Origin of the sequence: Streptomyces sp. NPDC004126 (assembly GCF_050275515.1) — a bacterium.
Lineage (GTDB): Bacteria > Actinomycetota > Actinomycetes > Streptomycetales > Streptomycetaceae > Streptomyces.
This window is the reverse complement of record NZ_JBNNPF010000008.1, coordinates 108,840-164,539: the sequence shown is the minus strand read 5'-3', so window position 1 is coordinate 164,539 and position 55,700 is coordinate 108,840. Positions and strand designations below refer to the sequence as shown.

Genomic DNA, 55,700 nt, shown 5'->3' with positions numbered 1-55,700 from the left:
AGGGCGTCACCGATGCCGCTCACCAGCTGCGCGCTCCACAGCCGGCGCAGCCCGGGTGTGCGCAGCAGGGCGCGCACCGCTCGCTCGCGGGAGTCCGCGGCCAGGGCTTCGTCGTAGGTGGGGTTCTCGGAGTCGGTCACGACCGTCGGCTGCTCGGCTCGCGTCATCCGCCCAGCCTATCCGCTGCGCTTGGCCGTTGCGGGGGCCTGTGGACGACGCCGGGTGTGACCCACCACCCACCTCCCGGGCTCCGCCCCTTACCCCGGTCCTCAAACGCCGGACGGGCTATAGACAGCCCCGCCGGCGTTTGAGGCGCGGGGTCTGGGGCGGAGCCCCAGAGAACGGGCGAAGGGCGGGGCGGGGAGCAGCCCGCGCAGCGGCAACCCCCGCCCCGCCCCGGAGCGGGGCCGACTACTCGTCCGCCGGAGCGGCCGCGGCGGCCTTCTTCGCCGCCGTCGTCGTCTTCTTCGCCGCGGTCTTCTTGGCGGCAGCCGTCGTCTTCTTCGCGGCGGTCGTCTTCTTGGCGGCAGCCGTCGCCTTCTTCGCGGGAGCCTTCTTGGCCGGGGCCTTCTTCGCGGTCTTCTTCGCCGGCCCCTTGGCCCGCTTCTCCGCGAGCAGCTCGTAGCCCCGCTCCGGCGTGATCGTCTCGACGTCGTCGTCCCGCCGCAGCGTCGCGTTCGTCTCGCCGTCCGTCACGTACGGGCCGAAGCGGCCGTCCTTGACCACCACCGGCTTCTCGCTCACCGGGTCCGTGCCCAGCTCCTTCAGCGGCGGCTTGGCCGCGGCCCGGCCCCGCTGCTTCGGCTGCGCGTAGATCGCCAGGGCCTCGTCCAGGGTGATCGAGAACAGCTGGTCCTCGGTCTCCAGGGAGCGCGAGTCCGTGCCCTTCTTCAGGTACGGGCCGTAGCGGCCGTTCTGGGCGGTGATCTCCACGCCCTCCGCGTCGGCGCCCACCACGCGCGGCAGCGACATCAGCTTCAGGGCGTCGTCGAGCGTGACCGTGTCCAGGAACATCGACTTGAAGAGCGAGGCCGTCCGCGGCTTGACCGCGTTCTTGCCGGTCTTCGGCGTGCCCTCGGGCAGGATCTCCGTCACGTACGGCCCGTAGCGGCCGTCCTTGGCGACGATCTGGTTGCCGCTGACCGGGTCGGCGCCCAGCTCGAACTCGCCGCTCGGCTTCGCGAACAGCTCCTGCGCGTACTCGACCGTCAGCTCGTCCGGAGCCAGGTCGTCCGGCACGTCGGCCCGCTGGTGGCCCTCCGCGTCCTTCTCGCCGCGCTCCACGTACGGGCCGTAGCGGCCCACGCGCAGCACGATGCCGTCGCCGACCGGGAAGGAGGAGATCTCCCGGGCGTCGATCGCGCCGAGGTCCGTGACCAGCTCCTTCAGGCCGCCGAGGTGGTCGCCGTCGGCCGGTACGACCTCGGAGGCGTCCTCCGAGCCGAAGTAGAACCGCTTCAGCCACGGCACGGACTGGGCCTCGCCCCGCGCGATGCGGTCGAGGTCGTCCTCCATCTTGGCGGTGAAGTCGTAGTCGACGAGCCGGCCGAAGTGGGTCTCCAGCAGGTTGACCACGGCGAACGACAGGAAGGACGGGACGAGGGCCGTGCCCTTCTTGAAGACGTAGCCGCGGTCGAGGATCGTGCCGATGATCGACGCGTACGTCGACGGGCGGCCGATCTCCCGCTCCTCCAGCTCCTTGACCAGCGAGGCCTCGGTGTAGCGGGCCGGGGGCTTGGTGGAGTGGCCGTCGGCCGTGATCTCCTCGGCCGTCAGCGCGTCGCCCTCCGCGACCTGCGGCAGCCGCCGCTCGCGGTCGTCGAGCTCGGCGTTCGGGTCGTCCGCGCCCTCGACGTACGCCTTCATGAAGCCGTGGAAGGTGATGGTCTTGCCGGAGGCGCTGAACTCGGCGTCCCGTCCGTCCGACGCCCGGCCGCCGATCTTCACGGTGACCGAGTTGCCGGTGGCGTCCTTCATCTGGGAGGCGACGGTCCGCTTCCAGATGAGCTCGTACAGGCGGAACTGGTCGCCGGTCAGACCCGTCTCGGCGGGGGTGCGGAAACGATCACCCGAAGGCCGGATCGCCTCGTGCGCCTCCTGCGCGTTCTTGACCTTGCCCGCGTAGACGCGCGGCTTCTCCGGCAGGTAGTCGGCCCCGTAGAGCTGCGTGACCTGGGCCCGCGCCGCCGCCACGGCGGTGTCGGAGAGCGTGGTGGAGTCCGTACGCATGTAGGTGATGAAGCCGTTCTCGTACAGCTTCTGCGCCACCTGCATCGTCGCCTTCGCGCCGAAGCCCAGCTTGCGCGAGGCCTCCTGCTGGAGCGTCGTCGTGCGGAAGGGGGCGTACGGGGAGCGGCGGTACGGCTTGGACTCGACCGAGCGGACGGCGAACGAGGTCTCGGCCAGCGCGGCGGCCAGCGCCCGGGCGTTCGCCTCGTCGAGGTGCAGCACCTCGCTCTTGAGCTGCCCGTTCGCACCGAAGTCGCGGCCCTGCGCGACGCGCTTGCCGTCCACCGTGTTCAGGCGGGCGACCAGGGTCGACGGGTCGGAGGCGTCACCGGCGCGGCCGGTGCCGAAGGTGCCGGTCAGGTCCCAGTACTCGGCGGAGCGGAAGGCGATGCGCTCGCGCTCGCGCTCGACGACGAGGCGGGTGGCGACGGACTGGACGCGGCCGGCCGACAGCCGCGGCATGACCTTCTTCCACAGGACCGGCGAGACCTCGTAGCCGTAGAGGCGGTCGAGGATGCGGCGGGTCTCCTGGGCGTCGACCATGCGCTGGTTCAGCTCGCGCGGGTTGGCGACGGCGTCGCGGATCGCGTCCTTGGTGATCTCGTGGAAGACCATCCGGTGGACGGGGACCTTGGGCTTGAGCACTTCCTGGAGGTGCCACGCGATGGCTTCGCCCTCGCGGTCCTCATCGGTGGCGAGGAAGAGTTCGTCGGACTCGGCGAGCAGGTCCTTGAGCTTCCTGACCTGCGCCTTCTTGTCCGCGTTGACCACGTAGATCGGCGCGAAGTCGTGCTCGACGTCCACGCCGAGGCGGCGGACCTCGCCGGTGTACTTGTCGGGGACCTCGGCGGCCCCGTTCGGGAGGTCGCGGATGTGCCCGACGCTCGCCTCGACGACGTATCCCGGGCCGAGGTAGCCCTTGATCGTCTTCGCCTTGGCAGGGGACTCGACGATGACGAGTCGGCGGCCGCCCTTTGCGGTCTCGCTAGTCGGGGACAACTTGGCTCTTCTCTCCGGTCGGCACGGTCGGCACACGGTCGCGGTACGGCGACGCTGCGGAGTGTGACGGTACAACCCGCCCCCGTGTCAAACGGCACAAGCCCGCAACGGCCACTCGAACGGTAACCCGACAAGTGCCATTTCTGCCGCCCGGATGCCGCGCCGGGACCCTTCCGGTCACCGGCCAGGGTGGCCCGGGGGCCGTCTGGCCCCGCAGCCGCACCCGCCGCGACGTCGGATTTCACGCCCCGGGGCGGACCGCCGCCGGAGGCCGCTTCAGATGTGCTGGAGGCACCAGACGCCGAGGGCGAGCGAGCCCGCTCCGGCCAGTACGGCCAGCGGTACGGCCACGACGGGGCGCACGCCCTCAGCCACCGGCGCGCGGTGCCAGGCGCGCGCCCCCGTCCAGACCAGCAGAGCGGTCCCGAACAGCAGGAACACGGCTGCCGCGAAGATCGCCGGACCGTGTTCCATGCCGTTCCCCTTTTCCCCCGGACCGCTCGGGCGTCCCCCCGGATCGCCCGCTGCGGGGGAGCCTGCCACCCGAGGGGGTACGGCAGGCGAACCCCGGGTTACATCACGGCGCCGACTGCCGCCGGCTACTGGGCGGGGCCCTGCACGGGCTCCAGGAACCCCTGCTCGACCAGCATCCGGATCGCCTCCGGGGTCCGGTCCCGCAGGACGACCGGGTCCTCCTCCACCAGCTGCGCGATCGCGTCCAGGATCCGGCCCGCGCTGAGTGAGCCGTCGCACACTCCGGCGAACCCGGCGCCGACCGTGTCCACCTTGGTGGCGCGGCGCATCCCCCGGTTCTGCCGGAGCACCACGTGCTCGGGGTCCTCCGCGCCCGGCGCGCCGACCTGCTCCTGCACGACCTCCGCGGTCAGCTGGAAGTACCCCGCCAGCAGGGCCGCGTCGTCGTGGTCGCGCAGGTAGTCCTGGCGGGCGAAGTGCGCGAGGACCGCCTCGCCGAGCGGCTGCTCCACCGAGTGCGGCCACTCCTCCACCACGATCGAGGGCTCGGCCGCGTCCGTACGGCGCAGGGTGACCCAGCCGAAGCCGACGGCCTTGGTCTTGCGGGCCTCGAACTCGTCGAGCCAGTCCTCGTACCTGGCCGCGTACTCGGCCGGATCCGTGCGGTGGTCGCCCGCGTCGCGCAGCCACAGCTCCGCGTACTGCGTCACGTCCTGCACGTCACGCTGCACGATCCAGGCATCGCAGCCGCGCGGCACCCAGGAGCGGACCCGGTCGCGCCAGTCCTCCCCCTCCACGTGCTGCCAGTTGCCGAGGAACTGCGCGTACCCGCCCGGATTGAGGTGGTCCCCCGCCTGCTGGACCAGGGTCCGGCACAGGTCGTCGCCGCCCATGCCGCCGTCCCGGTACGTGAGCCGCGCGCCGGGCGAGATCACGAAGGGCGGGTTCGACACGATGAGGTCGTACGCGGCGTCGCCCACGGGCTCGAACAGGGAGCCCGCGAGCAGTTCGGCCTCCGGCGCCCCGGAGAGGGCCAGCGTCAGACGGGTGAATTCCAGGGCGCGCGGGTTGACGTCGGTGGCCGTGACCCGGGTGGCGTGCCGGGCGGCGTGCAGCGCCTGGATGCCGGAGCCGGTACCGAGGTCGAGGGCGGTGCCGACGGCGATGGGCACGGTGATCCCGGCCAGGGTGGTCGAGGCGCCGCCGACGCCGAGCACGACGCCCTCCTCGCGGCTGCCGATCCCCCCGGCGCCGCCGACGGCGCAGCCGAGGTCGGAGACGATGAACCAGTCCTCGCCGTCGGGGCCGCCGTACGGGCGCACGTCGACGGTGGCGTGCACCTCGTCGCCCTCCCGGCGCAGCCAGCCGTCGGCGATGGCGCCCTCGACGGGCATCACGGCGGCGGCGTGCACGTACGGCTCCGGCTGCTGGAGCAGGAACAGCCGGATCAGGCTCGCGAGCCCGCCGTCGCTCGCTCCGCGGGTGGCACGCAGGGCGGGGACCGTCTCGCTGCGGGCCAGCGCCGCGTAGGCGGGGGCGCCGAGCAGGTCGAGCAGTCCGTCGGCGGTGAACCCCGCGGCGAGGAACGCCTCGCGGAGCTCGGCGGCGTGGTCGGGCTTGGGAAGGCTGGTGGTACTCACCCGACCATTGTGGCCGCTGGGGTCGGCATTCCGTACGAGCCCCGGCGCGGCAGGCCTCCGCGCCGGAACGCGGGAGCACCGCGGTGGCGCAGCGCCGGAACGCGGAAGCACCGCAGAGGCGCAGCGCCGGAGCAACGCAGCACCGCAGAGGCGCAGGAGCACCACAGCGCCGGAGCGGGCGCGCCCGGGCCGGGTGCGCCGGGCCCGGGCACGCCGCGGGCGGCCGGATCCGATCGGGATCCGGCCGCCCGTCATGCCCGTGCCGTGCCGCGCGGAGCGCAGAGGCCCGCGGGGTCAGCTCTTCTCGGGCGTCGCGACCTGGCAGCCCTTCTGGCTGTAGATCACCTTGAGGCCGGTCGAGTTGAGCTTCTCCTTGGCGGCCGTCTCGTTGGCCGCGACCTCGGTGAGCCCGCCGGCGACGCCCTGGAGGCCCTCCGCGAACTTGCTCTGGTCCTTCGGGTCGAGGCCGTCGATCTTCGTCTTCAGATCGGTGTAGCTCTTGGAGATCTCGCCGTAGCTCTTGACCACGGAATCCGCCGCGGTCTTGCCGTCCTTGACGGGCGGTTCGCCGGCCGACGTCAGGGCGCCGCCCATGGACTTGTAGGCGTCGGAGAGGGTCTGGAAGGCCGCCGAGTCGGTCTTCTGGACCTCATCGGGCTTGCTGCTCGTGGACGCGACCCGCTTCAGCTCGTCGTTGGTCGTCTTGATCTTGGTGAGCTCGGGCTCCCACTTGTCGCAGACCTTCTTGGCCCAGGCGTCGGCCTTCTTGTCGCCGTCGTCCCCGCCGCCGCCGCAGCCGGACAGGACGAGCATCAGTACCGCACCGCCGGACACCGCGGCCGCAAGCTTCTTGTTCACCGGATTGGTCCCTTCGAAGGCTCTCGGCCGGAAGATACACGCCCGCCATCAGGGCACGCACAAAGGCGGACAGACGGCGCGTCAGTCCGCGCCGCCCGTCCGCCGTTCGGGCGCATCTTCGAGCCGGTCGGCCCGCCAGGGCCGCGTGGGCCCGGCTCAGGGGCCCTGGAGCGTCAGGAGACCACCGCCGGATCGGCCGGCTGGGCCACCCGCTCGGCGCCGGCGCTGCCGCCGTCCTCGCCGACGGCGATGCCGCGCCGCTTGGAGACGTACACCGCGCCGACGATCACCGTGAGCGCGAGCACCGCGACGACGGCCCGCACGGCCGCGCTGGTGTCCGGGCCGTAGCTGAACTGCACGACCGCGGGGGCGATCAGCAGGGCCACCAGGTTCATGACCTTCAGCAGCGGGTTGATGGCCGGGCCCGCGGTGTCCTTGAACGGGTCGCCGACGGTGTCGCCGATGACGACCGCGGCGTGGGCCTCGCTGCCCTTGCCGCCGTGGTGGCCGTCCTCGACGAGCTTCTTCGCGTTGTCCCACGCGCCGCCGGAGTTGGCGAGGAAGACCGCCATCAGCGTGCCGGTGCCGATGGCGCCGGCCAGGAAGGAGCCGAGCGCGCCGACGCCGAGGGTGAAGCCGACCGCGATCGGGGTGAGCACGGCGAGCAGACCGGGCGTGGCGAGCTCGCGGAGCGCGTCCTTGGTGCAGATGTCGACGACGCGGCCGTACTCGGGCTTCTCCGAGTAGTCCATGATCCCGGGGTGCTCGCGGAACTGGCGGCGCACCTCGTAGACGACGGCGCCCGCGGAGCGGGAGACGGCGTTGATGGCCAGGCCCGAGAACAGGAACACCACGGCCGCGCCGAGGACGAGGCCGACCAGGTTGTTGGGCTGGGCGATGTCGAGGCTGAGGTTCATCTCCCCGGCCTTGGCCCCGACTTCCTTGACCGCGCCCGTGATGGCGTCGTTGTACGAGCCGAAGAGCGCGGCCGCGGCCAGCACGGCGGTGGCGATGGCGATGCCCTTGGTGATGGCCTTGGTGGTGTTGCCGACCGCGTCCAGGTCGGTGAGGACCTGGGCGCCGGCGCCCTCGACGTCGCCGGACATCTCGGCGATGCCCTGGGCGTTGTCGGAGACGGGGCCGAAGGTGTCCATCGCGACGATGACGCCGACGGTGGTCAGCAGGCCGGTGCCGGCCAGGGCCACCGCGAAGAGCGCCAGCATGATCGACGTGCCGCCGAGCAGGAAGGCGCCGTAGACGCCGAGGCCGATGAGGAGCGCCGTGTAGACGGCGGACTCCAGGCCGACGGAGATGCCGGCGAGGATCACGGTGGCGGGGCCGGTCAGCGAGGACTTGCCGATGTCCCGGACGGGGCGGCGGTTGGTCTCGGTGAAGTAGCCGGTCAGCTGCTGGATCAGGGCCGCGAGGACGATGCCGATGGCGACGGCGACCACGGCCAGGACGCGCGGGTCCCCGGTGTGGTTGGAGATGGCGGCGTCCTCGACGCCGACGAGCTCCTTGTAGGTGGCCGGCAGGTAGCTGTAGACGGCCACGGCGACGAGCGCGAGGGAGATCACGGCGGAGATGAAGAAGCCGCGGTTGATCGCGGTCATCCCGCTGCGGTCGGCCCGGCGCGGGGCGACCGCGAAGATGCCGATCATCGCGGTGATCACGCCGATGGCGGGCACGATCAGCGGGAAGGCGAGGCCCAGGTCGCCGAAGGCGGCCTTGCCGAGGATGAGCGCGGCCACGAGGGTGACGGCGTAGGACTCGAAGAGGTCGGCCGCCATCCCCGCGCAGTCGCCGACGTTGTCGCCCACATTGTCGGCGATGGTCGCGGCATTGCGCGGATCGTCCTCCGGAATGCCCTGCTCGACCTTGCCGACCAGGTCGGCGCCGACGTCGGCGGCCTTGGTGAAGATGCCGCCGCCCACGCGCATGAACATCGCGATCAGGGCGGCGCCCAGGCCGAAGCCCTCCAGGACCTTGGGGGCGTCGGCGGCGTAGACCAGGACGACGCAGGACGCGCCGAGCAGGCCCAGGCCGACCGTGAACATGCCGACCACGCCACCGGTGCGGAAGGCGATCTTCATGGCCTTGTGGGCCACCTCGGTCAGGTCCTTGGCGGGTTCGCCCTCGGCCGGGGTGGCCTCGCGCGCGGCCGCGGCGACGCGGACGTTGGCGCGGACCGCGAGGCGCATGCCGATGTAGCCGGTGACGGCCGAGAAGATGGCGCCGACGAGGAAGAAGGCGGAACGTCCCGCCCGCTGCGTCCAGTCGTCGGCGGGCAGCAGGAAGAGCAGGAAGAAGACCACCACGGCGAAGACGCCGAGGGTGCGCAACTGGCGGCCCAGATAGGCGTTGGCGCCCTCCTGCACGGCCGCCGCGATCCTCTTCATGCTGTCCGTGCCCTCGTCGGCGGAGAGGACCTGGCGGACCAGGATCTGCGCGACGACGAGCGCGGCCAGCGCGACGCCCGCGATGACGAACACGATGACCCTGTTGTCATCGGTGAGTACTGCGGCTGCCAGATCATGGGCGTGATCCGGAGCGATAGGGGTGAAGAGCCCCGTCATTCGTCCTCCTTGACGTGATGAGCTCAAGATGTGGACGGATTGTAGGGAGCGCGACCTGATCAAAACAGTGCGCGTGAAACGGAATTGGCGCGCTCTTGCTCCTCAGCAATAGATCACGTCACTCCATTACCCCCGAAAGAGGTAATGGGGCAAAGGCATTGACGGTTGATCAGCGATCTAGAAGATTTCCCGGGAAAACGAAAAAGGCCCTGCTCAGCAGGGCCTTGGTAAAGATCCGAGGAATTTCCGAAGATCGGAAAATAGGGCCGGGAGGGCGCTACGGAAGATCGGAAGCGGCAGCGACGGGCCAGCTCATGCGGATCGTTCCGCCCGATTCACCACTGGTCACCGAGACGTCGTCGACCAGCCCGCTGATCACCGCGAGCCCCATCTCGTCCTCCCCGTCCGCGTCCGGGTCGAGGACGGCGGCGATGCCCGGCACCGACTCGGCGGAACCGCCGGCCGGCCCGGGCACCTCGTCGCCGACCTCGATGGAGAACGACTTCTCCTCCTCGGTCAGCACGACGCGCACGGGCGCGGTCAGGCCGTTGCTGCGGTGCAGTCCGACGGCACGCGAACAGGCCTCGCCCACGGCGAGGCGAACCTCGTCGAGGACGGCCTCCTCCACCCCCGCCCGGCGCGCCACGGCGGCCGCGACGAGGCGGGCCGTCCTGACGTGTTCGGGCTGGGCGCTGAAGCGCAGTTCAACGGTGGCCATGTGCGTCCCCCTCGGACTACGGGCGTGCCTTCACAGGGGCCCGGACCAACCATGGCCCGGTACCCCCGCTCCTCGACGGCTCCTCGGTGTCGGGAGCCGTACGTCAGTCGGTGGCCTGGACGGCGTCCTCCACCGAGGTGTGGATCGGGAACACCTTGGTCAGACCGGTGATCCGGAAGATCTTCAGAATGCGCTCCTGGTTGCAGACCAGACGCAGCGAGCCCTCGTGCGCGCGGACGCGCTTGAGGCCTCCCACGAGCACACCGAGGCCGGTGGAGTCGAGGAAGTCCACTCGCTCCATGTCGACGACCAGGTGGTAGCTGCCGTCGTTCACCAACTCCACCAACTGCTCGCGCAGCTTGGGCGCGGTATACACATCAATCTCGCCACCGACCTCTACGACCGTGCGGTCGCCGACAGTGCGAGTCGACAGGGACAGGTCCACGGATCCTCCAGCACCTTGCTATCGAGCGGCGCCCCCCAGGGGCCTCCCCACCCGAAGGTAGGGGAGGGGATCGGCTGCCGCGATGGCATTCAATCACTTACCGGCAGGCGCGCACGACGCCTTGGGACCATTGTCCCGCACGCCAGTGACACACTCGGTTCCAATGGCCAACACTCACCGCCCCGGTCCGCCCACGGCACCAGCCGATCCACGACCCGCTCCCGGCACGGTCCTGGACCGCCTGTCACGGGGGCCTTCCCGGGCTGCGCGCATCACCCATACGGAGCACTTGCCCCCTCGGGAGGGCCGTCATGCGGTCTGGCCCCATCGCATCCGAACGGATGTCGTAGCCGCGATCCGCGACGCAGGGATCGACCATCCGTGGGAACACCAGGCCGCGGCCGCCGAGCACGCCCTGGACGGCGAGTCCGTGGTCGTCGCCACCGGCACCGCCTCCGGGAAGTCCCTGGCCTACCTGGCCCCCGTGCTGTCCGCCCTCGCGGACGGCGCCGAGGCGCCGAACGGGCGGGGTGCGACCGCCCTCTACCTCGCTCCGACCAAGGCTCTGGCCGCCGACCAGCGGCGGGCCGTCCGGGAGCTGGCCGCCCCCCTGGGGAACGCCGTCCGTCCGGCCGTGTACGACGGGGACACCCCCGTCGAGGAACGCGAGTGGGTGCGCCAGTACGCCAACTACGTGCTGACCAACCCCGACATGCTGCACCGGGGGATCCTGCCCTCCCACCCCCGCTGGTCCTCCTTCCTGAAGGCCCTGCGCTACGTCGTCGTCGACGAGTGCCACACCTACCGCGGGGTGTTCGGCTCCCACGTCGCCCAGGTCCTGCGGCGGCTGCGGCGGCTGTGCGCCCGCTACGGCTCCGAACCGGTCTTCCTGCTGGCCTCCGCCACCGCCAGCGACCCCGCGGCCGCCGCGTCCCGGCTGACCGGCGTGCCGGTCACCGAGATCACCGACGACGCCTCCCCGCGCGGAGAGGTCGTCTTCGCCCTGTGGGAGCCGCCGCTGACCGAGCTCAGGGGCGAGAAGGGCGCCCCGGTGCGCCGGACCGCGACCGCCGAGACCGCCGACCTGCTGACCGACCTGGTCGTACAGGGCGTGCGGACCGTTGCCTTCGTCCGCTCCCGACGCGGAGCCGAGCTGATCTCGGTGATCGCCCAGGAGCGGCTCGCGGCGGTGGACCGGTCCCTGCCCGGACGGGTCGCCGCCTACCGCGGCGGCTACCTGCCCGAGGAGCGCCGGGCCCTGGAGCGGGCCCTGCACTCCGGGGAACTGCTGGGACTGGCCGCGACCACCGCCCTGGAGCTGGGCGTCGACGTCTCCGGCCTGGACGCCGTGCTGATCACCGGCTACCCGGGCACCCGGGCCTCGCTGTGGCAGCAGGCCGGGCGCGCCGGACGCTCGGGGCAGGGCGCCCTGGCCGTCCTGGTCGCCCGGGACGACCCGCTGGACACCTACCTGGTCCACCACCCCGAGGCCCTGTTCCGGCAGCCGGTGGAGGCCACCGTGCTGGACCCCGACAACCCGTACGTCCTGGCCCCGCACCTGTGCGCGGCCGCCGCCGAGCTGCCCCTGACCGAGGCCGACCTGGACCTCTTCGGCCCCGCCGCGCGCGGCCTCATGCCCCAGCTGGAGGCGGCGAAGCTGCTGCGCCGCCGGGCCACCGCCTGGCACTGGACCCGCCGGGAACGGGCCTCGGACCTGACCGACATCCGCGGCGGCGGTGGCCGCCCGGTGCAGATCGTGGAGGCCTCCACCGGCCGGCTGCTGGGCACCGTCGACGAGTCCGCCTCGCACACCGCCGTCCACGACGGCGCCGTCCACCTCCACCAGGGCCGCACCTACCTGGTGAAACACCTGGACCTGGAGGACTCGGCCGCCCTGGTCGAGGAGGCGAACCCGCCCTTCTCCACCACCGCCCGCGACACCACCTCCATCTCCATCCTGGAGACCGAGACCGAAATCCCCTGGGGCTCGGCCCGGCTCTGCTTCGGCTCCGTCGAGGTCACCAACCAGGTCGTCTCCTACCTGCGCCGCAAGCTGGTCACCGGCGAGGTGCTCGGCGAGGCCAAGCTCGACCTGCCGCCGCGGACCCTGCGCACCCGGGCCGTGTGGTGGACGGTGACCGAGGACCAGCTGGACGAGGCCCGGATCGGCCCGGAGATCCTCGGAGGCGCCCTGCACGCCGCCGAGCACGCCTCCATCGGCCTGCTCCCGCTGTTCGCCACCTGCGACCGCTGGGACATCGGCGGGGTCTCCGTCCCGCTGCATCCGGACACCCTGCTGCCCACGGTCTTCGTGTACGACGGCCACCCGGGCGGCGCCGGCTTCGCCGAGCGGGGCTTCCGGACGGCGAGGGCCTGGCTCACCGCCACCCGGGACGCCATCGCCGCCTGCGAGTGCGAGGCGGGCTGCCCCTCCTGCATCCAGTCCCCCAAGTGCGGCAACGGCAACGACCCCCTCCACAAACGCGGCGCCGTACGCCTCCTCACCCGCCTCCTCTCCACAGCCCCCTGACCACCCCCGGCCCCGGCCCTCCGACGCCCGCGCCGCGCCCCGCTCCGGCAGACCCGGCGGTGGCATCGGCTCCCGGTCCGGCAGACCCGGCGGCGGGTCCCGGCGCACCGGGCCCGGCGGCATCGGCTCCCGCATCGCCGGGCCCGGCGGCGGCAGGCCCCGGACCGGCGGGCCCAGGGCTGGCGGGCCCCGGACTGGCGGCGGGCTCCGGGTCGCCCGGCCCGGCGGTGGGGGCCGGAGGCGGTCCCGCCCGGGCGGCGGCCTCGGGGGTGAAGGGGCCGGCCCGGGCGGCGGCCCGGACCACGGCCACCTCCCCGCCGACCTCGCAGGCGGCCACCACCGCCCCCTGGGCCCCGGCCACCCGCCGGGCCGCCGCACAGGCCCGCTCGGGGCCGTGCGCCCAGCTCGCGGCCGCCGCCAGGGCCGCCAGGTCGGCCGCGGCGCCGGCCCGGTGGCGGGCCACCACCGCCTGCCCGAGCAGCAGCACACCCCCGAACACGGCCACCAGCACCGCCGCCACCACGGTGGCCCACACCGTCGCGACCCCCCGGTCCCGCCCGGCACCCCGGAGCCGGCCCCGGATCACGGCGGCGGCCCCACGCTGTCCTCCGCCAGGGCCACCGCACGCGCCCCCAGCCGTACCGGCAGCCCGCCCGGCCCCGGCGCCGGAGCGGCCACCCGGACCCGCCACAGGTCGCCGGACCGCTCCACCTCCACCTCGGCCCCCTCCGGCGCGGCCTCCCGGGCCGCCGCCACCGCCGCCGCCACCGGCTCGGACCGGGCCGCCACCCGGGCACCCGCCCGGGCGGCGTCCACACACCGGATCTGCGCGGCCGCCGCCATCAGCGCCCACACCAGCAGCGCCGCGAACAGGACCAGGGCCGGAATGACCACAGCGGCCTCCGCCGTCACATATCCGCGGTCCCCGATTCGCGGCCGCTTTCGCTCAGAAGGGCGCATCGAGCGCCTTCCCGATGGTCGACTGGAGTGCCGCCGACACCACGTCGCTCGTCACCACCTTGTACAGGACCGCCGCGAACGCACACGCCGCGATCGTGCCCATGGCGTATTCCGAGGTCGACATTCCCGCATCACCCCCACGCCCCTTCAGCACCGCCCGCAACCGATTCCGGATGATCCTCATGACAACCTCCTGTGGGATTACGTTCTTGATCTGATTTCAGTTTTTGATTTCCGCCGCCCCGGACGGTTCGCGTCACCGCTGCGACAGCAGTCCCGAGGCCATTCCGATCACCACCGGCGCCACGCCGACCGCGAGGAACGCGGGGAGGAAGCACAGCCCCACCGGAGCGGTGACGAGCACCGCCGCCCGCTGTGCCCTGGCGCCCGCCCGCCGGGAGCGGTCCGCCCTCAGGGCCGCCGCCAGGCGGGAGACCGGCTCCGCGGCCGGCGCCCCGGTCCGCGCGGCCCGCTCCAGGCACTCCGCCAGCCCCCGCGCCCCGGGTATCTCGGCCAACCTCCCCCACGCCGCCCCCGGTTCGCCGCCGAGGCGCAGCTCCGCACCCGCGAGCGCCAGCCGCTCGCCCACCGGGCCGCCCAGCGACTCCCCGACCACCTCGGCCGCCTCCACCGGCCCCGCCCCCGCGGCGAGACAGGCCGCCAGCAGGTCCGCCGCGAACGGCAGCTGCGCCTCCACCTCCCGGGGGTCCGGCCCGCCGGACGGCCGGGCCCGCGCGAGCAGCCGCCGTGCCGCGAACGCCGCCCCGCACCCGACGAGCAGCCCCGGCACCCCGCCGACCAGCACCCAGCCCGCCAGCAGCGCCCCGGCCGGCCCCGCCCAGGACAGCCCCGCGGCCCGGATCCCCGGCCCCCACCGCGGGCCCCGCCGCACCGGCCCGGCCCGGAAGAGCACCGCGGTCCTGCGCCGGACCGCCCGCCGCCCCAGCCGCGCCGCCACCGCCGACGCCGGCCACCACACCAGCGCCGCCGCGCACAACGCCGTCCCCAGCCTGTGGACCGCGGAGCCGTCCATCACCGCTCCCCCGTCCGCACGATCCGCCGGCACCACAGCAGCCCCAGCGCCTCCAGCAGCCCGCCCGCGAGCAGGCAGCCCCACCCGACCGGGGAGTGCAGCAGCACCCGCAGCGGATCCGCGCCCAGTGCGGTGCCCATCAGCAGGCCCACCAGCGGCAGCAGCGCGAGCACCACCGTCGTGGACCTGGCCCCCGCGAGCTGGGCCCGCAGCGACTCCTCCCGGTCCCGCTCGGCCCGCAACGCCCCTTCCAGCCGGTCGAGTCCGGCCGCGAGGCCCGCTCCGCCGTCCACCGAGACCCGCCAGCAGGCGGCCATCCCGGCCAGTCCCCGCGCACCGGGCTCCCGCGCCGCCTGGTGCAGGGCCCCGGCCACGTCCCCGCCGAACGCGGCGGCGGCCAGCACCCCCGTCTCCGCCGCCCCCGGACCACCGGGACCGGCCGCCGTACGCCGTATCGCCACGGTCAGCGCCCTGCCCGGCTGGGCGCCGGCCCGCAGCTCCCCCACGACGGCCCCGCACAGCTCCACGACCCCCGCCGCACGGGCGGCGCGCGCCCGCTCCCGCTCCCTGGCCCGCAGCCAGCGCCGCAGCAGCGGTACCGAGGCCGCGCCGAGCAGCAGCGGGATCACCGACCCGCCCGCCGCGGCGACGAGCACCCCGGCCGCCAGGCCGGCCCACTCCCGCCACCGCGCGGCCCGTACCCGCACCGCGGCCGCCAGCCACTGCCCGGGCGCCGGCCCGCCCGGCACCAGCGGCCCGCCTCCGGCCAGGACCAGCCGGGCCCGCCGGGGCTGCCGCTCACCCCCGGCCAGCCCCCAGGCCGCGGCCCCTGCGCAGAGCACCCCGGCGAACACCGGCACCGACCCGAGCGCCCCGGGGTTCACAGCGCACCCCCCAGCAGCGGGGCGAGCCGCGTCCAGCCGGCCTCCCGTACGAAGCCGCGCGGCCCCCAGCGCAGCGCGGGCAGGGTGACCACCAGGCCGGCCGGGTCCCGCTCCAGCACGTGCACCTCGGCCACCCGACGCTTCCCGGACCGGTCCCGGACCAGGTGGACCACCAGGGTCAGCGCGGCCGCCAACTGGCTGTGCAGGGCGGCCCGGTCGAGCCCGGCGGCCGTTCCGAGGGCCTCCAGCCGGGCGGGCACGTGTGCCGCGGCGTTGGCGTGCACCGTCCCGCAGCCCCCTTCGTGCCCGGTGTTCAGGGCGGCGAGCAGGTCGGCCACCTCCGCGCCCCGCACCTCGCCGACCACCAGCCGGTCGGGCCGCATCCGCAGGGCCTGGCGGACCAGGTCGGCGAGGGTGACCAGCCCGGCCCCCTCCTGGTTCGCGGGCCGGGTCTCCAGCCGCACCACATGGGGATGGTCGGGGCGCAGCTCGGCGGAGTCCTCGGCGAGCACGATCCGCTCGCCCGGCCCGACCAGTCCCAGCAGGGCGCTGAGCAGGGTGGTCTTGCCCGTCCCGGTCCCGCCGGAGACGAGGAACGACAGCCGGGCCTCGATCATCGCCCGCAGCAGCCGCTGTCCGCCCGGCGGCAGGGTCCCGGCGGCGACGAGCTCGTCCAGCGTGAACGCCTTGGGCCGCACCACGCGCAGCGACAGGCAGGCCGATCCGACGGCCACGGGAGGCAGCACGGCGTGCAGCCGGGTGCCGTCGGGCAGCCGGGCGTCGACCCAGGGCCGGGCGTCGTCCAGCCGCCTCCCCGCGACGGCGGCCAGCCGCTGGGCCAGCCTGCGCACGGCCTCGGCGTCGGCGAACGCCACCGGGGTCAGCTCCAGCCCGCCGCCCCGGTCCACCCACACCCGGTCGGGGGCGGCCACCAGCACGTCGGTGACGGCGGGGTCGGCGAGGAGCGGCTCCAGCGGCCCCGCGCCCACCAGTTCGGAACGCAACTCGGCGGCCACGCCCAGTACTTCCGCGTCACCGAGGAGCCGCCCCTGGGCCCGCAGGGCGGCCGCGACCCGGGCGGGCGTGGGCTCGGCCCCGCTCTCCGCGAGGTGCTGGCGCACCGCGTCCAGCAGCAGGGCGCTCATGCCGGCACCCCCTGGGCGGAGCCGAGCGCCCGGCGCCAGAAGCCGTCGCAGAAGCGGGCCAGCGTGCCCCGCGCACCCGGCGGTTCCCCCTCGGCGACCCTCCCCGGGAGCCCCACCTCGACCGGTACCTCCCCGGCGAGCGGGACCCCCAGCAGCCCCGCCACGGCTTCGGCGTCGAGCCCCTCGGGACAGCGGCCCCGCACGACGGCGCGGACGTCCCGGGCCGCCATGCGGACCCCGGCGGCGACCCGCCCCGCCGCGGCCACCGAGCGCAGCTCGCCCGGCACCACCAGCAGCACGAGGTCCAGCTGGGCCAGCACCTCTGCGACGGCCTCGTCCACCCGGCGGGGCAGGTCGACCACCACGACCCCGCCGCGCCTGCGGGCGGCGGCCACGACCGACCGCATCGCGGCGGGCGGCACGACCACCCGCTCCCCGCGGTCCCAGCTCAGCACCCGCAGCGCGTGCAGCTCGGGCAGGGACTCCTCCAGCGCCCCGGCTCCGACGCGGCCGCGCGAGGCGGCGAAGTCGGGCCACCGCAGTCCTTCGGCGTTCTCGCCGCCGAGCAGCACGTCCATGCCCCCGCCGAGCGGGTCGGCGTCGATGAGGATCGTGCGCTCGCCGCCCTTGGCCGCCCGGAGGGCGAGCGCGCAGGCGAGGGTGGAGGCCCCGGCCCCGCCGCTGCCGCCGATCACGCCGACGGCCAGCGCGGGCCGGCCGGCGCCTTCCGCCACGTCGGCGATGCGGTCGACGAGCATGCTCTCGGCGTCGGGCAGGCGCAGGACCTCCTGGGCGCCGATCTCCACGGCCCGCTGCCACACGAGGGGGTCGTCGAGGTCCCGGCCGACGAGGAGCACCCCGTCCCGGCGCGGTGCCCCGCGTACCCGGCGGGCGGCGTCGTCCCCGACCAGCACCAGGGGTGCGGAGTCCCACCCCGTGGCCCCGGCCCCGTCCGCGCTCCGCTCCGGCACCGCGTGGTGCACGTGCGGCTCGGCGCCCGCGGCGGCGCACAGCCGCAGCAGGTCGTCGAGGAGCAGCGGGTCCTCGGTGATGATCAGCGGCCGTCCGCCACCGGGTGCGGCGCCCGCGGTGCGGCCGCGGCTCCCTCCCCCGCCTGCCACCACGGGTGCCTGTGCTTCACACGACTTCGATCCAGCCACGATCTCCGCCCCCTTCTCCCTGCAAATCCACGAGCCGCGGACTTCGCGGCTGGAATCACGGTGGAGGGATCCGGAAAAAGAAGTGGATCTTGCTCGAAAACTGTGGACAAGAGGGCGCCTGTGAATAACTTCGCCACACCATCAGGTGAGTTCCACAGCGCTGCGGAACCACTACGCAGCGTCACGAGTCTGGAGGAGTGCAGGCCTGTGCCAGACGGGCCCATCGATGAGGGAGGGCCGTGATGACGGCCGCCGCCGACCGGGTGAAGGGGACGCAAACCGCGTCCGGACATGCGACGACCCCCGCCGGGGGGGAGAGCGGGGGTCGTCCCCACGGTCCGACTCGGGGGGGGAGGAGCCAGACCGGGTTAGCACGGTCGCGAACGATCCGTGACTTCCATGGTGTACCCGAGAGCCTTCTCAGGCAAACCCACGCGCCACACCTTACGCCGAATGGTGGGCGCATATGCTCGGCACGTGGAAAATCAGCCCTTGCCGCACTCGCTGCCTCGGACCGCCGCCTTCTTCGACCTGGACAAGACGGTCATTGCGAAGTCGAGCGCTCTGACGTTCAGCAAGTCCTTCTACCGGGGCGGCCTGATCAACCGCCGCGCCGTGCTGCGGACCGCCTACACCCAGTTCATCTTCCTGGCCGGCGGCGCCGACCACGACCAGATGGAGCGGATGCGGGAGTACCTGTCCGCACTCTGCAAGGGGTGGAACGTCCAGCAGGTCCGGGAGATCGTCGCCGAAGCCCTGCACGACCTGATCGACCCGATCATCTACGACGAGGCCGCGTCCCTCATCGAGGCCCACCACACGGCCGGCCGTGACGTGGTGATCGTGTCCAGCTCGGGCGCCGAAGTCGTCGAGCCCATCGGCGAGATGCTCGGCGCGGACCGGATCGTCGCCACCCGCATGGTGGTCGGCGAGGACGGCTGCTTCACCGGGGAGATCGAGTACTACGCCTACGGCCCCACGAAGGCGGAGGCCGTACGCGAGCTCGCCGAGTCCGAGGGGTACGACCTCGCGCGGTGCTACGCGTACAGCGACTCGATCACCGACGTCCCGATGCTGGAGGCCGTGGGGCACCCGCACGCCGTCAACCCCGACCGCGCGCTGCGGCGCGAGGCCGTCGCACGGGAGTGGCCGGTCCTGGTGTTCAACCGGCCGGTGCGGCTGAAGCAGCGCCTGCCCGGGCTGTCGATGCCGGCGCGGCCCGCCCTCGTCGCGGCGGCGGCCGTCGGCGCGGCCGCCGCCACCGCCGGCCTCGTCTGGTACGCGAGCCGCCGGCGCGCGGGGATCCCGGCCGCCTAGGCCTGACCGGACCCTCCCGACCTGGGGCGATACAGACTGTCCGGTTCGCCCCGGGTCGCCCCGGAAAGTAAAGGAATCCGGCCAGGGGTTTCGCTCGGCACCGAAGCGGAGTACAAAGGAGTCACGGCCCGCGAGACCAAAGAACATCCGAGAGGATCATCTTTAAAACGCAGTAAGGCCCACGGACCGAAGCATGAACGCCGAGCACCCACGCGACGTCGACCCGTCGATTACGGGCCAGCCGCACCAGGCCACGGGCAAAGTTCCCGGCCTGATGGGCAACCATCGAGGACGCTTGGTAACTGGGCGTGAATGCCAGCGGCGACACCAGAGCAAGACGGTGTCGCCGCAACCCTGTGCCCGGCCGGAACGGCGCGCCCGATCGGGCCCGCACGACCTGCCGGAACGGCCTCAGGCCGCGCCGCGCTGAAGCGCCTCGCAGACCGCGGTCGACTCACGGACACCGAGCTCGATCGAGCGGCCGCAGTGCCCGATCCACTCCGCCATCCCCTCAGCGGTCCCGGAGACGTACCCCTCGAAGGCCTTCAGGTAGGCCTCCGCCCCCTGCTCCGCGTGGCCGACCTCGGCCGGGCAGATCGCCTTCGGGTCCAGCCCGCTGTTGATCAGCACGATCCGCTCGGCCGCCCGCGCCACCAGCCCGTTGTACGAGGCGAAGGGCCGCAGGGCCAGCAGCTCCCCGTGCACCACCGCGGCCGTCACCAGCGCCGGAGCCGACCCGCCGGCGATGACCAGCCGGGACAGCCCGTCCAGCCGCCCCGCGACCTCGTCGGCGCCCGGGAGCGGCAGGTCCACCAGGGGCTCGTCCACCGGTTCGCCGGCCAGCCGCGGCCGTCCGACCACGTCGACGGCCCCGTCGGCCGCCGGGGCCGCCACCCCGCACGCCACCAGGTGCAGGCGCGCCAGCACCCGCATCGGGGACTGGCGCCAGATGCTCAACAGCTGCCCGGCCTCCGCCGTCAGCCGCAGCGCGGCGCCCACCGTGCGCGCCTCCTCCTCCACCCCGAAGTCGGTCCGGCGGCGCACCTCCTCCAGGGCCCAGTCGGCACCGGACAGCGCCGCGCTGGCCCGGGCGCCGCGCAGGGCGGCCTCCGAGGTGATCTCGCCGCTGCGCCGGCGCATCACCCGGTGCCCGTAGACGCGGTCCACGGCCTTGCGTACGGAATCCACGGACTCCGCGACCCCCGGCAGGGATCCGAGGGCCGCCAGCGGGTCAGAAGCGCTACTCATAAGTAGGGAGCCTACGCACTGCGCACCCATAGCACCGACCCCTCCTTGGAGTGGTCTTCTTCACTCACCTTGACCACACCCCGCTACCATGCCGCTACGCTTGGTGAACATGAAGATCGCTTTCGTGGGAAAGGGCGGCAGCGGCAAGACGACGCTGTCCTCCCTCTTCATCCGCCACCTCGCAGCCAATGAAGCACCCGTCGTCGCGGTGGACGCCGACATCAACCAGCACCTCGGGGCCGCCCTCGGGCTCACCGACCAAGAAGCCGCCGCACTTCCCGCCCTGGGCGCGCACCTGCCGCTGATCAAGGAGTACCTGCGCGGCTCCAACCCGCGCATCGCCTCCGCCGACAGCATGATCAAGACCACGCCGCCCGGCGCCGGCTCGCGCCTGCTGCGCATCACCGAGGACAACCCGGTCTACGAGGCCTGCGCGCGCACGCTGCCGCTCGACGACGGGGACTCCGTACGGCTGATGGCGACGGGCCCGTTCACCGAGTCCGACCTGGGCGTGGCCTGCTACCACTCGAAGGTCGGCGCGGTCGAGCTCTGCCTCAACCACCTGGTCGACGGCCCGGACGAGTACGTGGTCGTCGACATGACGGCCGGGTCCGACTCCTTCGCGTCCGGCATGTTCACCCGCTTCGACGTGACCTTCCTCGTCGCCGAGCCGACCCGCAAGGGCGTCTCCGTCTACCGCCAGTACAAGGAGTACGCCCGGGACTTCGGGGTGGTGCTCAAGGTGGTCGGCAACAAGGTGCAGGGCCCGGAGGACATCGAGTTCCTCCAGGACGAGGTGGGCGAGGACCTGCTCGTCACCTTCGGGCACTCCGACTGGGTCCGTGCGATGGAACGGGGCCGTCCGGCCGCGTTCGAACTGCTGGAGGCCAGCAACCGGCTCGCCCTCCAGGCACTCCAGGACGCGGCGGAGGACTCCTACGCGCACCGCGACTGGAGCAGGTACACCGAGCAGATGGTGCACTTCCACCTGCGCAACGCCGAGAGCTGGGGGAACGCCAAGACCGGGGTCGACCTGGCGGAACAGGTCGACCCCGCCTTCGTGCTCCACGAGGCCCTGGTCAGCCCTCGTCCTGCTCCGCTGCCCGCTCCTCAGCCGGCTTGACCTTGTCCGCGCCCGGCGGGGCGGCCGGAGGCGCCGGCGGCCCCGCGGTGAGGAACTTCGTCCAGCCCTCCTTCGGCGCCTCGCCGACGTCGAGGGTGCGCATCCACTCCAGCGTCTTCGGGTTCTGGACGTCCAGCCAGTCGGCCAGGTCGCGGAAGGGCACGCACCGCACCTCCGGCTTGGTGCACATGTCCTTGACCGACTCCTCGACGGCCCGCATGTAGGTGCCGCCGTTCCACGACTCGAAGTGGTTGCCGATGATCAGCGGTGCGCGGTTGCCCTGGTAGGCCCGGTCGAAGGCCTGCCGCAGGCCGTCGCGCATCTGGTCGCCCCAGTACTGGTGCTGCGCGGGGTCGCCCTGCGTGGTCGTACCGGACTGGTTGACCATGTAGTTGTAGTCCATGCTCAGCGTGTCGAAGGCACGCCCGGGCATGGGCACCAGCTGGAGCGGCAGGTCCCAGAGCCCGTCCGTCTTCTTGGGCCAGATCTGCTTGCTGATGCCGCTGGAGTCGTAGCGGAAGCCCATGTCCTTGGCCGCCAGCATGAAGTTCTTCTGGCCTTCGAGGCAGGGGGTGCGGGCCCCGATCAACTCCTTGTCGTAGTCGAAGGGGAGCGGGGCCATGTTCTTCAGGCCCGCGTTCGTCTTCCAGTTCTTGACGAACGACTTGGCCTGGTTGATCTCGCTCTTCCACTCCGCCACCGACCAGGTGCCGACGCCGCCGTCGGGGCCGCAGAAGTGGCCGTTGAAGTGGGTGCCGATCTCGTTGCCCTCCAGCCAGGCGGCGCGGACCTGGGTGGCGGTGTCCTTGATGCCCTGGAGGTCGCCGAAGCCGATGTCGGACAGGCCCGGTGAGTGCTGCGGCGCGGTGTAGAGGGAACGCTTCTCCTCCGGCAGCAGGTACACCCCGCTGAGGAAGTACGTCATCCGGGCGTTGTACTGCTTGCCCACCTCCCGGAAGTGCGAGAAGAGCTTCTGGCTGTCCTCACCCGCGCCGTCCCACGAGAAGACCACGAACTGCGGGGGCTTCTCGCCCGGTTTCAGCTTCTTCGGCACCTGCACGTTGGGCTGCGAGCCGGTGTAGGCCGTCGAGCCGTCGCCGATGAGGCGGTTGAGGCTGCCGGGAGCGTCCGGGGCGGCGGGGCCCTTCTTCGCACTCTGGCCGCCGGGCGCTCCGGGTTTGGCCGGCCCGGAACCGCTGCACCCGGCGGCGCACAGGACCAGGGCCGTGGCGACCAGGCCGCCGGCGATCTTCTTCGTGGCGGCGATCATCCGCACACCTCTCCCTCGCAGTTCCATCGCGGGACCTTTCGCGATGGAACGTCCCACGCAGTCGTGTTTTAGGAAGGTGTGACAAGCCAGACAAAATACTTATTCACCCTTGAGTGCTAATTCCTAGGCCATTTGCGTGCATTACCTACCACCGCTCTTTACTCTCCATTACCATTCATTTACCGAGTGTTGAGACTCCCGCCGCTTCATCCCTCCTCAGAGGAGACGGGAACCCATGACAGCCACCACCCCAGCCACCACCCCGGAACCGACCCCGGCCCCGGCCCAGGCCGGCCCCCAGAAGCGAAGTCCGCTCAAGGACCTCCCCGCGGACCTGTCCGCGTCCGCCGCCGTCTTCCTGATCGCCCTGCCGCTCTCCCTCGGCATCGCGCTCGCCACCGGAGCCCCGCTCCAGGCGGGGCTGGTGGCAGCGGCCGTGGGCGGGATCGTGGCCGGCCGGTTCGGCGGAGCCCCCCTCCAGGTGAGCGGTCCGGCCGCCGGACTCACCGTGGTGACCGCCGAGTTGATCCAGCGCTACGGCTGGCGCACCACCTGCGCCATCACCGTGCTCGCCGGTGTCTGCCAGCTCGGGCTCGCGCTCCTGCGGACCGCCCGGTCGGCGCTCATGGTGAGCCCCGCGATCGTGCACGGGATGCTCGCCGGCATCGGCGTGACCATCGCCCTGGCCCAGCTGCACATCGTGCTCGGCGGCAGTCCGCAGAGCTCCGCCGTGGCCAACGTCCTCGGACTGCCCGCCCAGTTGGCCGATCCTCATCCTGCGGCCCTCGGAGTGAGCGCGCTGACCCTGTGCGTCCTGCTGGGCTGGGGAAGGCTGCCCGGGCGGGCGGGCCGCGCCCTGCGCAAGGTGCCCGCCGCGCTCGCGGCCGTCGCCACCGCCACCGCCTTCGCGGCGCTCGCCGGGCTCACCCTCCCCCGGGTGGACCTGCCGTCCTGGCGCAGCCACGCGCTGCCCGAGATGCCCGAGGGGCCGGTGCTCGGCCTGATCGCCGCCGTCCTGACCATCACGCTGGTCGGCAGCGTGGAGTCCCTGCTGTCCTCGGTAGCCACCGACAAGCTGATCGCCGCCGAGCGCGGTACGGACAACCGCCCGCCCCGCGCCGACCTCGACCGCGAACTCCGCGGCCAGGGCGCTGCGAACATCGTCTCCGGGATGCTGGGCGGACTGCCCGTCACGGGCGTGGCCGTGCGCAGCGTGGCCAATGTGAAGTCGGGTGCCGTCAGCCGAAAATCAGCCATGTTCCACGGGCTGTGGGTGGTGCTCGCGGCCGGGCTGCTCGTGCCCGTCCTCGACCTCATCCCGCTCGCGGCGCTGGCCGCCCTGGTCATGGCCGTCGGCGTGCAGATGGTCAGCATCACGCACCTGCGCACGGTCACCCGGCACGGGGAGGTGCTGGTCTACGCGACGACCATCGTCGCGGTGGTGCTGGGCGGAGTGCTGGAGGGCGTGGCCGTCGGCATCGCGGTCGCCGTGGCACTGGCCCTGCGCCGGCTGGCCCGGACCCGCATCACGCTGACCGAGCTGGACGGCGTGCACCGGATCTGCGCCCGCGGCCAGTTGACGTTCCTGGCCGTCCCCCGGCTGAGCCGGGTGCTGAGCCAGGTCCCGCACGGCGGGCACGTGGTGGTCGAGCTGGACGGCTCCTTCATGGACCACGCCGCCTACGAGGCCCTGCAGGACTGGCAGAACTCGCATCTGGCGCACGGCGGTTCGCTGGAGCTCACCGGCCGCGGCGGCCGGGCCCTCGCGGGCACCGGCCCGGACGCGGGCACGGAAGCCGGCGCGGACCAGGGCCGGGCCACGGACGCGGCCGCGGACACGGGCTCCGGTGCGGGTGCGCACGCGCGCACCGCAGGGGACCCCGGCGCGGATCCGGGCCCGGTCTCCGGCCCGCCCCCCGGCGCCGGCGCCTCCCCCGCCGGGCACGGCCGGACCGGCTCCAGGTCCGGTGCGGGCGGCGGCCACCGGAGCGACTCCGGGCGCGGGGCGCACCACTGCTGCCGGCCCTGGACGCCCTGGCAGAACCACTGCGACCACCGCGCGGCACACGCCCCCGCCGTCGCGGCGGACCCCGGCGGCACGGTCGTGCGTACGATCCCCAGCGCGTCCGGAGTCCCGGCCGCCGAGACGGCGCCCCGCCGGCGCGGAGCAGGCCAACTGGCCAGCGGGATCAGCGCCTTCCAGCGGGACACGGCCCCGCACGTCCGGGACGAGCTGGCCCGGCTGGCCCGCGAGGGGCAGCGGCCTTCGCAGCTCTTCCTGACCTGCGCGGACTCCCGCCTGGTCACCAGCATGATCACGGCGAGCGGTCCGGGCGACCTCTTCACCGTCCGCAACGTGGGCAACCTCGTCCCGCTGCCCGGTGCAGAGGCCACCGACGACTCGGTCGCCGCGGCCATCGAGTACGCCGTGGACGTGCTCAAGGTCGCCAGCATCACGGTGTGCGGACACTCGGGCTGCGGGGCCATGCAGGCTCTGCTGAACTCCCACCCGGAAGCGCCGGCGACCCCGCTGACGCGCTGGCTGCGGCACGGCCTGCCCAGCCTGAAGCGGATGGGCAGCCGGCACCACGCCTGGGCCCGGATCTCCGGGCGGCTCCCGGCGGACGCCGTGGAACAGCTGTGCCTGACCAACGTGGTGCAGCAGCTGGAGCACCTGCGGGCCCACGAATCGGTGGCCCGCCGGCTCGCCGAGGGCACGCTGGAGCTGCACGGGATGTACTTCCACGTGGGTGAGGCGCAGGCCTATCTGCTGTCCGAGGGAGAGGACTTCTTCGACTGTCGGGTTTTCGACAGCGTCGGCCAGAGCGTGTGATCCACGGCCGGTTCGAACCGATAGCCTCCCGTATCCGTGCAAGCTGTTGGCCCCTTCCCGCACCCTGCAGCGGGAAGGGGCCATTCGTACGCCGTGGACCTGCTCCTGGACCTGCGCCGCGACCCTCCCGGTCGTGATATAGGTCTAAACCAATTTTCGGCTACCCCTTGTCACCTGGGCATCCGACTGATGAGCTATGCCCGGAGACACAGCTATGCCCGGGGACAACGGAAACTCTGGGAAAGGGAGATGTCGTGAGCACTGACAGCCTGGCCAACCTGCTCAAGGAGGAGCGGCGGTTCGCGCCGCCCGCCGATCTGGCCGCCGCCGCCAACGTGACCGAGGCGGCGTACGCACAGGCCGCCGCGGACCGGCTGGGCTTCTGGGCCGACCAGGCGCGCCGGCTGAAGTGGGACACCGAGCCCACGCAGACGCTCGACTGGAGCAACCCGCCCTTCGCCAAGTGGTTCGCCGACGGCAAGCTCAACGTCGCGTACAACTGCGTGGACCGGCACGTGGAGGCCGGCAACGGCGACCGCGTCGCCCTCCACTTCGAGGGCGAGCCGGGCGACAGCCGCTCGATCACCTACGCCCAGCTCAAGGACGAGGTGTCCCAGGCCGCCAACGCCCTCACCGAGCTCGGCGTCCAGGCGGGCGACCGGGTCGCCGTCTACCTGCCGATGATCCCCGAGGCGGTCGTCGCGATGCTCGCGTGCGCCCGTGTCGGCGCCGCGCACTCGGTGGTCTTCGGCGGCTTCTCCGCCGACGCCGTCGCCTCCCGCATCCAGGACGCCGACGCCAAGCTGGTGATCACCGCCGACGGCGGCTACCGCCGCGGCAAGCCCAGCGCCCTCAAGCCCGCCATCGACGAGGCCGTCACCAAGTGCCCGCAGGTCGAGCACGTCCTCGTCGTGCGCCGCACCGGCCAGGACACCGCCTTCACCGAGGGCCGGGACGTCTGGTGGCACGACCTGGTGGGCCGCCAGTCCACGGAGCACACCCCGCAGGCCTTCGACGCCGAGCACCCGCTGTTCATCCTCTACACCTCGGGCACCACGGGTAAGCCGAAGGGCATCCTGCACACCTCGGGCGGCTACCTCACGCAGGCCTCGTACACCCACCACGCCGTCTTCGACCTCAAGCCGGAGACCGACGTCTACTGGTGCACCGCCGACATCGGCTGGGTGACCGGGCACTCGTACATCGTCTACGGCCCGCTCGCCAACGGCGCCACCCAGGTGATGTACGAGGGCACGCCGGACACCCCGCACCAGGGCCGGTTCTGGGAGGTCGTGCAGAAGTACGGCGTCACCATCCTCTACACCGCGCCCACGGCGATCCGTACGTTCATGAAGTGGGGCGACGACATCCCCGCGAAGTTCGACCTGTCGAGCCTGCGCGTGCTGGGCTCGGTCGGCGAGCCGATCAACCCCGAGGCCTGGATCTGGTACCGCAAGCACATCGGCGGCGACCGCTGCCCGATCGTGGACACCTGGTGGCAGACCGAGACCGGCGCCATGATGATCTCCCCGCTGCCGGGCGTCACCGCGACCAAGCCCGGCTCGGCGCAGCGCGCACTGCCCGGCATCTCGGCCACCGTCGTGGACGACGAGGCCAACGAGGTCCCGAACGGCGGCGGCGGCTACCTGGTCCTCACCGAGCCGTGGCCGTCGATGCTGCGCACCATCTGGGGCGACGACCAGCGGTTCATCGACACCTACTGGTCGCGCTTCGAGGGCAAGTACTTCGCGGGCGACGGCGCCAAGAAGGACGACGACGGCGACATCTGGCTGCTCGGCCGGGTCGACGACGTCATGCTCGTCTCGGGCCACAACATCTCCACGACCGAGGTCGAGTCGGCGCTCGTCTCGCACCCCTCCGTCGCCGAGGCGGCGGTGGTCGGCGCGGCCGACGAGACGACGGGCCAGGCCATCGTGGCCTTCGTGATCCTGCGCGGCACCGTCTCGGAGACCGATGGCCTGGTCGCCGAGCTGCGCAACCACGTCGGCGCCACCCTCGGCCCGATCGCGAAGCCGAAGCGGATCCTGCCGGTGGCGGAGCTCCCGAAGACCCGTTCGGGCAAGATCATGCGCCGTCTGCTGCGCGACGTGGCGGAGAACCGTGCGGTCGGCGACGTCACCACGCTGGCCGATTCCTCCGTGATGGACCTGATCCAGACGAAGCTGCCCAGCTCCTCCGACGAGGACTGAGGACTGAGGACTGACGGCAGGGGACTGAGGACTGACGGCTGAGGACCGGGCGGCTGCGAGCCGTCCGAGCCCTGGGGGCGTCCGGCGTACAACGCGCCGGACGCCCCCCGCCCGTTTAAGGTGAAGATCACCCGATACGACCGAACGGGCCCTGCGGTAGACGGACCCTGTAAAGTATGAAAAGCGTCAAGATTTGACGCTCCAAGTCTCAGGGTGCGCCGGGAAGTCTGGTCGGCAACTGCATGTGTCATGCCGTCGACCGACCGGAGGTTCCTCCGTGGCAACGCCCGCCCCCCGCCACAAGCTGCTCGGCCGCCTCTCCCTGCCCGAGCGCCGCTTCGTCGCGGACGCCCTGCGCACTGAGACCGTCGGCGGCGTGCTGCTGCTGGTGGCCGCGATCGCCGCCCTCATGTGGGCGAACATCCCCGCGGTCTCGGCGAGCTTCGACGCCGTCCGGTCCTTCCACATAGGCCCTGCCGCCCTCGGCCTGGACCTCTCCCTCCAGCACTGGGCGGCCGACGGACTGCTCGCGGTCTTCTTCTTCGTCGCCGGCATCGAGCTCAAACGCGAACTCGTCGCGGGCGACCTGCGCGACCCCAAGGCGGCCGCCCTCCCGGTGATCGCCGCGATATGCGGCATGGCCGTACCCGCGCTCGTCTACCTGCTGGTCAACACCCTGGGGAACGGCTCCACCTCCGGCTGGGCGGTCCCGACCGCCACCGACATCGCCTTCGCCCTCGCCGTCCTCGCGGTCATCGGCACCTCGCTGCCCTCCGCGCTGCGCGCCTTCCTGCTGACCCTGGCCGTGGTCGACGACCTGTTCGCCATCCTGATCATCGCGGTGTTCTTCACCAGCGACCTGAACTTCGCGGCCCTCGGCGGCGCCTTCGCGGGCCTGTTCCTCTTCTGGTTCCTGCTGCGCGTCGGCGTCCGCGGCTGGTACGTCTACGTCCCGCTCGCCCTGGTCATCTGGGGCCTGATGTACAACAGCGGCGTCCACGCCACCATCGCCGGTGTGGCCATGGGCCTGATGCTCCGCTGCACCCGCCGGGACGGCGAGGAACACTCCCCCGGCGAGCACATCGAGCACCTGGTGCGCCCCCTGTCCGCCGGACTGGCGGTTCCGCTCTTCGCCCTGTTCTCCGCCGGGGTCTCCCTTTCGGACGAATCCATCGCACAGGTCTTCACCCGCCCCGAGACCCTGGGCGTGGTGCTCGGCCTCGTCGTCGGCAAGGCCGTCGGCATCTTCGGCGGCACCTGGCTGGCCGCCCGCTTCACCCGGGCCGAGCTGAACGAGGACCTCGCCTGGCCGGACGTGCTCGCCGTCGCCTCGCTCGCCGGCATCGGCTTCACCGTCTCCCTGCTGATCGGTGAACTCGCCTTCGCCGGCGACGAGGTCCTCACCGACGAGGTCAAGGCCGCCGTACTCATCGGCTCCCTCGTCGCGGCGATCGTCGCGAGCGTCATGCTCAAGCTCCGCAACCGCAAGTACCGGGCCCTGACGGAGGCCGAGGAGCGCGACGAGGACCTCGACGGGATCCCCGACATCTACGAGCAGGACAACCCGGACTACCACCTGCGGATGGCGCGGATCCACGAGGAGAAGGCCGCCGAACACCGCCGCAGGGCCGAGGCCGCGGCCCTCGCACGGGGCTTGGATACGGCCCGTGCCGCCGGAGAAGCGGCGGGCGGGTCCAGCGCCCGCGCCGACCGTCCGGCATGATCTGAGGGACGACGGAGGACAGCCGCCGGCAGACGACGACAGAGGGAGACAGAGATGAGCGCAGTGGACCAAGGGGCTCCGGGAGCCGAGCGCACACTCGGCCAGCTGGTCGCCGCGGCCACCGCCGAGATGTCCGCCCTGGTGCACGACGAGATCGCCCTCGCCAAGGTCGAGATCAAGCAGGACGTCAAGCGCGCGGGCATCGGCAGCGGCGCCGCCATCGCGGCGGGCGTGCTCGTGCTCTTCTCCCTCCCCGTACTGAGTTTCGCCGCGGCCTACGGCATCCACAATCTCGGTCTCGGCCTGGCCTGGTCCTTCCTCATCGTCGGCGTCGCGTTCTGGCTGCTCGCGGGCCTGGTCGGGCTCCTGGCGGTGGCGAAGTTCAAGAAGATCAAGCCGCCGGTGAAGACCATGGACTCCGTCAAGCAGACCGCCGCGCTGGTGGGAACCGTCAAGCCGCACCCGCGGCCGGTGAGTGACCAGGCTGTGGGTGTGGCACGCTCGTCCTCATGACAGCGCCCTCGGCCGACTCCGGCACTCCGCCCACCGCCGCCACGGCGGTACGGCTCGACCTGCCCGGCGGGCGGGCGGTGACGCACCGGGACGTCGCCGCCAACGGCGCCCGCTTCCACGTCGCGGAGGTCGGTGACGGGCCGCTGGTGCTGCTGCTGCACGGCTTCCCGCAGTTCTGGTGGACCTGGCGGCACCAGCTGACCGCCCTCGCGGACGCCGGGTACCGGGCGGTGGCGATGGACCTGCGCGGAGTGGGCGGCAGCGACCGCACCCCGCGCGGCTACGACCCCGCGAACCTGGCCCTCGACATCACCGGGGTCATCCGCTCCCTCGGCGAGCCGGACGCCGCCCTCGTCGGACACGACCTGGGCGGCTACCTCGCCTGGACGGCGGCCGTGATGCGGCCCAAGCTGGTGCGCCGGCTGGTCGTCTCCTCCATGCCGCACCCGCGCCGCTGGCGCTCGGCGATGATGGCCGACTTCGGCCAGACCCGGGCGAGTTCCCACATCTGGGGGTTCCAGCGGCCGTTCATCCCCGAGCGGCAGCTCGTCGCCGACGACGGGGCCCTCGTCGCGGAGCTGATCCGCGACTGGTCCGGCCCGCTGCTCCCGGAGGACGCCGATCTGGACGTGTACCGGCGGGCGATGTGCATCCCGTCCACCGCGCACTGCTCGATCGAGCCCTACCGCTGGATGATGCGGTCGATGGCCCGCCCGGACGGACTCCAGTTCTACCGCCGGATGAAGCGCCCCGTACGGGTGCCCACGCTGCACCTGCACGGCTCGCTGGACCCGGTGATGCGCACCCGCAGCGCGGCCGGATCCGGGGAGTACGTCGAAGCCCCGTACCGCTGGCGGCTCTTCGACGGCCTCGGGCACTTCCCGCACGAGGAGGACCCGGACGGCTTCACCGCCGAGCTGGTGAACTGGCTCAAGGACCCCGAACCCGACCGCTGACGGACCGTCGGGGGCGCGTGGCCGACGCCGCCTGACGGTTCGTCGGGTCACTCGTACGGTGGTCCTACGGTCATTCAATTGCCCGGCGCATAGGCCAATTGGCCGCCCCGGACGGGGTTACGGACCTTGGACCCCGGGCACAGCTCGTTGTATGGGCTGGACGCACGACCACGGTGACACCGCACGCGAACGCCGCTCGGCCAGGGCGGCGGGCACGCACGACAGGACCGGCCGGGACGGCCACGACCCCCGGCTCGGGATTCCGCGCATCCTCCGCCGCCGCGCCCGCTGGGTCTCGGCGCGGCTGCGCCATCCACGCATGTAGGACCCCGCCCGGGAGCGGCTCCGCCGGCCGGTACGCGACCGCGTACCGGCCGGGTCAGAGGGCGCAGCCCTGGGTGTCCGCCCGGCGCTCGGCGGTCTTCCCGACGCGGATGTCGTCGCGGATCTCGTCCGCCGTCAGGGCGTAGCCGGTGTTCGGGTCGTCGAGCGACTTCGCGAAGACGACCCCGTACACCTTGCCCTCGGGCGTCAGCAGCGGGCCGCCGGAGTTGCCCTGGCGGACGGTCGCGTACAGCGAGTACACGTCACGGCGGACGGTGCCCCGGTGGTAGATGTCCGGGCCGTTGGCGTTGATCCGGCCGCGGACACGGGCCGCGCGGACGTCGTAGGCGCCGTTCTCCGGGAAGCCGGCGACGATCGCGTCGCTGCTGCTCGTCGCGTCCTTGTCGGTGAACTCCAGCGCCGGGGCCTTCAGCTTGGGCACGTCGAGGACCGCGATGTCGCGCTCCCAGTCGTAGAGCACGACCTTGCCGTCGTAGAGCTTGCCCTCGCCGCCGATCTGCACCGTCGGCTCGACGACCCCGCCGACGACATGGGCGTTGGTCATGACCTTGCCCGGCGCGAAGACGAAGCCGGTGCCCTCCAGGACCTTGCTGCAGCTGGGCGCGGTGCCGACGACCTTCACGATCGAGAGCTTGGCCTGCTGGGCGACCCCGCTGCGGGCGAGGGCCGGGTCGGGAGCCTTCACCTCGGTGATCGGCTCGTTCGAGAACGGGCTGAAGACCTGCGGGAAGCCGTTCCGGGCGAGGGTGGAACTGAAGTCCGAGAACCAGGTGTTCGCCTGGGCGGGCAGCACCCGCGACACGCCGAGGAGCACCTTGGAGTTGCGCACCTCCTTGCCCAGGGTGGGCAGCGAGGTCCCGGCCAGCGCCGATCCGATCAGCCAGGCCACGAGCAGCATCGCGACGACGTTGACCAGGGCGCCGCCGGTCGCGTCGAGCGCGCGGGCCGGAGACCAGGTGATGTGGCGTCTGAGCCGGTTGCCCAGGTGGGTGGTCAGCGCCTGGCCGATCGAGGCGCAGATGATGATGACCACGACCGCGATCACCACCACGGTGGTGGACACCTGGGTGCCGTTGTCGGTCACGCGGTCCCAGATCAGGGGCAGCAGGGACACGGCGATGAGGCCACCGCCCAGGAAGCCGATCACCGACAGGATGCCGACGACGAACCCCTGGCGGTAGCCGACGATCGCGAACCACACGGCGGCGACCAGCAACAGGATGTCCAGCACGTTCACGTGGGCCACCGTCTCATGCGTGCCAGTCGAGCGGGACGTGACGTGAGCGGTCCCACGGTCGCTCCCAGCCCGAGAAGTGCAGGATCCGGTCGATGACGCCGGCCGTGAAACCCCAGACCAGGGCCGATTCCACGGTGAATCCGGGCCCTTCGTGCCCGCGCGGGTGGACCACGGTGACCCGGTGGGCGGGGTCCGTGAGATCCGCCACGGGCACCGTGAAGACCCGGGCCGTCTCCGCCGGGTCCACCGCGCCGACCGGGGAGGGCTCGCGCCACCAGCCGAGCACCGGGGTCACCACGAACTCGCTGACCGGGATGTAGAGGCGCGGCAGCACCCCGAAGAGCTGGACGCCGGACGGGTCCAGCCCGGTCTCCTCCTCCGCCTCGCGCAGGGCGGCGCGCAGCGGGCCGGTGGTGTGCGGGTCGCCGTCCTCCGGGTCGAGGGCGCCGCCGGGGAAGGAGGGCTGCCCGGCGTGCGAGCGGAGGCTGCCCGCGCGCTCCTGGAGCAGCAGCTCAGGGCCGCGCGGGCCCTCGCCGAAGAGGATCAGCACGGCGGACTGGCGGCCCCGGCCGTCCTCCGGGGGCAGGAAGCGGCTGAGCTGGCGCGGCCGGACGCTCCGGGCGGCCGCCACGACGGGGTCGAGCCAGGAGGGCAGGCCGGCCGTCGTGAGGGCCAGGCCGTCCCCCTCGCGGGCGGCTGCCGTGGTCTCGTCCTGCGTACCGCGCGTCATGGGCACCCCTGTCCGCGTTCCTCTGTCGACGTTCGTCTGGCAACACCGTCTCCCACACCGCTGAACGCGGTCCGGTTCCCGATTCGTTCCGGCGGGGGCGCGGGGGCCGGGCGTCGCGCGCCCCCGCCGCGCCCGCCGCCTTCCGCCGCGCCCCGCGCTCAGGGCTCCGTACGGGCTCCCAGCGGCGCCGCCGGGAGGCCCGGGTAGTCCGGGGGCGGGCTCAGGCGCTGGCCCGGCTGGCCGCCCTTCTCGTACTTCAGGAGCTTCTGCGCCTTCTCCGGGTCCGTCTCGCCCTCCCCGTAGGCCGGGCAGAGCGGGGCGATGGGGCAGGCGCCGCAGGCGGGCTTGCGGGCGTGGCAGATGCGGCGGCCGTGGAAGACGACACGGTGGGACAGCATCGTCCACTCGCTCTTGGGGAAGATCGCGCAGATCTCCGCCTCGACCTTCTCGGGGTCCTCCTGCTCGGTCCACTTGAAGCGGCGCACCAGCCGGCCGAAGTGGGTGTCGACGGTGATCCCGGGGACCCCGAAGGCGTTGCCGAGGACCACGTTGGCCGTCTTGCGGCCGACTCCGGGCAGGGTGACGAGGTCCTCGATCCGCCCCGGCACCTCGCCGCCGTAGTTGTCGCGGAGCGCCTGCGAGAGGCCCATCAGGGACTTGGCCTTCGCCCGGAAGAACCCGGTCGGCCGGATGATCTCCTCCAGCTCCTCGGGCACGGCCTCGGCCATGTCCTCGGGGGTCGGGTAGGCGGCGAAGAGGGCCGGGGTCGTCTGGTTCACGCGCAGGTCGGTCGTCTGCGCGGACAGGACCGTCGCGACGAGCAGCTCGAAGGGATTGCGGAAGTCCAGCTCCGGATGGGCGTACGGGTACACCTCCGCGAGCTCGCGGTTGATGCGGCGCGCCCGGCGGACCATCGCGAGACGGGATTCCGGCTTCGCCGCCACCGGTTTCTTGGCCGAACCTTTGCCCAACGGGACAGGTCGCACCTTTTCGGACGCCTTCGCGGGGGCTTGTTCGCCCACGGCTGAATTCTGGGTCGCCGTCACTCCCGCGGACCCCTTGGCCTGTGCTCTCACCGGCTTATTGGACACCCGGCCAGCCTAAGGCCGGCCGCCGACACCCGCCCGGACCTCAGGTAACACCACCCCGATCGGCCTCTCGCCGCACAGCACGCCCATCCGTCCGGCATCCTTGTGATTGATCGCACTGTTTGAGCCGTCCGGCAAAATGGGGAGCGGTCCCCACTGGCTGGTCGACATAGGAGAGAGACTCGTGGACGACGTTCTGCGGCGCGCCCCGCTCTTCGCGGCGCTCGATGACGAGCAGGCCGCGGAGCTCCGCGCCTCCATGGCCGAGGTGACCCTCGCACGCGGCGACGCCCTGTTCCACGAGGGCGACCCCGGCGACCGGCTGTACGTCGTGACCGAGGGCAAGGTGAAGCTCCACCGCACCTCCCCCGACGGCCGCGAGAACATGCTGGCCGTCCTCGGTCCCGGCGAGCTGATCGGCGAGCTGTCGCTCTTCGACCCGGGCCCCCGCACCGCCACCGCCACCGCCCTGACCGAGGTCAAGCTCCTCGGCCTCGGCCACGGTGACCTCCAGCCGTGGCTGAACGCCCGGCCCGAGGTCGCGACCGCGCTGCTGCGCGCCGTCGCCCGGCGCCTGCGCAAGACCAACGACCAGATGTCCGACCTGGTCTTCTCCGACGTCCCCGGCCGTGTCGCCCGGGCGCTCCTCGACCTGTCGCGCCGCTTCGGCGTCCAGTCGGAGGAAGGCATCCACGTCGTCCACGACCTCACCCAGGAGGAGCTGGCGCAGCTCGTCGGCGCCTCCCGCGAGACCGTGAACAAGGCCCTGGCCGACTTCGCGGGCCGCGGCTGGCTGCGCCTGGAGGCGCGTGCCGTGATCCTGCTGGACGTGGAGCGGCTCGCCAAGCGCTCGCGCTGACCCCCTGGGGCAGTCTTCGCGGAGGGGCCCCGTCCGGGTGCGGACGGGGCCCCTCCGCGCGTTCCCGGGGCACGGCACGGCACCGGGCGCGGCGGCACGGCCGGGCGCCCGCCGTTGAACACCCGCCGTTGAACACCCGCCGTTAAATACCCGCCGGTCAGCGGCCCGGGCGGGCAGAGTAGGGCCATGGGGCACAGAGGACTGGACGCGGACGGGTACTTCGAGCGGGAAGGGTCCCTCGGGCGGGTCCAGCCCGAGTTCGTCGGCCTCGTCGCGGCCGCGCGGGCCCGCGTCGCGGAGGCCTACGGGCGCCGCCTGCACAGTGCCTACCTCTACGGCTCCGTACCGCGCGGGACGGCCCGGCCGGGGCGCAGCGACCTCGACCTGCTGATCGCCCTGCACCGGGAGCCCGGCGACGAGGACCGCGACACGGCCGAGGTGCTCGGGCGGGGCCTCGACCAGGACTTCCCCCAGATCAACGGCGTCGGCGTCCTGCTGTACGGCAAGGAGCGGCTGCTGAGCGAGCAGGAACGTTACGACCTGGGCTGGTTCCTCGCCTGCCTGTGCACCCCGCTGCTCGGCGACGACCTCGCCGAGCACCTGCCCCGGTACCGGCCCGACAGCCTGCTCGCCCGGGAGGCCAACGGCGACCTGGCCGCCCTGCTCCCGCGCTGGCGGGCCCGGTTCGAGGCAGCTGCGGAGCCCTCCGAGTTCCGCAGGATGAACCGGTTCTTCTCACGGCACCTGGTGCGGACCGCGTTCACCCTGGTCATGCCCCGGTGGGGCGGCTGGACCAGCGACCTCGCCGAGTCCGCCGAGGTCTTCGGCGGGTACTACCCGGAGCGGGCCGCCCAGCTGCGGCGCGCGGCCGCCGTGGCCCTGGACCCCGTCGACGACCCGGCCGTGGCCCGGGCCTACCTCGACGACCTCGGGCCGTGGCTCGCCGACGAGTACACGGCCCGGCACGGGACGAAGACGCCGCGGGACTAGGCCTTGGCGGCGGCGGGCGCTTCGAGGGCCTCCACGGCCCGCTTGGCCTCCGCCAGGCCCGCACCCGTGATCTGCCGGTAGACCTTGATCGCCGAGATGGTCCGGCCGTCCCGCACCAGCGCGCGGACCTCGTCCATCCCGGCCGGCTCGGGCTCCTCGATGCCGAAGTGGTCCAGGACCAGCCCGAGCCGGCGCTCCAGCCGGTCCGCCTTGTCCTCCAGGGCCCGGACCTTCAGGTTCAGGGTCGAGGTGATCCACCCCGCCACCGCGAGCAGCGCGAGCGCCAGGAACAGCGTGTTCATTCAGGTCCCCCCGGGATCAGTCCGTGATCACGAAGGTACTCCAGCTGCGCCTGCACCGACCACGTCGCGGCAGGCCACAGCGAGCGGTCCACGTCCGCGTAGACCCGGGCGACGACGGCCTCGGCCGTGGTGAAACCGTCCTCCACGGCCGTCTCCACCTGGGCGAGCCGGTGGGCGCGGTGCGCGAGGTAGAACTCGACGGCCCCCTGGGCGTCGTCCAGTACCGGCCCGTGGCCCGGGAGCACCGTGTGCACCCCGTCGTCGACGGTCAGGGAGCGCAGCCGGCGCAGGGAGTCCAGGTAGTCGCCGAGCCGGCCGTCGGGGTGCGCGACGACGGTGGTGCCGCGGCCGAGGATCGTGTCCCCGGTCAGCACGGCCCGGTCGGCCGGCAGGTGGAAGCAGAGCGAGTCGGCGGTGTGCCCGGGGGTGGCCACCACGCGCAGCTCCAGGCCGCCGGTGCGGATGACGTTCCCGGCGGCCAGGCCCTCGTCGCCGAGGCGCTGCGCGGGGTCGAGGGCGCGGACCTTCGTACCGGTGAGCTCGGCGAAACGGCCGGCGCCCTCGGCGTGGTCGGGGTGGCCGTGCGTGAGGAGCGTCAGCGCGACCCGCTTGCCGGCCTGCTCGGCGGCGCCGATGACCGCCCGCAGGTGCCCCTCGTCCAACGGGCCCGGGTCGATGACGACGGCCAGCTCGGAGTCGGGCTCGGACACCAGCCAGGTGTTGGTGCCGTCCAGGGTCATCGCCGAGGCGTTCGGGGCCAGGACGTTGACCGCGCGGGCCGTGGCGGGCCCGGAGGAGACGGCCCCCCGGGGCTGGCCGGGGAGGGCTGCGGCATCGGTCATGCGGGGTCTCCCGGGCTCACTCGCTTCGTGAACTCGTCGTGGCCGGGCCAGCTGAGCACGAGCACGCCGTCCTCCAGCACGGCCCGGGCCAGGACGGGGGCCAGGTCCTGCCCGCCGGCCGCGGCGAGCGCGTCGGCGGCGCTCCCGTACGGCTCCAGGGAGCGCAGGGTCGAGATGGTAGGCGGCATCATCAGCAGCTCGCCCCGGTCGTACCCGTCGGCGGCGTCGGCGGGGCAGATCCAGACGGTCCGGTCGGCCTCGGTGGAGGCGTTGCGGGTGCGCTGGCCCTCCGGGAGGGCGGCGACGAAGAACCACGTGTCGTAGCGGCGCGGCTCGAACTCCGGGGTGATCCAGCGGGCCCACGCCCCGAGCAGGTCGGAGCGCAGCAGCAGCTTGCGCCGGTCCAGGAACTCGGCGAAGGACAGCTCGCGCGCCACGAGGGCCTCGCGGTCGGCCTCCCAGTCGTCGCCGGTGGTGTCGCCGACGACCGTGTCCGGGGTCTCGCCCGCGAGCAGCACCCCGGCCTCCTCGAAGGTCTCGCGCACGGCCCCGCAGACGATCGCCTGGGCGGTCGCGGCGTCCGTGCCGAGGCGCTCCGCCCAGAGGTCCAGGCCGGGTCCGGCCCAGCCGATGCGGTGGTCCTCGTCACGGGGGTCGACGCCGCCGCCGGGGTAGGCGTACGCACCGCCGGCGAAGGCCATGGAGGAGCGGCGGCGCAGCATGTGCACGGCGGGGCCGGCGGGGGTGTCGCGCAGCAGCATCACGGTGGCGGCGCGTCTGGGCTCCACCGGGGTGAGGACCCCGTCGGCGAGCGCGCGGATGCGGTCGGGCCACTCCGGGGGGTACCACTGCCCTCCGGCGGGCGGCTGGCTGGGCGAGGGCTGACCGTGCTGACCATTGGGCATGGCGGGATGCTACGGCCATCCGCCCCGATGTTCGAGGCCCCCCTGCCCCTGCCCTGGCCGGGCGGGGCCCCGATGGCGTTGCCCTGGCCGGGCAGGGCGGGCTGGGCGGGTTGGGCGGAGGCCTCGACGCCATTGCCCTGGCCGGGCGGGGTGGGCCGGGCGGAGGCCTCGACGCCGATGCCCTGCCCTGGCCGGGCCGGTTGTGGGGCGCCGGTGTCCGTGGCTGCGCGTGGGGCCGGGTGGCGGCTCGGGCACCGCTGCGCGGGGCCGGTCCCCTACCCGCCCTTCCACCGTTCCCAGGGGCTCCGCCCCAGACCCCGCGCCTCAGACGCCGGCGGGGCTGGAGGTTGCCGGCGGGGCTGGATCGGCCGGCCGGCGCCTGGCGGGCTTGGAGTGCGCGCAGCGCACTTCCAGCCCCGCCTGGGGGCACCTCCCAGCGGTAGCTGGGGGAGTTTGAGGCGCGGGCGCGGTAGCGCCGTGCGGTGACCCGCACCGGCGCGCAGCGCCGGCCCCCTCAGCCGCGCCGGCGCTTGAGGCGAGAACGGGTGAAGGGCGGGGAGGGGCGAGCCCCGCGCAGCGGCAGACCACCCGCACGCGCCCACCGCCCCCGGACACGCGAACCGGCCCCGCCCCGCAAGACGCCGAACGGAGTCAGGCGCAGCGGCGCGAAGCCGGTGAGGCCGCCCGCGGCCGAGCCGCGCGAGCGGCTCGTGAAAAAGGCGGCGGCACGTGAAGAGGGCGGCGGCGCGCCGAGGAGGGGTCAGGCGTCGGCGGTCAGCTCGACCTGGATCTCGATCTCGACCGGCGCGTCCAGCGGCAGGACCGCCACACCGACCGCGGAGCGCGCGTGCACGCCCTTGTCGCCGAGCACCTCACCCAGCAGCTCGCTCGCACCGTTCAGCACGCCCGGCTGCGCCGTGAAGTCGGGGGCCGAGGCGACGAAGCCGACGACCTTCACCACACGGGCGATCTTGTCCAGGTCGCCGACCACGGACTTGACGGCGGCCAGCGCGTTCAGCGCGCACGTCGCCGCGAGTTCCTTCGCCTGCTCCGCGGAGACCTCGGCGCCGACCTTGCCGGTGACGGGCAGCTTGCCCTTCACCATCGGCAGCTGGCCCGCGGTGTACACGTACGCGCCCGACCGGACCGCCGGCTGGTACGTGGCCAGCGGCGGGACGACCTCGGGCAGGGTCAGGCCGAGCTCGGCGATCCGGGCCTCGACGGCGCCGCTCATGCCTTCTCCCGCTTGAGGTAGGCCACGAGCTGCTCGGGGTTGTTCGGGCCGGGCACGACCTGGACGAGCTCCCAGCCGTCCTCGCCCCAGGTGTCCAGGATCTGCTTGGTGGCGTGAACCAGCAGGGGGACCGTCGCGTATTCGAACTTCTTGGTCATGGGGGCGAGCGTAATGCCTGAGCGGGAGTGGTTAGGCTCGGACGCTGTGAGCAGGCTCCAGGTGGTCAGCGGCAAGGGCGGCACCGGCAAGACCACGGTCGCCGCGGCACTCGCGCTGGCCCTCGCGCGCGAGGGCAGGCGGACTCTTCTCGTGGAGGTCGAGGGCAGGCAGGGCATCGCACAGCTTTTCGGCACGGAAGCGCTCCCCTACGAGGAGCGGAAGATCGCCGTCGCGCCCGGCACGGGCGGGGGTGAGGTGTACGCGCTCGCCATCGACGCCGAACGGGCACTGCTGGACTACCTCCAGATGTTCTACAAGCTCGGCTCGGCCGGCCGCGCCCTGAAGAAGCTCGGCGCGATCGACTTCGCGACGACGATCGCGCCCGGTCTGCGGGACGTCCTGCTGACCGGCAAGGCGTGCGAGGCGGTGCGGCGCAAGGACAAGGCCGGGCGGTTCGTCTACGACCACGTGATCATGGACGCGCCGCCGACCGGGCGGATCACCCGCTTCCTGAACGTCAACGACGAGGTGGCGGGGCTGGCCCGGTTCGGGCCGATCCACAACCAGGCGCAGGCCGTCATGAAGGTGCTCAAGTCCCCGGACACGGCCGTGCACCTGGTGACGCTGCTGGAGGAGATGCCCGTCCAGGAGACCGCGGACGGGATCGACGAGCTGGTGGAGGCGGGGCTGCCCGTCGGCCGGGTGATCGTCAACATGGTGCGCCCGCACCACCTCGACGAGGACACCCTGCGCGCGGCCGCCGAGGGCCGCCGCGCCGAGATCGCCAAGGCGCTGTCCCGGGCGGGGCTGGGCGGGGCGCGGCGGGGCGGGCTGGCCGAGCGGCTGGTGGAGCCGCTCCTGACGCAGGCCGCCGAGCACGCGAGCCGGGTGGAGCTGGAGCGGGAGCAGCGCGCGGTGCTGGCGGGGCTCGACGTGCCGACGTACGAACTCCCCCTGCTCGGCTCGGGAATGGAGCTGGCCGGTCTGTACGAGCTGGCGGCGGAGCTGCGCAAGCAGGTGGGCGCCGAATGAGCGGGGGCGGGGAGAGCATGGGCCTGGACACGCCGCAGCGGCTGGCGGTCGACGCGCTGTTGGACGATCCGGGGACCCGGATCGTCGTGTGCTGCGGCGCGGGCGGGGTCGGCAAGACCACCACCGCGGCCGCGCTGGGCGTACGGGCGGCCGAGCGCGGGCGGAAGGTGGTCGTGCTGACCATCGACCCGGCGCGCAGGCTGGCCCAGTCGATGGGGATCGACTCCCTGGACAACACCCCGCGCCGGGTGCCGGGGATAGAGGACGGCAGCGGGGCGGGCGACGGTGAACTGCACGCCATGATGCTGGACATGAAGCGGACGTTCGACGAGATCGTCGAGTCGCACGCGGACGCCGAGCGGGCGCGGGCGATCCTGGCGAACCCCTTCTACCAGTCCCTGTCGGCCGGCTTCGCGGGCACGCAGGAGTACATGGCGATGGAGAAGCTGGGGCAGTTGCGGGCCCGGGACGACTGGGACCTGATCGTCGTGGACACCCCGCCGAGCCGGTCCGCGCTGGACTTCCTCGACGCGCCGAAGCGGCTGGGGTCCTTCCTGGACGGGAAGTTCATCCGGGTGCTGATGGCTCCGGCGAAGGTCGGCGGCCGGGCCGGGATGGCGTTCCTCAACGTCGGCATGTCGATGATGACCGGCACGCTGAGCAAGCTGATGGGCGCCTCGCTGCTGAAGGACGTGCAGACGTTCGTGGCGGCGATGGACACGATGTTCGGAGGGTTCCGCACGCGCGCGGACGCGACGTTCCGGCTGCTCCAGGCTCCCGGTACGGCGTTCCTCGTGGTCGCGGCGCCGGAGCCGGACGCGCTGCGCGAGGCGGCGTACTTCGTGGAGCGGCTGGCCGCGGAGAAGATGCCGCTGGCCGGTCTGGTGCTGAACCGGGTGCACGGGAGCGACGCGGAACAGCTGTCGGCGGAGCGGGCGCTGGCGGCCGCAGAGAATCTTGAAGAAGGCGGCATTGTCGATCAGGAGTCCGGGAAAGCTGGACTTCGTGACGCCGCCGACGACGGCTCCCCCGGTGTGGGCGACGTGCACGACCAGAGCAACGTGAACGACGTAGACGACGTGAGCGACGTGAACGACGTGAACCACGCAGACGACGTGGACGCCGTGAACGACGTGGACCAGATCACCGCAGGACTGCTGCGCCTGCATGCCGAGCGGATGCAGGTGATCGCGCGTGAGCAGCGCACACGCGATCGCTTCGCCTCTCTTCACCCGGAGGTGGCGGTGGCCGAAGTGGCCGCCCTGCCCGGCGATGTGCACGACCTCGCCGGGCTGCGGGCCATCGGAGAGCGACTCGCGGCCGGGGTTCCGGCCGCAGGAGCGTAGGCGTACGTACGAGTGGTGCCGGCGCGGCGCCCGGGTGGTTACCCGGCTGCCGCGTAGGTCTCGTACGACACGTCGATCTCCGCGTCGACATCCACGGTGAGGATGCCCGTACTGCGTTCGTACTCCGTGCGGGCGGTTTCGAGCAGCCGTCGCCACGAGGTGACGGTGGGACGCCGGCGCAGCAAGGCGCGTCGTTCCCGCTCGGTCATGCCGCCCCACACTCCGAACTCGACACGGTTGTCGAGTGCGTCGGCCAGGCATTCGGTCCGCACCGGACACCCGGTGCACACCGCCTTGGCCCTGTTCTGTGCCGCTCCTTGAACGAACAGTTCATCCGGATCGGTAGTGCGGCAGGCTGCCTGCGCACTCCAGTCGGTAACCCAGCCCATCCCGGTGCCGTCCTCTCCCGAATCGAGGCTCCCCCACGGCGGTAGCGGCATATTCACCGCTGCCAGTTGAGGACGTTACGGAAGGCGGGGAGAGTGCAACACCCCCGACGGGCCCAATCTTGAATGGTCCGAACGGACTATGGGTAAGCGGCAGATCACCCGACGGAGTGATCCGGCGACATGCCCGACCATTCCGGCGATTCGGGTGAAATCGGGGAAGCGCCGGTGCGCGGCCGTCAGGGCGAAGGGCGGGATTCGGACATGAGTCCACCCCATTCGGGAAGGGTGAAAATCAAGCCGAGGGGTTGATGTCGCACCGCACTGCTGTGACAGTTGGGGACAGCTTAGGCCAAGGCATTCGCGCGTGTCCGGCGAATGAGAACGTAGGCTGCCCTCTATGGGAAAGAAGCGCTCGGGCGCAGGGCTGACGGGGCCGCAGCAGGCCGCCAAGTTCCTCGGGGTGTCGGTTCTCTCCGGAGTCGTACTTGCCGGCATCGCGATCCCGGGCGCAGGCGCGCTGGGCCTCGCGGCCAAGGGCACGGTCGAGGGTTTCGATGAGATCCCGGCCAATCTGAAGACGCCTCCGCTGAGCCAGCGCACCACGATCCTGGATGCCGAGGGTGGCTTGATCGCCACCGTCTATTCGCGGGACCGGCAGGTCGTGCCGCTCACGGCCATGTCTCCGTACATGCAGAAGGCGATCGTCGCCATCGAGGACTCGCGTTTCTACGAGCACGGCGCGGTCGACCTCAAGGGCATCCTCCGCGCGGTGAACCGCAACGCGCAGGAGGGCGGGGCGGCGCAGGGCGCCTCCACGCTCACGCAGCAGTACGTGAAGAACGTCTTCGTCGAGGAGGCCGGCGACGACGAGACGAAGGTGCGCGAGGCACAGGAGAAGAGCCTCGGCCGCAAGATCCGCGAGCTGAAGTACTCGATCCAGGTCGAGGAGGAGCTCGGGAAGAAGAAGATCCTCGAGAACTACCTCAACATCACCTACTTCGGGCAGGGCGCGTACGGCATCGAGTCCGCCTCCCAGCGCTACTTCAGCAAGCCCGCCAAGGACCTGACGCTGGAGGAGTCGGCGCTGCTCGCCGGCCTCGTGCAGTCGCCCAGCCGGTACGACCCGGTGAACGACAGCCAGGAGGCGATGAAGAGGCGCAACGTCGTCCTGCAGCGCATGGCCGACGTCAAGGACATCTCGCAGGCCGAGGCGGACGAGGCGAAGGCGAAGCCGGTCACGCTGAAGGTGACCCGGCCCAAGAACGGCTGCATCACCGCGGTCAAGGGCGCGGGCTTCTTCTGCGACTACGTGCGCGCCACCTTCCTCTCCGACACGGTCTTCGGCAAGACCCGCGAGGAGCGGGCCAAGATCTGGAACCAGGGCGGCCTGACCATCCGCACGACGCTGGACCCGCAGTCGCAGGAGGCCGCCAACGCCTCGATCAAGGACCACGTCAACGAGGACGACTCGGTCGCCACGGCCGTGACCATGGTCCAGCCGGGCAGCGGCAAGGTCCTGGCGATGGGCCAGTCGAAGCCCTACGGCTTCGGGAAGAACGAGACGCAGATCAACTACTCCGTCGACAAGCGGATGGGCGGCTCCAACTTCGGCTTCCAGGTGGGCTCCACGTTCAAGCCGTTCATCGCGGCCGCCGCCATAGAGCAGGGCATGGAGCCGACGAAGGTCTACTCGGCCCCGAACAAGATGGAGTACCCGAGCCCGGTGGCACGCTGCTCGGGCCCGGCCTGGCAGAACCTGCCGCTCGGCAATGGCAGGCTGCAGACCGCCGAGAACGAGACGCGGGACGAGGTCGGCCCGTACGCGCTGCGGACGGCGATGGAGAAGTCCATCAACACCTACTTCGTGCAGATGATCTCGGACATCGGCCTCTGCCCGGTGACGGAGATGACGCAGAAGCTCGGCGTGGTCCCGGCCAGCGGGGTCAAGCTGCCCGAGGAGCCGTCCATCGCGCTCGGCTCCGCCGAGATGTCCCCGCTGACGATGGCCAACGCGTACGCCGCCTTCGCGAACCGGGGCGTCTACTGCACCCCGATCGCCCTGGAGTCGATCACCGACGCGCACGGCAAGGCGCTCACGGTGCCGAAGTCCAAGTGCGACCGGGCGATGTCCCAGGACACGGCCGACACCATCAACCAGCTGCTGCGCGGGGTCGTCGACTCCGGTACGGGTGAGCGGGCCGGCCTGACCGACCGCGACAACGCGGGCAAGACCGGCACCACCGACAACCGCTACAACGCCTGGTTCGTGGGCTACACCCCGAACCTGTCCAGCGCGGTGTGGGTCGGCTCCGGCGGCTCGAAGAAGATCTCGATGGAGGACATCACCATCGGCGGGCAGTACTACCCGAAGGTCTTCGGCGGCGGCCTGCCCGGCCCGATCTGGAAGGACGCCGTCTCGGGCGCGCTCAACGGCCGGGAGGCACCGAACTTCGTCGGGGCCAGCGTCCCGGAGTCCCCGGTCGGGGGCGGCGGCGCGGGCGGCGGCGGCACCACCGGCGGGAACGGCGGCGGCCGCGGCAACACGCCCCAGCCGCCCACCACCCCGCGCAAGCCGAACAAGCCCGGCAAGCCCGGCGGTGACAACAAGCCCGGCGGCGGGGCCGCGGCCGGGGGCGGAGGTGCCGCGGCCGGAGGTGCCGCGGCGGGCGGTGCCGCTGCGGGAGGCGCCGCGGCCGGCGGCGGCGCCGCCAGCGGAGGCGGTGCGAGCGGCGGCCAGACCCCCGAGGTCCCGGTGATCCCGGGTCCGGCGGGCGGCGGTGGCGGCGGCGCGACCCCGTAGCGGCGGAAGGACGAGAAGGGGATGGCCCCGGCCGGATCACCGGCCGGGGCCATCCCCTTCTTCTCTACTTCTCGACGTTCCCGCCCTCGCGGAAGCCGCCTGCGAAAGCCGCTTGCGAGAACTGCTTGCGGAAGCCGCTTACGAAAGCTGCTTCTTGACGGCCGCGGCGACCCGGCCGCCCTCCGCCAGACCCGCCACCTTCGGGTTCACGATCTTCATGACGGCACCCATGGCCCGCGGCCCCTCGGCACCCGCCGCCTTGGCCTCCTCGACGGCCTGCGCCACGATCGCGGTCAGTTCGTCGTCGCTGAGCTGCTTGGGCAGGTAGGCGTCCAGGAACTCGCCCTCGGCGGTCTCCCGCGCGGCCTGCTCGTCGCGGCCGCCCTGGGCGAAGGCCTCCGCGGCCTCGCGGCGCTTCTTCGCCTCCTTGGCGATCACCTTGAGGACTTCCTCGTCGGAGAGCACGCGCGCTTCCTTGCCCGCGACCTCCTCCTTGGTGATGGCGGCGAGGGTCAGGCGCAGGGTGGACGAAGCGAGTTCGTCGCGCGCCTTGATGGCGGTGGTGAGGTCTTCCTGGAGCTTGGCCTTGAGCGTGGTCATGCCCCTGAGTCTGCCAGGTGCGGGGCCTGTGGCGCCCATCGGTTTTCCTGGTCTGCGACGATGGGGGCATGCACGCGCGTTACGGAACCCCCCTGAAGGTGACCGCCTCGATCGCGGCGGTGGGGGCCGCCGGTGTGGCCTATGCCGCGGGGTTCGAAGCCCGGTCCTTCCGACTTCGCCGGATCACCGTTCCGGTACTGCCCGCCGGAATGCGCCCGCTGCGCGTACTGCAGGTCTCGGACATCCACATGGTCGGCGGCCAGCGCAAGAAGCGCGCCTGGCTGCAGTCACTGGCCGGACTGCGCCCCGACTTCGTCGTGAACACCGGTGACAACCTCTCCGACACGGAGGGCGTGCCCGAGCTGCTCGACGCGCTGGGTCCGCTGATGGACTTCCCCGGGGTGTACGTCTTCGGGTCCAACGACTACTACGGGCCGCGGCTGCGCAACCCCGGGCGCTACCTGATCGAGAAGGTGCAGGGCCGCCACGGCCTGAACGGCAACAAGCCGGTCGTCGGCGCCGTCCACAACCCGTGGGAGGACATGCGGGACGCCTTCGACGCGGCGGGCTGGCTGAACCTCACGAACACCCGGGCCCGGCTGAAGGTGAACGGGGCGGAGCTGGCCTTCACCGGCCTGGACGACCCGCACATCAAGCGGGACCGCTACGAGCGCGTCGCGGGCGGCCTGGAGTCGGACGCGGACTTCTCGCTGGCCGTGGTGCACGCCCCCTACCTGCGGGTACTGGAATCCTTCACGGCCGACCGCTACCCGCTGATCCTCGCCGGGCACACCCACGGCGGACAGCTGTGCATCCCCTTCTACGGGGCGCTGGTCACCAACTGCGACCTGGACACGAAGCGGGTGAAGGGCCTGTCGACGTACGAGGCCCAGGGCCACCGCTCCTACCTCCATGTCTCGGCCGGCTGCGGCACCAACCGCTTCACCCCGGTCCGCTTCGCCTGCCCCCCGGAGGCGACCCTCCTGACCCTGGCCCCCAAGGCCTGACCACCGGCGCCGGGCCCTCGTGAAAACCGGATTTCGTCTCAGGCCGAGGGTCCGCTAAAGTAATCGATGTCGCCAGGACAGCACAGCTTCAGGGCGACGATCGGGGTGTAGCGCAGCTTGGCAGCGCGCTTCGTTCGGGACGAAGAGGTCGTGGGTTCAAATCCCGCCACCCCGACAGAGTAAGACCAGGTCAAGGGCCTGATCCGCATTGCGGATCAGGCCCTTCCTGCGTTTCGGCGGGCTATCTCGCGGGCGGCCTCGACCGGCTCGCCACCAAGGCAAAAGCAGATGCGTGGACCCTGGATGCCGCAGCTTCGCAGCTCCTTCGAGCGCTCACGCCGCGGCCGGCTCTCCGTCGGCCGGAAAGGAACACCATCATGCTTTCCCTGCCCCCGCGCCCCGGTGCGGCCCCGCGCGTCTTCGGTCCGGCCCCGCACGGCCAGGGCTCCCAGATCTCTCCGATCATGATTCAGGAGGAGCTGTGGGGGCGGATGCGGGCGCTGCCCTTCGTCTACATGGCGCCCACGCTCGTCTCGGTCTCGCACGCCCGGTCGCTCTTCCTGCCCGAGGGGATCGGCACGGGGCCGGCCGAAGCGTTCCAGGGGGGCCGGGAGTTCGCGCACATCCACCCCCACCACGACGGCTCGCTCCACGTCACCCTCCCGACGGACATCGAGGCCGAGGTCATCGACGCCGGCTGGGGCGTGCACCACCCCGTCCAGAACGTGACGCTCATCTACGGCCCCAGGAACTCGGCGGAGCTGGAGATCGCCTGGCGGATCGTCCAGGAGTCGTACTGGTACGCGCTCGGCGTGAAGTAACACGCGGAGCCTCCTCCAGGTCAGGGGCCCGATCCGAACCACCGGATCGGGCCTCTGCCGTGCGTTCAGCCTGAGGGGAGCCGGCCCCTCGCGACCCAGGCCCGGTAAGCCCAGCGTGCCAGAGCGCCGACGGCGAGAGAGGTGAGGATCGCACCCCAGTCGATCACGTGCGGAAGGCCGGGGAGGAAGGCGAAGACGGCCAGGGCCGCGACCGTCCCGACGGTGAAGGCGACGGCCCCGGCGCGTCGGTGCCGGCTCTCCCGGGCGGGGTCTTCGGGCGCAGGCTGGGTGGTCATGCGCGGCTCACTTCGTGATGTGGTGGCACTGGCTGACGCGGCGCACCCCGTTGATGTTGAGATGGGCACATGCCTTGCCGAAGCGGGGAAGCGTCTGTGGCGCGTTGTTCCGCATGGGGTGGATCTCGCATTCGGCATGGGTCTTGCCGCGCGAGGTATTGTAGGTCTTGTTGTTCATGTCGGCGTAGGTGAAGTCGATGCGCCAGTTGCAGAAGCCCGCGTTGAGGGCTCCGACGAAGCCGCAGTCGACGCCGGCGTTCTGGTAGGTGATCTTCTTGCCGTCGCCCCTGAGGATATGGGTGAACATGCAGCCGGTGGGGACCTTCATGGTGACGCCCCCGACGGGGTAGTCGAAGGTGGCCACCGGCGTGGAGCCGATGGCGCCCGCGTGTGCCTGCGCCGGTGTTAAGAGAGCGAGTGCGGCGGCTGCGGCGATGGCGGTCGGGACGCGGAGTGCGGGATGACGGGCCATGTCTGGTGCCCTTCGGTGGGGGGTTGTCCTTGCAGAGAACGGAACTCCTCACGGAGGCTCCAGGGCTCTCCGGGGCGAAGACATCCACTACGAAGAGTGATCAAATCGGGTGGTGGGCCGACTACTCCGTTCGGGAGGGCGAGGGCATGGCCCGGGTGGGTGTGCGTGGGGTGCGGGGTGGGGGTGGGGGTGTTGGAATGCGGGGAGGGACAGGCTGCGGTGAGGAGCGGTCATGGGCGGCGGCTCCGGGCGCGTGGTGGTGCTGGGGCACCTGCTGCGTGCGGTCGGGTCCGGGGTGGTGGTGACCTGCCTGTACTACGCGGCTCCGCTGGACTACGGCTTCGGGGTCGCGGCCGTCGCGGCGCTGGCCGGGGGGTTGCTGCTGTTCGGGGGGCTCGTCGTCTGGCAGGTCGGGGCCATCGCCCGGTCGGCCTATCCGAGGCTGCGGGCCCTGGAGGCCGTGGGCACCGCGGTGCCGCTGTTCCTGGTGCTGTTCTCGGCGACGTACTTCCTGCTCTCGCGTGACCGGCCCGGGTCGTTCTCCGAGCCGCTGACCCGGACCGACGCCCTGTACTTCACGGTGACGGTGTTCGCGACCGTCGGCTTCGGCGACATCGCGCCCGTCGACGGGACCGGGCGGGTTCTGGCCACCGTGCAGATGGTGGCCAACCTGATCGTGGTGGGGCTCGTCGCCAAAGTGCTCTTCGGAGCGGTGGAGACCGGGCTGGCCCGACGGCCCGACAGAAGGAGCGATCCATGACGGCTACGGAACCGGCCCAGCCCGGGCAGCCGCGCCCGCCCTCCCAACCGGCCCAGCCGGAGCCGGTGGTGCTGCGGGGGCTGCTGAAGACGCCTTCGTACCGCAGGATCCTGCTGCTCTGCGCCCTGGTCGGGATCCCGGTGTCCCTGGTCTGCTTCTGGTTCCTCGCGGGGCTGCACGAGTTGCAGCGGCTGCTGTGGGAGAGCCTGCCGCACGAGCTGGGGTGGGACGTGGCGCCGTGGTGGTGGCCGTTGCCGCTGCTGCTGGTGGGCGGCATCGGCGTGGGACTGGTGGTGGCCCGGATGCCCGGGGCCGGCGGCCACGTCCCCGCCGCCGGGCTGGCCATGGGCGGGTCGTCCCCCAAGGTGCTTCCGGGTGTGGTGCTGGCGGCCGCGGCGAGCCTGCCGTTCGGTGCGGTGCTGGGCCCGGAGGGGCCGCTGATCGCCCTGGGCGGGGGGTTCGCCCTGCTGTTGAGGGACCTCGCGCGCGGGCCGGCCACCCCGCAGGCCACGGCGCTGCTGGGGGTGGCGGGGGCGGCAGCGGCCATCGCCGCCATCTTCGGGAGTCCGCTGATCGCGGCCATGCTGCTGATCGAGGTGGTGGGCGTGGGCGGCCCGCAGCTGGTCGCCGTCATGCTGCCCGCGCTGCTGTCGAGCGGGGTGGGGGCCCTGGTGTTCACCGGGTTCGGGCGCTGGACCGGCCTGCAGACGGGCGGGCTGACCGTCAAACTCCCCGGGGCCGTGCCCCGGCTGGACGCGGCCGACGTGGGCTGGGCGCTGCTGCTGGCCGTGGTGCTGGCGGCCGTACTGCGCGAGGCGGTGGGGTTCGGCCAGGTGGTGGCGGCGTTCGTGGCGAAGAACCCGGTCGCCCGTACGGTGCTGTGCGCGCTCGGCGCCGGCGTCTGCGCGGCCGCGTACGCACTGGTCACGGGCCGTTCCCCGGCGGACGTGGCCTCGTCCGGGCAGAGCCTGATGGCCACCCTGGTCGGTGATCCGCGGGCCTGGGGCGTGGGGGCGCTGGTGGCCGTGCTGCTGTGCAAGACCGTGGGGTACGCGCTCTGCCTCGGCAGCATGCGCGGCGGCCCGATCTTCCCGGCGCTGTTCCTGGGGGCGGCGGCCGGGGTGCTGGCGGCGCCGCTGCCGGGGCTGGGGCTGGTGCCCGCGGTGGCGGCTGGGCTGGCGGCGGCGGGGGCGAGCGTGCTGCGGCTGCCGGTCAGCAGCGCGGTGATGGCGATCCTGCTGGTCGGCGTCCCGGGGATGACGCCGGTGGTGTTCCTGGCCGCCGTCGTGGCCCTGGTCACCACCGAGCTGCTGCCCGGGCCCCGGCGGCGGCTGTCAGGCTGAGGGCCGGTCCGCGCCGAAGAACTCCGCCAGGGCGGGGGCCAGGGCGGCCGGGTCCACGTCGTGGGTCTGGCCGTCCAGGGTGCGGTGGAGTCCCGTCGGCAGCAGGCCGGCGAGGGCGCGGGCGCCGGACTGGAGCCAGGGGTCGCTCGCGCCGCCGCCGATGGCCAGCACGGGGATGCGTACGGCCGCCCAGCGGTCGGCCGGCAGGGGGTTGCCGGACATGGTGTCGCCCATGACCCGTGCGTCGTACGGGAGGGTGTGGGCCAGCGCCGCGAAGTGGCTCCAGATGCCGCTTTCCCTCATCTGGCCGACGAACTCGGCCGGGACGAGGACGGCGGCGGTCAGCATGAGGGTGACGGCGTCGTCGCGCCGGTCCTCGGCGATGGCGGTGTCCAGCTGCTCCACGTAGTCGGCGGGGACCGGGGGGCGGCTGCCGTCGATGACGAAGGGGGGCTCGTACAGGGCGAGTTCCTCCATCGGGACGCCGTGGGCGGCGGCCTCCAGGGCCAGGACGGCGCCCGACGACATGCCCATCACCCGGACGGGGCCGTCGAGTTCGGCGATGACGGCGGCCAGGTCCTCGACCTCGCGCTCCACCGCGTAGGGGGCGGTGTCGCCGCTGTCGCCCCGGCCGCGGCGGTCGTACGTCACGACGGTGAAGCGGTCACCGAGGAGCCCGGCGAGCACGGCCCACCTCGGGTCCGCGCGGACCTGGTAGGCGCCTCCGACGAGGACGAGGGCGGGACCCTCGCCGGTGCGGTCGTAGGCGATGGCGGTCCCGTCGCGGGAAATGGCCTTCTGCACGGTCTGCTCCCCCTGCACTCATGTGGACGGCGTCCACATCTCTTCCGTAGGTTATACCTGTAAGTTCACGCCGTCCACATACAGCGAGGAATCGAGCCTCCATGCCGCCGGAAACCGAACCGCCGCCCCCGCCCAAGCGCAGCACCTACCGCCACGGGAACCTGCGCAGCGCGCTGCTCGAAGCCGCCCTGGAGCTGGCGCGCGAGGGCGGACCGGACTCCGTCTCGCTGCGCGAGGCCACCCGGCGCGCCGGGGTGTCACCGAACGCCGCCTACCGGCACTTCGCCGACCGGGGGGCGCTGGTGCACGGGGTCTCGCAGGCCGCGATGGCCCGGGTGGCCCTGGCGATGGAGGCGGAGATCGACGGCCTGCCCGCCGTCCAGGACCCGGCCGAGGCCGCCCGCGCCCGCTTCCGGGCGGTGGGGACGGGCTACATCCGCTTCGCCGTGACCGAGCCGGGCTGGTTCCGGACCGCCTTCCACGTACCGGCCGACATGACGTACGCGGCCGACGCCACGGCCGCCGGGGCGGGCGGGCTCACGCCGTTCGAGCTGCTCGGCGCCTCGCTGGACGGGCTCGTGGAGACCGGCGTCCTCCCGGAGGCCCGCCGCCCGGGCGCGGAGTTCCTCGCCTGGTCGGCGGTACACGGCCTGGCCTCCCTGATCATCGACGGCCCCCTGCGCGGCATCACCCCGGAACAGGCCCACGACGCGGGCCAGGACGTGATCGCCATGATCGAGCGGGGGCTCTGACGCCCGACGGGGACCGGACCGGGCCGGACCGGACCGGGCCGAGGGCACCCGCCCGGCCGGCCCCCGCGCGTCACGCGTCCAGGGGGTTCGCGGCGATGCGCTTCGCCGCGCCGCCCGCGACGTAGGACGCCGCCGCGCACGTGGGCTTGCGGGCCGCCTGGTCCTCGACCAGGGCGAGGAAGGAGGGGCCGAAGCCGAGGCGGGGGTAGTGCTCCAGCAGGCCGGCCAGGAAGGCCGGGTCGAAGTCGGGCACGCGCAGGCCGGACACGTCGGCGCTGGTGCCCACCTGGAGGAGGTGGCTCTCGACGTCCTCGGCGGCGGTGACGTCGTCCCGCATGTGCAGCACGATGACCTCCTCCGCGCGGGCCCGGCGGGCCGGGGGCCAGCCCAGGCCGGCCGTGAAGAGCCGGGCCACGTGTCCGCCGGCCTCCTCGAAGGGCAGGGTGTGGCTGTCGAACGGCGCGGTCAGGCCCAGGTCGTGGAGCAGCGCGCTGACGTAGAGCAGTTCCGCGTCGTACGAGAGCCCGTGCACGCGCGCGTACTCGGCGCCGAAGGCGTAGGAGCGGACGGAGTGGTTGAGGAGGGCGGCGTCGGCGTACTCCGAAGCGATCTCGAAGGCCGAACGGGCCGTGCCCGAGTCGAGGTTGTGAAGGGTCCACGTCATGGACCGCACCTTAGAGGGGTGCCGTGAAGTCCACCGCCGACGGGCCCTCCTCTCCCGGCCACCACAACCGGGCCGGTGCGGGCGGGGTTTCGGCGAGGACGGTGCCGCGCGAGACGACGTACCGCGGCCGGACCTGGCGGCGGATCGCCTCCGCCGGGGTGGGCGCCGGGAGGAGGACGAAGGAGGCGGGGGCGCCCGGCGTGATCCCGTACTCGGCGGAGGACAGGCCGAGGACGCGTGCCGCGCGCTCCGTCACCATCGAGAACGCGAGCGGGATGTCGTCCGCGCCGGTGAGCTGGGCGGCGTACAGGCCGACGAGGGCGGTCTGGAGCGGATTGGCGGTGCCGAGCGCGTTCCAGGGGTCCATCACGTCGTCGTGGCCGAAGGCCACGTTGACCCCGGCGGCCAGCATCTCCTTCACCTGGGTGAGGCCGCGCCTCTTGGGATAGGCGTCGAAGCGGCCCTGGAGGTTGAGGTTGGCGAAGGGGTTGGCTACCAGGTTGATGCCCGAACGGGACAGGAGCCGCTGGAGTTTGAAGCTGTAGGCGCCGTTGTAGGAGCCCATGGCGGTGGTGTGGGAGGCGGTGGCGCGCTCGCGCAGGCCCGAGCGCAGGGCGAGGGTGGCCAGCACCTCCACGAAGCGGGACTGTTCGTCGTCGATCTCGTCGCAGTGGGCGTCGACGCGGAGTCCGTGTTCCTCGGCCACCGCGAACGCGGTCCGCAGCGAGGCGACGCCGTCCTCTCGGGTGTCCTCGAAGTGCGGGATCGCGCCGACGACGTCCGCCCCGCGGGCGACGGCCTCGCGCAGCAGCGCCTCGCCGTCGGGGAAGGAGACGATGCCCTCCTGTGGGAAGGCGACGATCTGCAGGGTCATGACGTCCCGCACCCGGTCGCGGACCTCCAGCAGCGCGTCCAGCGCGGTGAGGGACGGGTCGGTGACGTCGCAGTGCGTACGGACGTGCAGCACGCCGTTGGCCGCCTGCCAGCGCAGCACCTCGGTGGCCCGAGCGATCACGTCCTCGCGGGTCAGGGTGCGCTTGCGCTCGCTCCAGCAGGCGATGCCCTCCCACAGGGTGCCGGAGGCGTTCGGGCGGGGCTGACCTGCGGTGAGGGCGGTGTCCAGGTGGATGTGCGGCTCGACGAAGGGGGCGGTGAGCAGCGCGCCGTGGGCCTCGATGAGCACGCCGGTCGCGGGCGGCTCCTTCTGGTCGTCGTACGGGATCACCCGCGCGATCCGTCCGTCCTCGGCGACCTCCACGTCGGACAGGCCGTCTTCGTGCAGCAGCCGGGCACCCCGGACGATCATCCGCATGCGGTCCAGCCTAGGGACACCACCGTGGGCGCGCACGCGGCTCGGCCTAGGCTCTCGGACTCACGCCGGCTCTCGGACGCACGGCGGCCCTCGGACGCACGGCGGCCCTCGGCCCCAGGCCGGCACGCGGCCCGACGTTTCACGTGAAACATCGGGCCGGTGACCGGTGCCGAGGCTCAGCCGCGCTTGGCCTGTGCCTTCTGCTGCATGCCTCGCGTCTTCGCGGAGAGCGACTGGGCCTCTCTGCCCGCGGCCTTGGCCCGTGCCTCGGCCGCCGTGTTCTTCGCCATCGCGCGTTCGGAATCCTGGTGGCTGTGGTGGCCGGTACGAGCCTTCTTGGCCATGATCAACACCCTCTCGCAAGCGTTCGGCGTACGCACACCACCATGCGCCCATTCGGCCCAGTCGGCATCCCGGCCGCCCGCCGCGGCCGGACCCGTAAGAATGGAGCGCATGACCAGCAGCGACAGCGACCTGACCCCCGGCACCGCACCCGCTTCCGAGATGCCCGACTGGGAAAAGCGCTTCCGGGCGCCGCGCGTGGGCCTTCCCGAATGGGCCGAGGACGCCCCGGACCGCTCGCTCTTCGTCTCGAACGCCACCGGGACCTACGAGCTCTACGCCTGGGACCGGGCCACCGGCACGCAGCGGCAGGCCACCGACCGCCCCAACGGCACCACCGACGGCACGCTCTCCCCCGACGGGGAGTGGATCTGGTGGTTCTCCGACACCGACGGCGACGAGTTCGGCACCTGGGTCCGCCAGCCCTTCGCGGGCGGACCGGACGAGCCCGCCACCCCCGGCCTGGAGCCCTCCTACCCCGCCGGCCTCGCCATCGGCCGTGACGGCACGGCGGTCGTGGGCCGGTCCACCGACGAGGACGGTTCCACCGTCCACGTCGTACGGCCCGGGGCCGCCCCCGAGGTCGTCTACCGGCACCGCGAGTCGGCCGGCGTCGGCGACCTGTCGTACGACGGGACCCTCCTCGCGATCGAGCACACCGAGCACGGCGACGCCATGCACTCGGCGCTGCGCGTGATCACCCTCGACGGCGCCACCGTCGCCGAGCTGGACGACTCCCGGGGCGGCACCGAGGAACTGGGCCTGGAGGTGCTCGGCTTCGCACCCGTCGCCGGGGACACCCGGCTGCTCATCGGGCACCAGCGGCGCGGCCGCTGGGAGCCGATGGTGTGGGACGTGGCCGGTGGGGCGGAGGAGGACCTGGCCGTCGACCTGCCCGGCGACGTCAGCGCCGAGTGGTACCCGGACGGGAGCGCGCTGCTCATCGCGCACAGCTTCGAGGCGCGCAGCGAGCTGTGGCGCTACGACCTGGCCGCGCGCGAGCTCGTACGGGTGGACACGCCGCCGGGAACGGTGTCGGGTGCCACGGCCCGCCCGGACGGGACCGTGGAGTACCAGTGGTCCTCGGCCGCCGAGCCGGCCGTCGTGCGGTCCACCGCGGGCGGGATCGTGCTGGACCCGCCGGGCATGCGGCCGCCGGCCTCGGTCCCGGTGGAGGACGTCTGGGTGGAGGGCCCCGGCGGGCGGATCCACGCGCTCGCGCAGCGGCCCGTGGGCCACGGTGACGGCCCCTTCCCGACGGTCTTCGAGATCCACGGCGGGCCCACCTGGCACGACTCCGACGCCTTCGCCGCCACCCCGGCGGCCTGGCTGGACCACGGTTTCGCGGTGGTCCGCGTCAACTACCGGGGCTCGACGGGCTACGGCCGCGAGTGGACCGACGCCCTCAAGCACCGGGTCGGCCTG

The 55,700-nt window shown here is 72.6% G+C and carries 52 protein-coding genes and 1 tRNA gene (2 of these 53 cut by a window edge); 20 read left to right on the top strand and 33 right to left on the bottom strand.

The features are described from left to right. The 8 genes from tmk to bldG all read right to left on the bottom strand — a co-directional run. Positions 1 to 167, bottom strand: partial view of a dTMP kinase gene (gene tmk / locus ACQKM2_RS10535; protein WP_427708367.1) — the 5' portion only. 3,109 nt of this gene lie to the left of the window's left edge; the window shows 167 of its 3,276 coding nt (coding positions 1–167); its start codon is at positions 165 to 167; the stop codon falls past the left edge of the window. A gap of 244 nt (positions 168 to 411) precedes the next feature. Further along, on the bottom strand, positions 412 to 3,228 hold the full coding sequence (gene topA, locus ACQKM2_RS10530; RefSeq protein WP_427708366.1) for a type I DNA topoisomerase: 2,817 nt from the start codon (positions 3,226 to 3,228) through the stop codon (positions 412 to 414). A gap of 276 nt (positions 3,229 to 3,504) precedes the next feature. Further along, complete coding sequence (locus tag ACQKM2_RS10525) at positions 3,505 to 3,702, bottom strand: hypothetical protein (RefSeq protein WP_427708365.1); 198 nt, start codon at positions 3,700 to 3,702, stop codon at positions 3,505 to 3,507. Between the two features lie 125 nt (positions 3,703 to 3,827). Continuing rightward, a complete protein-coding gene (locus ACQKM2_RS10520) occupies positions 3,828 to 5,342 on the bottom strand; it encodes a DUF7059 domain-containing protein (protein WP_427708364.1) in 1,515 nt (504 codons plus the stop codon). Between the two features lie 294 nt (positions 5,343 to 5,636). Beyond that, positions 5,637 to 6,200, bottom strand: a complete 564-nt coding sequence (locus tag ACQKM2_RS10515) for a small secreted protein (RefSeq protein WP_427708363.1) — start codon at positions 6,198 to 6,200, stop codon at positions 5,637 to 5,639. A gap of 173 nt (positions 6,201 to 6,373) precedes the next feature. Next, a complete protein-coding gene (locus tag ACQKM2_RS10510; protein WP_427708362.1) occupies positions 6,374 to 8,776 on the bottom strand; it encodes a sodium-translocating pyrophosphatase in 2,403 nt (800 codons plus the stop codon). Positions 8,777 to 9,053: 277 nt separating this feature from the next. Next, positions 9,054 to 9,494, bottom strand: a complete 441-nt coding sequence (locus tag ACQKM2_RS10505; RefSeq protein WP_427708361.1) for an ATP-binding protein — start codon at positions 9,492 to 9,494, stop codon at positions 9,054 to 9,056. Positions 9,495 to 9,597: 103 nt separating this feature from the next. Next, positions 9,598 to 9,939, bottom strand: coding sequence for an anti-sigma factor antagonist BldG (gene bldG, locus ACQKM2_RS10500; protein ID WP_007264942.1), 342 nt, complete (start codon positions 9,937 to 9,939; stop codon positions 9,598 to 9,600). An 82-nt stretch (positions 9,940 to 10,021) separates the two neighbouring features. On the opposite strand from bldG, the gene ACQKM2_RS10495 reads away from it, so the two are divergent. Beyond that, positions 10,022 to 12,469 carry a DEAD/DEAH box helicase gene (locus ACQKM2_RS10495; protein ID WP_427708360.1) on the top strand — a complete coding sequence of 816 codons (2,448 nt, stop codon included), beginning with the start codon at positions 10,022 to 10,024 and terminating at the stop codon, positions 12,467 to 12,469. On the opposite strand, the gene ACQKM2_RS10490 is transcribed toward ACQKM2_RS10495, so the two are convergent. The 7 genes from ACQKM2_RS10490 to ssd form a co-directional block, all read right to left on the bottom strand. After that, positions 12,441 to 13,004, bottom strand: a complete 564-nt coding sequence (locus ACQKM2_RS10490; RefSeq protein ID WP_427708359.1) for an Rv3654c family TadE-like protein — start codon at positions 13,002 to 13,004, stop codon at positions 12,441 to 12,443. The two genes, ACQKM2_RS10495 and ACQKM2_RS10490, sit on opposite strands and share 29 nt — an antisense overlap. Before the next feature lie 47 nt (positions 13,005 to 13,051). Next, positions 13,052 to 13,429: a TadE family type IV pilus minor pilin gene (locus ACQKM2_RS10485; protein WP_427708358.1), complete on the bottom strand. Its 378-nt coding sequence runs from the start codon at positions 13,427 to 13,429 to the stop codon at positions 13,052 to 13,054. Continuing rightward, complete coding sequence (locus ACQKM2_RS10480) at positions 13,416 to 13,613, bottom strand: DUF4244 domain-containing protein (protein WP_125595112.1); 198 nt, start codon at positions 13,611 to 13,613, stop codon at positions 13,416 to 13,418. Before ACQKM2_RS10480 ends, ACQKM2_RS10485 begins: the two co-directional genes overlap by 14 nt. 72 nt (positions 13,614 to 13,685) lie before the next feature. Beyond that, complete coding sequence (locus tag ACQKM2_RS10475; protein WP_427708356.1) at positions 13,686 to 14,462, bottom strand: type II secretion system F family protein; 777 nt, start codon at positions 14,460 to 14,462, stop codon at positions 13,686 to 13,688. Then, positions 14,462 to 15,346, bottom strand: a complete 885-nt coding sequence (locus tag ACQKM2_RS10470) for a type II secretion system F family protein (protein ID WP_427708354.1) — start codon at positions 15,344 to 15,346, stop codon at positions 14,462 to 14,464. Before ACQKM2_RS10470 ends, ACQKM2_RS10475 begins: the two co-directional genes overlap by 1 nt. Next, positions 15,343 to 16,491, bottom strand: a complete 1,149-nt coding sequence (locus ACQKM2_RS10465; protein ID WP_427708352.1) for a TadA family conjugal transfer-associated ATPase — start codon at positions 16,489 to 16,491, stop codon at positions 15,343 to 15,345. The genes ACQKM2_RS10470 and ACQKM2_RS10465 overlap by 4 nt, the downstream gene beginning before the upstream one ends. Continuing rightward, positions 16,488 to 17,615: a septum site-determining protein Ssd gene (gene ssd, locus ACQKM2_RS10460; RefSeq protein WP_427708437.1), complete on the bottom strand. Its 1,128-nt coding sequence runs from the start codon at positions 17,613 to 17,615 to the stop codon at positions 16,488 to 16,490. The genes ACQKM2_RS10465 and ssd overlap by 4 nt, the downstream gene beginning before the upstream one ends. Before the next feature lie 489 nt (positions 17,616 to 18,104). Here ssd and ACQKM2_RS10455 point away from each other — a divergent pair, with 489 nt between their 5' ends. Beyond that, on the top strand, positions 18,105 to 18,968 hold the full coding sequence (locus ACQKM2_RS10455; RefSeq protein ID WP_427708350.1) for an HAD family hydrolase: 864 nt from the start codon (positions 18,105 to 18,107) through the stop codon (positions 18,966 to 18,968). Positions 18,969 to 19,379: 411 nt separating this feature from the next. On the opposite strand, the gene ACQKM2_RS10450 is transcribed toward ACQKM2_RS10455, so the two are convergent. Further along, positions 19,380 to 20,216 carry an oxidoreductase gene (locus ACQKM2_RS10450; RefSeq protein WP_427708348.1) on the bottom strand — a complete coding sequence of 279 codons (837 nt, stop codon included), beginning with the start codon at positions 20,214 to 20,216 and terminating at the stop codon, positions 19,380 to 19,382. 109 nt (positions 20,217 to 20,325) lie between these two features. Here ACQKM2_RS10450 and ACQKM2_RS10445 point away from each other — a divergent pair, with 109 nt between their 5' ends. Continuing rightward, positions 20,326 to 21,339: an ATP-binding protein gene (locus tag ACQKM2_RS10445; RefSeq protein WP_427708346.1), complete on the top strand. Its 1,014-nt coding sequence runs from the start codon at positions 20,326 to 20,328 to the stop codon at positions 21,337 to 21,339. On the opposite strand, the gene ACQKM2_RS10440 is transcribed toward ACQKM2_RS10445, so the two are convergent. Continuing rightward, a complete protein-coding gene (locus ACQKM2_RS10440) occupies positions 21,296 to 22,609 on the bottom strand; it encodes a hypothetical protein (RefSeq protein WP_427708344.1) in 1,314 nt (437 codons plus the stop codon). The two genes, ACQKM2_RS10445 and ACQKM2_RS10440, sit on opposite strands and share 44 nt — an antisense overlap. A 235-nt stretch (positions 22,610 to 22,844) precedes the next feature. Here ACQKM2_RS10440 and ACQKM2_RS10435 point away from each other — a divergent pair, with 235 nt between their 5' ends. The 5 genes from ACQKM2_RS10435 (at position 22,845) to ACQKM2_RS10415 (ending at position 30,844) form a co-directional block, all read left to right on the top strand. Then, entirely contained in the window at positions 22,845 to 25,442 is a 2,598-nt protein-coding gene (locus tag ACQKM2_RS10435) for a SulP family inorganic anion transporter (RefSeq protein ID WP_427708342.1), read from the top strand. Positions 25,443 to 25,696: 254 nt separating this feature from the next. Beyond that, the gene (acs, locus tag ACQKM2_RS10430; protein ID WP_427708340.1) at positions 25,697 to 27,652 is read left to right on the top strand and encodes an acetate--CoA ligase; all 1,956 of its coding nucleotides are present in this window, start codon (positions 25,697 to 25,699) and stop codon (positions 27,650 to 27,652) included. Positions 27,653 to 27,929: 277 nt separating this feature from the next. After that, entirely contained in the window at positions 27,930 to 29,375 is a 1,446-nt protein-coding gene (gene nhaA / locus ACQKM2_RS10425) for a Na+/H+ antiporter NhaA (protein ID WP_427708338.1), read from the top strand. A gap of 54 nt (positions 29,376 to 29,429) precedes the next feature. Further along, on the top strand, positions 29,430 to 29,888 hold the full coding sequence (locus ACQKM2_RS10420; RefSeq protein ID WP_427708336.1) for a phage holin family protein: 459 nt from the start codon (positions 29,430 to 29,432) through the stop codon (positions 29,886 to 29,888). Further along, positions 29,885 to 30,844 carry an alpha/beta fold hydrolase gene (locus ACQKM2_RS10415; RefSeq protein WP_427708334.1) on the top strand — a complete coding sequence of 320 codons (960 nt, stop codon included), beginning with the start codon at positions 29,885 to 29,887 and terminating at the stop codon, positions 30,842 to 30,844. Before ACQKM2_RS10420 ends, ACQKM2_RS10415 begins: the two co-directional genes overlap by 4 nt. Positions 30,845 to 31,223: 379 nt before the next feature. Here the strand turns inward: ACQKM2_RS10415 and ACQKM2_RS10410 are convergent, their stop codons facing one another. The 3 genes from ACQKM2_RS10410 to nth all read right to left on the bottom strand — a co-directional run bounded on the left by ACQKM2_RS10410 (position 31,224) and on the right by nth (position 34,070). Beyond that, on the bottom strand, positions 31,224 to 32,426 hold the full coding sequence (locus ACQKM2_RS10410) for a MarP family serine protease (protein WP_362468772.1): 1,203 nt from the start codon (positions 32,424 to 32,426) through the stop codon (positions 31,224 to 31,226). A gap of 13 nt (positions 32,427 to 32,439) precedes the next feature. Further along, entirely contained in the window at positions 32,440 to 33,156 is a 717-nt protein-coding gene (locus tag ACQKM2_RS10405) for an NUDIX hydrolase (protein ID WP_427708332.1), read from the bottom strand. Positions 33,157 to 33,314: 158 nt separating this feature from the next. Next, a complete protein-coding gene (gene nth, locus ACQKM2_RS10400; RefSeq protein WP_427708436.1) occupies positions 33,315 to 34,070 on the bottom strand; it encodes an endonuclease III in 756 nt (251 codons plus the stop codon). 358 nt (positions 34,071 to 34,428) lie between these two features. On the opposite strand from nth, the gene ACQKM2_RS10395 reads away from it, so the two are divergent. Further along, positions 34,429 to 35,103 (top strand): Crp/Fnr family transcriptional regulator, encoded by a 675-nt coding sequence (locus ACQKM2_RS10395; RefSeq protein WP_007264960.1) that lies wholly within the window; start codon positions 34,429 to 34,431, stop codon positions 35,101 to 35,103. Between the two features lie 186 nt (positions 35,104 to 35,289). Then, a complete protein-coding gene (locus tag ACQKM2_RS10390; protein ID WP_427708330.1) occupies positions 35,290 to 36,093 on the top strand; it encodes a nucleotidyltransferase domain-containing protein in 804 nt (267 codons plus the stop codon). Here the strand turns inward: ACQKM2_RS10390 and ACQKM2_RS10385 are convergent. From ACQKM2_RS10385 to ACQKM2_RS10365, 5 genes are all read right to left on the bottom strand, one after another. Next, positions 36,090 to 36,395: a ribosomal protein L7/L12 gene (locus ACQKM2_RS10385; protein ID WP_427708329.1), complete on the bottom strand. Its 306-nt coding sequence runs from the start codon at positions 36,393 to 36,395 to the stop codon at positions 36,090 to 36,092. The two genes, ACQKM2_RS10390 and ACQKM2_RS10385, sit on opposite strands and share 4 nt — an antisense overlap. Continuing rightward, complete coding sequence (locus ACQKM2_RS10380; protein ID WP_427708327.1) at positions 36,392 to 37,237, bottom strand: MBL fold metallo-hydrolase; 846 nt, start codon at positions 37,235 to 37,237, stop codon at positions 36,392 to 36,394. Before ACQKM2_RS10380 ends, ACQKM2_RS10385 begins: the two co-directional genes overlap by 4 nt. Next, positions 37,234 to 38,142: an NUDIX hydrolase gene (locus tag ACQKM2_RS10375; RefSeq protein ID WP_427708325.1), complete on the bottom strand. Its 909-nt coding sequence runs from the start codon at positions 38,140 to 38,142 to the stop codon at positions 37,234 to 37,236. The genes ACQKM2_RS10380 and ACQKM2_RS10375 overlap by 4 nt, the downstream gene beginning before the upstream one ends. A gap of 760 nt (positions 38,143 to 38,902) precedes the next feature. Next, positions 38,903 to 39,376, bottom strand: coding sequence for a RidA family protein (locus tag ACQKM2_RS10370; RefSeq protein ID WP_427708323.1), 474 nt, complete (start codon positions 39,374 to 39,376; stop codon positions 38,903 to 38,905). Beyond that, entirely contained in the window at positions 39,373 to 39,534 is a 162-nt protein-coding gene (locus ACQKM2_RS10365; RefSeq protein WP_007264966.1) for a DUF4177 domain-containing protein, read from the bottom strand. Before ACQKM2_RS10365 ends, ACQKM2_RS10370 begins: the two co-directional genes overlap by 4 nt. Positions 39,535 to 39,580: 46 nt before the next feature. On the opposite strand from ACQKM2_RS10365, the gene ACQKM2_RS10360 reads away from it, so the two are divergent. After that, the gene (locus ACQKM2_RS10360; protein WP_427708320.1) at positions 39,581 to 40,567 is read left to right on the top strand and encodes an ArsA family ATPase; all 987 of its coding nucleotides are present in this window, start codon (positions 39,581 to 39,583) and stop codon (positions 40,565 to 40,567) included. Positions 40,568 to 40,584: 17 nt separating this feature from the next. Continuing rightward, positions 40,585 to 41,913 (top strand): ArsA family ATPase, encoded by a 1,329-nt coding sequence (locus ACQKM2_RS10355; RefSeq protein WP_427708435.1) that lies wholly within the window; start codon positions 40,585 to 40,587, stop codon positions 41,911 to 41,913. 38 nt (positions 41,914 to 41,951) lie between these two features. On the opposite strand, the gene ACQKM2_RS10350 is transcribed toward ACQKM2_RS10355, so the two are convergent. Then, positions 41,952 to 42,302, bottom strand: coding sequence for a WhiB family transcriptional regulator (locus tag ACQKM2_RS10350; RefSeq protein ID WP_030228569.1), 351 nt, complete (start codon positions 42,300 to 42,302; stop codon positions 41,952 to 41,954). A 397-nt stretch (positions 42,303 to 42,699) separates the two neighbouring features. Here ACQKM2_RS10350 and ACQKM2_RS10345 point away from each other — a divergent pair, with 397 nt between their 5' ends. Further along, entirely contained in the window at positions 42,700 to 45,102 is a 2,403-nt protein-coding gene (locus ACQKM2_RS10345; RefSeq protein ID WP_427708318.1) for a transglycosylase domain-containing protein, read from the top strand. Positions 45,103 to 45,240: 138 nt separating this feature from the next. On the opposite strand, the gene ACQKM2_RS10340 is transcribed toward ACQKM2_RS10345, so the two are convergent. Further along, complete coding sequence (locus tag ACQKM2_RS10340) at positions 45,241 to 45,702, bottom strand: GatB/YqeY domain-containing protein (protein WP_427708316.1); 462 nt, start codon at positions 45,700 to 45,702, stop codon at positions 45,241 to 45,243. 68 nt (positions 45,703 to 45,770) lie between these two features. Between ACQKM2_RS10340 and ACQKM2_RS10335 the strand changes: the two genes are divergently transcribed. From ACQKM2_RS10335 to ACQKM2_RS10325, 3 genes are all read left to right on the top strand, one after another. Next, the gene (locus tag ACQKM2_RS10335) at positions 45,771 to 46,709 is read left to right on the top strand and encodes a metallophosphoesterase (RefSeq protein WP_427708314.1); all 939 of its coding nucleotides are present in this window, start codon (positions 45,771 to 45,773) and stop codon (positions 46,707 to 46,709) included. 101 nt (positions 46,710 to 46,810) lie between these two features. Continuing rightward, positions 46,811 to 46,884 (top strand) — tRNA-Pro (locus ACQKM2_RS10330). 202 nt (positions 46,885 to 47,086) lie between these two features. Next, a complete protein-coding gene (locus tag ACQKM2_RS10325; protein ID WP_427708312.1) occupies positions 47,087 to 47,530 on the top strand; it encodes a luciferase family protein in 444 nt (147 codons plus the stop codon). A 65-nt stretch (positions 47,531 to 47,595) separates the two neighbouring features. On the opposite strand, the gene ACQKM2_RS10320 is transcribed toward ACQKM2_RS10325, so the two are convergent. Both ACQKM2_RS10320 and ACQKM2_RS10315 read right to left on the bottom strand, forming a co-directional pair. Further along, entirely contained in the window at positions 47,596 to 47,826 is a 231-nt protein-coding gene (locus ACQKM2_RS10320) for a hypothetical protein (protein WP_427708310.1), read from the bottom strand. Positions 47,827 to 47,833: 7 nt separating this feature from the next. Further along, positions 47,834 to 48,298 carry a hypothetical protein gene (locus ACQKM2_RS10315; protein ID WP_427708308.1) on the bottom strand — a complete coding sequence of 155 codons (465 nt, stop codon included), beginning with the start codon at positions 48,296 to 48,298 and terminating at the stop codon, positions 47,834 to 47,836. Between the two features lie 232 nt (positions 48,299 to 48,530). Between ACQKM2_RS10315 and ACQKM2_RS10310 the strand changes: the two genes are divergently transcribed. After that, entirely contained in the window at positions 48,531 to 49,058 is a 528-nt protein-coding gene (locus ACQKM2_RS10310) for a potassium channel family protein (RefSeq protein WP_427708306.1), read from the top strand. Further along, entirely contained in the window at positions 49,055 to 50,401 is a 1,347-nt protein-coding gene (locus ACQKM2_RS10305) for a chloride channel protein (protein WP_427708304.1), read from the top strand. The genes ACQKM2_RS10310 and ACQKM2_RS10305 overlap by 4 nt, the downstream gene beginning before the upstream one ends. On the opposite strand, the gene ACQKM2_RS10300 is transcribed toward ACQKM2_RS10305, so the two are convergent. Further along, on the bottom strand, positions 50,393 to 51,205 hold the full coding sequence (locus tag ACQKM2_RS10300; RefSeq protein WP_427708302.1) for an alpha/beta fold hydrolase: 813 nt from the start codon (positions 51,203 to 51,205) through the stop codon (positions 50,393 to 50,395). The two genes, ACQKM2_RS10305 and ACQKM2_RS10300, sit on opposite strands and share 9 nt — an antisense overlap. Before the next feature lie 101 nt (positions 51,206 to 51,306). Here ACQKM2_RS10300 and ACQKM2_RS10295 point away from each other — a divergent pair, with 101 nt between their 5' ends. Next, positions 51,307 to 51,957 (top strand): WHG domain-containing protein, encoded by a 651-nt coding sequence (locus ACQKM2_RS10295; protein ID WP_427708300.1) that lies wholly within the window; start codon positions 51,307 to 51,309, stop codon positions 51,955 to 51,957. Between the two features lie 70 nt (positions 51,958 to 52,027). On the opposite strand, the gene ACQKM2_RS10290 is transcribed toward ACQKM2_RS10295, so the two are convergent. The 3 genes from ACQKM2_RS10290 to ACQKM2_RS10280 form a co-directional block, all read right to left on the bottom strand. Further along, positions 52,028 to 52,621, bottom strand: a complete 594-nt coding sequence (locus ACQKM2_RS10290) for an HD domain-containing protein (protein WP_427708298.1) — start codon at positions 52,619 to 52,621, stop codon at positions 52,028 to 52,030. A 10-nt stretch (positions 52,622 to 52,631) separates the two neighbouring features. Beyond that, positions 52,632 to 53,933: a cytosine deaminase gene (codA, locus tag ACQKM2_RS10285; RefSeq protein ID WP_427708297.1), complete on the bottom strand. Its 1,302-nt coding sequence runs from the start codon at positions 53,931 to 53,933 to the stop codon at positions 52,632 to 52,634. 176 nt (positions 53,934 to 54,109) lie between these two features. Beyond that, positions 54,110 to 54,277: a hypothetical protein gene (locus tag ACQKM2_RS10280; RefSeq protein ID WP_164720908.1), complete on the bottom strand. Its 168-nt coding sequence runs from the start codon at positions 54,275 to 54,277 to the stop codon at positions 54,110 to 54,112. Positions 54,278 to 54,386: 109 nt separating this feature from the next. Between ACQKM2_RS10280 and ACQKM2_RS10275 the strand changes: the two genes are divergently transcribed. Then, positions 54,387 to 55,700 carry the 5' portion of a prolyl oligopeptidase family serine peptidase gene (locus tag ACQKM2_RS10275; protein WP_427708295.1) on the top strand. Its footprint extends 522 nt past the window's final position, so 1,314 of the gene's 1,836 nt are visible here — the first part of the coding sequence; its start codon is at positions 54,387 to 54,389; the stop codon falls past the right edge of the window.

Coding starts and splice junctions, on each gene's coding strand:
- ACQKM2_RS10525 (WP_427708365.1), bottom strand. CDS start 3,702: ATGGAACACGGTCCGGCGATCTTCGCGGCAGCCGTGTTCCTGCTGTTC.
- ACQKM2_RS10510 (WP_427708362.1), bottom strand. CDS start 8,776: ATGACGGGGCTCTTCACCCCTATCGCTCCGGATCACGCCCATGATCTG.
- ACQKM2_RS10505 (WP_427708361.1), bottom strand. CDS start 9,494: ATGGCCACCGTTGAACTGCGCTTCAGCGCCCAGCCCGAACACGTCAGG.
- ACQKM2_RS10495 (WP_427708360.1), top strand. CDS start 10,022: ATGGCATTCAATCACTTACCGGCAGGCGCGCACGACGCCTTGGGACCA.
- ACQKM2_RS10485 (WP_427708358.1), bottom strand. CDS start 13,429: ATGCGCCCTTCTGAGCGAAAGCGGCCGCGAATCGGGGACCGCGGATAT.
- ACQKM2_RS10480 (WP_125595112.1), bottom strand. CDS start 13,613: ATGAGGATCATCCGGAATCGGTTGCGGGCGGTGCTGAAGGGGCGTGGG.
- ACQKM2_RS10475 (WP_427708356.1), bottom strand. CDS start 14,462: ATGGACGGCTCCGCGGTCCACAGGCTGGGGACGGCGTTGTGCGCGGCG.
- ACQKM2_RS10465 (WP_427708352.1), bottom strand. CDS start 16,491: ATGAGCGCCCTGCTGCTGGACGCGGTGCGCCAGCACCTCGCGGAGAGC.
- ACQKM2_RS10455 (WP_427708350.1), top strand. CDS start 18,105: ATGGTGGGCGCATATGCTCGGCACGTGGAAAATCAGCCCTTGCCGCAC.
- ACQKM2_RS10450 (WP_427708348.1), bottom strand. CDS start 20,216: ATGAGTAGCGCTTCTGACCCGCTGGCGGCCCTCGGATCCCTGCCGGGG.
- ACQKM2_RS10445 (WP_427708346.1), top strand. CDS start 20,326: ATGAAGATCGCTTTCGTGGGAAAGGGCGGCAGCGGCAAGACGACGCTG.
- ACQKM2_RS10440 (WP_427708344.1), bottom strand. CDS start 22,609: ATGATCGCCGCCACGAAGAAGATCGCCGGCGGCCTGGTCGCCACGGCC.
- ACQKM2_RS10435 (WP_427708342.1), top strand. CDS start 22,845: ATGACAGCCACCACCCCAGCCACCACCCCGGAACCGACCCCGGCCCCG.
- ACQKM2_RS10420 (WP_427708336.1), top strand. CDS start 29,430: ATGAGCGCAGTGGACCAAGGGGCTCCGGGAGCCGAGCGCACACTCGGC.
- ACQKM2_RS10415 (WP_427708334.1), top strand. CDS start 29,885: ATGACAGCGCCCTCGGCCGACTCCGGCACTCCGCCCACCGCCGCCACG.
- ACQKM2_RS10405 (WP_427708332.1), bottom strand. CDS start 33,156: ATGACGCGCGGTACGCAGGACGAGACCACGGCAGCCGCCCGCGAGGGG.
- nth (WP_427708436.1), bottom strand. CDS start 34,070: ATGGTCCGCCGGGCGCGCCGCATCAACCGCGAGCTCGCGGAGGTGTAC.
- ACQKM2_RS10390 (WP_427708330.1), top strand. CDS start 35,290: ATGGGGCACAGAGGACTGGACGCGGACGGGTACTTCGAGCGGGAAGGG.
- ACQKM2_RS10385 (WP_427708329.1), bottom strand. CDS start 36,395: ATGAACACGCTGTTCCTGGCGCTCGCGCTGCTCGCGGTGGCGGGGTGG.
- ACQKM2_RS10380 (WP_427708327.1), bottom strand. CDS start 37,237: ATGACCGATGCCGCAGCCCTCCCCGGCCAGCCCCGGGGGGCCGTCTCC.
- ACQKM2_RS10375 (WP_427708325.1), bottom strand. CDS start 38,142: ATGCCCAATGGTCAGCACGGTCAGCCCTCGCCCAGCCAGCCGCCCGCC.
- ACQKM2_RS10370 (WP_427708323.1), bottom strand. CDS start 39,376: ATGAGCGGCGCCGTCGAGGCCCGGATCGCCGAGCTCGGCCTGACCCTG.
- ACQKM2_RS10365 (WP_007264966.1), bottom strand. CDS start 39,534: ATGACCAAGAAGTTCGAATACGCGACGGTCCCCCTGCTGGTTCACGCC.
- ACQKM2_RS10355 (WP_427708435.1), top strand. CDS start 40,585: ATGGGCCTGGACACGCCGCAGCGGCTGGCGGTCGACGCGCTGTTGGAC.
- ACQKM2_RS10350 (WP_030228569.1), bottom strand. CDS start 42,302: ATGGGCTGGGTTACCGACTGGAGTGCGCAGGCAGCCTGCCGCACTACC.
- ACQKM2_RS10345 (WP_427708318.1), top strand. CDS start 42,700: ATGGGAAAGAAGCGCTCGGGCGCAGGGCTGACGGGGCCGCAGCAGGCC.
- ACQKM2_RS10340 (WP_427708316.1), bottom strand. CDS start 45,702: ATGACCACGCTCAAGGCCAAGCTCCAGGAAGACCTCACCACCGCCATC.
- ACQKM2_RS10335 (WP_427708314.1), top strand. CDS start 45,771: ATGCACGCGCGTTACGGAACCCCCCTGAAGGTGACCGCCTCGATCGCG.
- ACQKM2_RS10325 (WP_427708312.1), top strand. CDS start 47,087: ATGCTTTCCCTGCCCCCGCGCCCCGGTGCGGCCCCGCGCGTCTTCGGT.
- ACQKM2_RS10320 (WP_427708310.1), bottom strand. CDS start 47,826: ATGACCACCCAGCCTGCGCCCGAAGACCCCGCCCGGGAGAGCCGGCAC.
- ACQKM2_RS10315 (WP_427708308.1), bottom strand. CDS start 48,298: ATGGCCCGTCATCCCGCACTCCGCGTCCCGACCGCCATCGCCGCAGCC.
- ACQKM2_RS10310 (WP_427708306.1), top strand. CDS start 48,531: ATGGGCGGCGGCTCCGGGCGCGTGGTGGTGCTGGGGCACCTGCTGCGT.
- ACQKM2_RS10305 (WP_427708304.1), top strand. CDS start 49,055: ATGACGGCTACGGAACCGGCCCAGCCCGGGCAGCCGCGCCCGCCCTCC.
- ACQKM2_RS10295 (WP_427708300.1), top strand. CDS start 51,307: ATGCCGCCGGAAACCGAACCGCCGCCCCCGCCCAAGCGCAGCACCTAC.
- ACQKM2_RS10290 (WP_427708298.1), bottom strand. CDS start 52,621: ATGACGTGGACCCTTCACAACCTCGACTCGGGCACGGCCCGTTCGGCC.
- codA (WP_427708297.1), bottom strand. CDS start 53,933: ATGCGGATGATCGTCCGGGGTGCCCGGCTGCTGCACGAAGACGGCCTG.
- ACQKM2_RS10280 (WP_164720908.1), bottom strand. CDS start 54,277: ATGGCCAAGAAGGCTCGTACCGGCCACCACAGCCACCAGGATTCCGAA.